The sequence below is a fragment of the Bacillus sp. EU63 genome (genome assembly GCF_038592915.1).
GTDB classification, from domain to species: domain Bacteria; phylum Bacillota; class Bacilli; order Bacillales; family Bacillaceae; genus Bacillus; species Bacillus velezensis.
Genome location: NZ_CP151944.1, coordinates 2,750,874 through 2,808,544 on the forward strand (window position 1 = coordinate 2,750,874; position 57,671 = coordinate 2,808,544).

At 46.4% G+C, this 57,671-nt stretch carries 49 protein-coding genes, 2 tRNA genes, 3 pseudogenes, 1 riboswitch and 1 other annotated feature (2 of these 56 cut by a window edge); of the genes and pseudogenes, 8 read left to right on the forward strand and 46 right to left on the reverse strand.

Annotation, left to right across the window (positions count from 1 at the left end; all coding sequences use genetic code 11):
* The 10 genes from clpX to ilvB form a co-directional block, all read right to left on the reverse strand.
* Positions 1 to 1,023: the 5' portion of an ATP-dependent protease ATP-binding subunit ClpX gene (gene clpX, locus NYE38_RS13665; RefSeq protein ID WP_007408149.1), read on the reverse strand. The gene continues 240 nt to the left of window position 1, outside the view; only the first 1,023 of its 1,263 coding nucleotides appear in the window; its start codon is at positions 1,021 to 1,023; the stop codon falls past the left edge of the window.
* A gap of 271 nt (positions 1,024 to 1,294) precedes the next feature.
* On the reverse strand, positions 1,295 to 2,569 hold the full coding sequence (tig, locus tag NYE38_RS13670; RefSeq protein WP_003152618.1) for a trigger factor: 1,275 nt from the start codon (positions 2,567 to 2,569) through the stop codon (positions 1,295 to 1,297).
* 215 nt (positions 2,570 to 2,784) lie between these two features.
* Positions 2,785 to 3,789, reverse strand: a complete 1,005-nt coding sequence (gene ddcA / locus NYE38_RS13675) for a DNA damage checkpoint antagonist DdcA (protein ID WP_007408147.1) — start codon at positions 3,787 to 3,789, stop codon at positions 2,785 to 2,787.
* A 117-nt stretch (positions 3,790 to 3,906) separates the two neighbouring features.
* Positions 3,907 to 4,506, reverse strand: coding sequence for a 3-isopropylmalate dehydratase small subunit (gene leuD / locus NYE38_RS13680; protein WP_007408146.1), 600 nt, complete (start codon positions 4,504 to 4,506; stop codon positions 3,907 to 3,909).
* A gap of 15 nt (positions 4,507 to 4,521) precedes the next feature.
* Positions 4,522 to 5,940 (reverse strand): 3-isopropylmalate dehydratase large subunit, encoded by a 1,419-nt coding sequence (leuC, locus tag NYE38_RS13685; protein ID WP_340802225.1) that lies wholly within the window; start codon positions 5,938 to 5,940, stop codon positions 4,522 to 4,524.
* A gap of 49 nt (positions 5,941 to 5,989) precedes the next feature.
* Entirely contained in the window at positions 5,990 to 7,087 is a 1,098-nt protein-coding gene (gene leuB / locus NYE38_RS13690; protein ID WP_014418560.1) for a 3-isopropylmalate dehydrogenase, read from the reverse strand.
* 20 nt (positions 7,088 to 7,107) lie between these two features.
* Positions 7,108 to 8,664 (reverse strand): 2-isopropylmalate synthase, encoded by a 1,557-nt coding sequence (locus tag NYE38_RS13695; RefSeq protein WP_017418295.1) that lies wholly within the window; start codon positions 8,662 to 8,664, stop codon positions 7,108 to 7,110.
* A complete protein-coding gene (gene ilvC, locus NYE38_RS13700) occupies positions 8,651 to 9,679 on the reverse strand; it encodes a ketol-acid reductoisomerase (protein WP_014418562.1) in 1,029 nt (342 codons plus the stop codon). The genes NYE38_RS13695 and ilvC overlap by 14 nt, the downstream gene beginning before the upstream one ends.
* Positions 9,680 to 9,701: 22 nt before the next feature.
* Positions 9,702 to 10,220 carry an acetolactate synthase small subunit gene (gene ilvN, locus NYE38_RS13705; protein ID WP_003152598.1) on the reverse strand — a complete coding sequence of 173 codons (519 nt, stop codon included), beginning with the start codon at positions 10,218 to 10,220 and terminating at the stop codon, positions 9,702 to 9,704.
* A complete protein-coding gene (gene ilvB, locus NYE38_RS13710) occupies positions 10,217 to 11,941 on the reverse strand; it encodes an acetolactate synthase large subunit (protein ID WP_025649694.1) in 1,725 nt (574 codons plus the stop codon). The genes ilvN and ilvB overlap by 4 nt, the downstream gene beginning before the upstream one ends.
* A 119-nt stretch (positions 11,942 to 12,060) precedes the next feature.
* Positions 12,061 to 12,312 (reverse strand) — a binding site (T-box leader).
* A 422-nt stretch (positions 12,313 to 12,734) separates the two neighbouring features.
* Here ilvB and NYE38_RS13715 point away from each other — a divergent pair.
* On the forward strand, positions 12,735 to 13,085 hold the full coding sequence (locus tag NYE38_RS13715; protein WP_025649695.1) for a hypothetical protein: 351 nt from the start codon (positions 12,735 to 12,737) through the stop codon (positions 13,083 to 13,085).
* A 39-nt stretch (positions 13,086 to 13,124) separates the two neighbouring features.
* Here NYE38_RS13715 and NYE38_RS13720 read toward each other — a convergent pair whose 3' ends face one another.
* From NYE38_RS13720 to sdhC, 19 genes and pseudogenes are all read right to left on the reverse strand, one after another.
* Positions 13,125 to 13,310 carry a hypothetical protein gene (locus tag NYE38_RS13720; protein WP_007408136.1) on the reverse strand — a complete coding sequence of 62 codons (186 nt, stop codon included), beginning with the start codon at positions 13,308 to 13,310 and terminating at the stop codon, positions 13,125 to 13,127.
* A gap of 607 nt (positions 13,311 to 13,917) precedes the next feature.
* A pseudogene (locus NYE38_RS13725) lies at positions 13,918 to 14,229 on the reverse strand (recombinase family protein); the annotation flags it as partial.
* 258 nt (positions 14,230 to 14,487) lie between these two features.
* The gene (locus tag NYE38_RS13730) at positions 14,488 to 15,945 is read right to left on the reverse strand and encodes a restriction endonuclease subunit S (protein WP_017418300.1); all 1,458 of its coding nucleotides are present in this window, start codon (positions 15,943 to 15,945) and stop codon (positions 14,488 to 14,490) included.
* A complete protein-coding gene (locus NYE38_RS13735; protein ID WP_017418301.1) occupies positions 15,942 to 17,372 on the reverse strand; it encodes an N-6 DNA methylase in 1,431 nt (476 codons plus the stop codon). The genes NYE38_RS13730 and NYE38_RS13735 overlap by 4 nt, the downstream gene beginning before the upstream one ends.
* A gap of 132 nt (positions 17,373 to 17,504) precedes the next feature.
* The gene (hsdR, locus tag NYE38_RS13740) at positions 17,505 to 20,711 is read right to left on the reverse strand and encodes a type I restriction-modification system endonuclease (protein ID WP_017418302.1); all 3,207 of its coding nucleotides are present in this window, start codon (positions 20,709 to 20,711) and stop codon (positions 17,505 to 17,507) included.
* A gap of 510 nt (positions 20,712 to 21,221) precedes the next feature.
* Positions 21,222 to 21,748: pseudogene (locus NYE38_RS13745) on the reverse strand (site-specific integrase); the annotation flags it as partial.
* Positions 21,749 to 21,873: 125 nt separating this feature from the next.
* A tRNA-Arg gene (locus NYE38_RS13750) sits at positions 21,874 to 21,947 on the reverse strand.
* Positions 21,948 to 22,071: 124 nt separating this feature from the next.
* Positions 22,072 to 22,145, reverse strand: a tRNA-Arg gene (locus NYE38_RS13755).
* A 113-nt stretch (positions 22,146 to 22,258) separates the two neighbouring features.
* Positions 22,259 to 22,768: a metallophosphoesterase gene (locus NYE38_RS13760; RefSeq protein ID WP_071181914.1), complete on the reverse strand. Its 510-nt coding sequence runs from the start codon at positions 22,766 to 22,768 to the stop codon at positions 22,259 to 22,261.
* Positions 22,769 to 22,783: 15 nt separating this feature from the next.
* Positions 22,784 to 23,380, reverse strand: coding sequence for an XTP/dITP diphosphatase (locus NYE38_RS13765; RefSeq protein ID WP_087920775.1), 597 nt, complete (start codon positions 23,378 to 23,380; stop codon positions 22,784 to 22,786).
* 11 nt (positions 23,381 to 23,391) lie between these two features.
* Positions 23,392 to 24,129, reverse strand: a complete 738-nt coding sequence (rph, locus tag NYE38_RS13770; protein ID WP_007612934.1) for a ribonuclease PH — start codon at positions 24,127 to 24,129, stop codon at positions 23,392 to 23,394.
* Positions 24,130 to 24,238: 109 nt separating this feature from the next.
* Positions 24,239 to 25,324: a GerMN domain-containing protein gene (locus NYE38_RS13775; protein ID WP_014418573.1), complete on the reverse strand. Its 1,086-nt coding sequence runs from the start codon at positions 25,322 to 25,324 to the stop codon at positions 24,239 to 24,241.
* Positions 25,325 to 25,429: 105 nt separating this feature from the next.
* Positions 25,430 to 26,248 carry a glutamate racemase gene (gene racE / locus NYE38_RS13780; protein ID WP_012118125.1) on the reverse strand — a complete coding sequence of 273 codons (819 nt, stop codon included), beginning with the start codon at positions 26,246 to 26,248 and terminating at the stop codon, positions 25,430 to 25,432.
* A 7-nt stretch (positions 26,249 to 26,255) separates the two neighbouring features.
* A pseudogene (locus NYE38_RS13785) lies at positions 26,256 to 26,695 on the reverse strand (MarR family transcriptional regulator).
* Between the two features lie 186 nt (positions 26,696 to 26,881).
* Positions 26,882 to 27,106, reverse strand: a complete 225-nt coding sequence (gene gerE, locus NYE38_RS13790) for a spore germination transcription factor GerE (protein WP_003152579.1) — start codon at positions 27,104 to 27,106, stop codon at positions 26,882 to 26,884.
* Positions 27,107 to 27,226: 120 nt separating this feature from the next.
* A complete protein-coding gene (locus NYE38_RS13795) occupies positions 27,227 to 27,664 on the reverse strand; it encodes a thioesterase family protein (RefSeq protein ID WP_012118126.1) in 438 nt (145 codons plus the stop codon).
* Between the two features lie 59 nt (positions 27,665 to 27,723).
* A complete protein-coding gene (gene sdhB / locus NYE38_RS13800; protein WP_003152575.1) occupies positions 27,724 to 28,482 on the reverse strand; it encodes a succinate dehydrogenase iron-sulfur subunit in 759 nt (252 codons plus the stop codon).
* Positions 28,483 to 28,484: 2 nt separating this feature from the next.
* Positions 28,485 to 30,245, reverse strand: a complete 1,761-nt coding sequence (gene sdhA / locus NYE38_RS13805; protein WP_003152573.1) for a succinate dehydrogenase flavoprotein subunit — start codon at positions 30,243 to 30,245, stop codon at positions 28,485 to 28,487.
* A 33-nt stretch (positions 30,246 to 30,278) separates the two neighbouring features.
* Positions 30,279 to 30,887 (reverse strand): succinate dehydrogenase cytochrome B558, encoded by a 609-nt coding sequence (sdhC, locus tag NYE38_RS13810; RefSeq protein ID WP_003152571.1) that lies wholly within the window; start codon positions 30,885 to 30,887, stop codon positions 30,279 to 30,281.
* A 296-nt stretch (positions 30,888 to 31,183) separates the two neighbouring features.
* Between sdhC and NYE38_RS13815 the strand changes: the two genes are divergently transcribed.
* Positions 31,184 to 31,630, forward strand: coding sequence for a YslB family protein (locus tag NYE38_RS13815; protein ID WP_007612940.1), 447 nt, complete (start codon positions 31,184 to 31,186; stop codon positions 31,628 to 31,630).
* 46 nt (positions 31,631 to 31,676) lie between these two features.
* On the opposite strand, the gene NYE38_RS13820 is transcribed toward NYE38_RS13815, so the two are convergent.
* The 9 genes from NYE38_RS13820 to NYE38_RS13860 form a co-directional block, all read right to left on the reverse strand.
* Positions 31,677 to 32,906 carry an aspartate kinase gene (locus NYE38_RS13820; RefSeq protein ID WP_014418576.1) on the reverse strand — a complete coding sequence of 410 codons (1,230 nt, stop codon included), beginning with the start codon at positions 32,904 to 32,906 and terminating at the stop codon, positions 31,677 to 31,679.
* 125 nt (positions 32,907 to 33,031) lie between these two features.
* A riboswitch (Lysine riboswitch) is annotated at positions 33,032 to 33,211 on the reverse strand.
* 61 nt (positions 33,212 to 33,272) lie between these two features.
* Positions 33,273 to 35,045 carry an excinuclease ABC subunit UvrC gene (uvrC, locus tag NYE38_RS13825; RefSeq protein WP_017418307.1) on the reverse strand — a complete coding sequence of 591 codons (1,773 nt, stop codon included), beginning with the start codon at positions 35,043 to 35,045 and terminating at the stop codon, positions 33,273 to 33,275.
* Between the two features lie 142 nt (positions 35,046 to 35,187).
* Positions 35,188 to 35,502, reverse strand: coding sequence for a thioredoxin (trxA, locus tag NYE38_RS13830; RefSeq protein ID WP_003152560.1), 315 nt, complete (start codon positions 35,500 to 35,502; stop codon positions 35,188 to 35,190).
* A 152-nt stretch (positions 35,503 to 35,654) separates the two neighbouring features.
* A complete protein-coding gene (locus NYE38_RS13835) occupies positions 35,655 to 37,145 on the reverse strand; it encodes an alpha-N-arabinofuranosidase (RefSeq protein WP_224446906.1) in 1,491 nt (496 codons plus the stop codon).
* A gap of 208 nt (positions 37,146 to 37,353) precedes the next feature.
* Complete coding sequence (locus tag NYE38_RS13840) at positions 37,354 to 38,331, reverse strand: electron transfer flavoprotein subunit alpha/FixB family protein (RefSeq protein ID WP_017418309.1); 978 nt, start codon at positions 38,329 to 38,331, stop codon at positions 37,354 to 37,356.
* Positions 38,332 to 38,362: 31 nt separating this feature from the next.
* Positions 38,363 to 39,136: an electron transfer flavoprotein subunit beta/FixA family protein gene (locus tag NYE38_RS13845; RefSeq protein ID WP_017418310.1), complete on the reverse strand. Its 774-nt coding sequence runs from the start codon at positions 39,134 to 39,136 to the stop codon at positions 38,363 to 38,365.
* 13 nt (positions 39,137 to 39,149) lie between these two features.
* Positions 39,150 to 39,929 carry an enoyl-CoA hydratase gene (locus NYE38_RS13850; RefSeq protein WP_017418311.1) on the reverse strand — a complete coding sequence of 260 codons (780 nt, stop codon included), beginning with the start codon at positions 39,927 to 39,929 and terminating at the stop codon, positions 39,150 to 39,152.
* A gap of 13 nt (positions 39,930 to 39,942) precedes the next feature.
* A complete protein-coding gene (locus NYE38_RS13855) occupies positions 39,943 to 40,527 on the reverse strand; it encodes a TetR/AcrR family transcriptional regulator (protein ID WP_007408119.1) in 585 nt (194 codons plus the stop codon).
* An 88-nt stretch (positions 40,528 to 40,615) separates the two neighbouring features.
* Positions 40,616 to 42,304, reverse strand: coding sequence for an AMP-binding protein (locus NYE38_RS13860; RefSeq protein WP_017418312.1), 1,689 nt, complete (start codon positions 42,302 to 42,304; stop codon positions 40,616 to 40,618).
* A 105-nt stretch (positions 42,305 to 42,409) separates the two neighbouring features.
* On the opposite strand from NYE38_RS13860, the gene NYE38_RS13865 reads away from it, so the two are divergent.
* Positions 42,410 to 43,087 carry a DUF2711 family protein gene (locus NYE38_RS13865; RefSeq protein WP_063636768.1) on the forward strand — a complete coding sequence of 226 codons (678 nt, stop codon included), beginning with the start codon at positions 42,410 to 42,412 and terminating at the stop codon, positions 43,085 to 43,087.
* Between the two features lie 138 nt (positions 43,088 to 43,225).
* On the opposite strand, the gene NYE38_RS13870 is transcribed toward NYE38_RS13865, so the two are convergent.
* The 5 genes from NYE38_RS13870 to zapA form a co-directional block, all read right to left on the reverse strand.
* Positions 43,226 to 43,630 carry a DUF350 domain-containing protein gene (locus NYE38_RS13870; RefSeq protein ID WP_003152541.1) on the reverse strand — a complete coding sequence of 135 codons (405 nt, stop codon included), beginning with the start codon at positions 43,628 to 43,630 and terminating at the stop codon, positions 43,226 to 43,228.
* A 16-nt stretch (positions 43,631 to 43,646) separates the two neighbouring features.
* Positions 43,647 to 46,004 (reverse strand): endonuclease MutS2, encoded by a 2,358-nt coding sequence (locus tag NYE38_RS13875; RefSeq protein WP_015240335.1) that lies wholly within the window; start codon positions 46,002 to 46,004, stop codon positions 43,647 to 43,649.
* Positions 46,005 to 46,024: 20 nt separating this feature from the next.
* Complete coding sequence (gene polX / locus NYE38_RS13880) at positions 46,025 to 47,737, reverse strand: DNA polymerase/3'-5' exonuclease PolX (protein ID WP_007408115.1); 1,713 nt, start codon at positions 47,735 to 47,737, stop codon at positions 46,025 to 46,027.
* Positions 47,738 to 47,842: 105 nt separating this feature from the next.
* The gene (locus tag NYE38_RS13885; protein ID WP_014418586.1) at positions 47,843 to 48,376 is read right to left on the reverse strand and encodes a CvpA family protein; all 534 of its coding nucleotides are present in this window, start codon (positions 48,374 to 48,376) and stop codon (positions 47,843 to 47,845) included.
* A 7-nt stretch (positions 48,377 to 48,383) separates the two neighbouring features.
* The gene (gene zapA / locus NYE38_RS13890) at positions 48,384 to 48,641 is read right to left on the reverse strand and encodes a cell division protein ZapA (RefSeq protein ID WP_007408114.1); all 258 of its coding nucleotides are present in this window, start codon (positions 48,639 to 48,641) and stop codon (positions 48,384 to 48,386) included.
* Positions 48,642 to 48,774: 133 nt separating this feature from the next.
* Between zapA and rnhC the strand changes: the two genes are divergently transcribed.
* Positions 48,775 to 49,716: a ribonuclease HIII gene (gene rnhC, locus NYE38_RS13895; protein ID WP_017418314.1), complete on the forward strand. Its 942-nt coding sequence runs from the start codon at positions 48,775 to 48,777 to the stop codon at positions 49,714 to 49,716.
* A gap of 36 nt (positions 49,717 to 49,752) precedes the next feature.
* Here the strand turns inward: rnhC and pheT are convergent, their stop codons facing one another.
* From pheT to NYE38_RS13910, 3 genes are all read right to left on the reverse strand, one after another.
* The gene (pheT, locus tag NYE38_RS13900; RefSeq protein WP_063636769.1) at positions 49,753 to 52,167 is read right to left on the reverse strand and encodes a phenylalanine--tRNA ligase subunit beta; all 2,415 of its coding nucleotides are present in this window, start codon (positions 52,165 to 52,167) and stop codon (positions 49,753 to 49,755) included.
* A gap of 13 nt (positions 52,168 to 52,180) precedes the next feature.
* On the reverse strand, positions 52,181 to 53,215 hold the full coding sequence (pheS, locus tag NYE38_RS13905) for a phenylalanine--tRNA ligase subunit alpha (protein WP_003152530.1): 1,035 nt from the start codon (positions 53,213 to 53,215) through the stop codon (positions 52,181 to 52,183).
* A 361-nt stretch (positions 53,216 to 53,576) separates the two neighbouring features.
* Positions 53,577 to 54,323, reverse strand: coding sequence for an RNA methyltransferase (locus NYE38_RS13910; RefSeq protein WP_003152529.1), 747 nt, complete (start codon positions 54,321 to 54,323; stop codon positions 53,577 to 53,579).
* A gap of 120 nt (positions 54,324 to 54,443) precedes the next feature.
* Here NYE38_RS13910 and sspI point away from each other — a divergent pair, with 120 nt between their 5' ends.
* From sspI to NYE38_RS13930, 4 genes are all read left to right on the forward strand, one after another.
* Positions 54,444 to 54,659: a small acid-soluble spore protein SspI gene (gene sspI, locus NYE38_RS13915; protein ID WP_003152527.1), complete on the forward strand. Its 216-nt coding sequence runs from the start codon at positions 54,444 to 54,446 to the stop codon at positions 54,657 to 54,659.
* Between the two features lie 60 nt (positions 54,660 to 54,719).
* On the forward strand, positions 54,720 to 55,805 hold the full coding sequence (locus NYE38_RS13920; protein WP_014418589.1) for a sugar diacid recognition domain-containing protein: 1,086 nt from the start codon (positions 54,720 to 54,722) through the stop codon (positions 55,803 to 55,805).
* Positions 55,806 to 55,904: 99 nt separating this feature from the next.
* Positions 55,905 to 57,317: a glycolate oxidase subunit GlcD gene (gene glcD, locus NYE38_RS13925; RefSeq protein WP_017418316.1), complete on the forward strand. Its 1,413-nt coding sequence runs from the start codon at positions 55,905 to 55,907 to the stop codon at positions 57,315 to 57,317.
* Positions 57,314 to 57,671 carry the 5' portion of a (Fe-S)-binding protein gene (locus tag NYE38_RS13930; protein WP_017418317.1) on the forward strand. Its footprint extends 971 nt past the window's final position, so the window shows 358 of its 1,329 coding nt (coding positions 1-358); its start codon is at positions 57,314 to 57,316; the stop codon falls past the right edge of the window. Before glcD ends, NYE38_RS13930 begins: the two co-directional genes overlap by 4 nt.

Here is a 57,671-nt window from a genome sequence, read left to right on the forward strand (position 1 = left end):
CTCGACATCATCAAGTTCTAACATTTTCTTGTATTGTTTGACGAGTGCGTTTTTCGGTTTAGTCAGAATTTCAACCAGTGCCGTTTCGTCAAGCTGCTCAAGGCTTGCAATGACAGGAAGACGGCCGATGAATTCAGGAATCAGACCGAAACGGAGCAAGTCTTCCGGAAGAACTTTAGAAAGCAGTTCTTCTTTTTCCAGATCTGCCGCTTTATTATCAGAGCCGAAGCCGATGACTTTTTGTCCGAGACGGCGTTTGATGATTTGTTCGATGCCGTCAAATGCACCGCCGCAAATGAACAGAATGTTCGTCGTATCGATCTGGATGAATTCCTGATGAGGATGTTTGCGTCCTCCTTGAGGCGGCACGCTTGCAACCGTTCCTTCAAGAATTTTCAGCAGCGCCTGCTGAACGCCTTCGCCTGATACGTCGCGTGTAATGGACGGGTTTTCAGATTTTCGCGCTACTTTATCGATTTCATCGATATAAATAATGCCTTTTTCTGCTTTTTCCACATCATAGTCTGCTGCCTGAATCAGCTTGAGGAGGATGTTTTCTACGTCCTCACCGACATATCCGGCTTCAGTCAGAGATGTAGCGTCCGCGATCGCAAACGGCACATTCAGAATACGCGCAAGCGTCTGGGCAAGAAGTGTTTTCCCGCTTCCAGTCGGCCCGATTAAAGAAATATTACTTTTAGAAAGCTCGACATCATCCACTTTACTGTTGGAATTGATGCGTTTGTAATGGTTGTATACCGCAACCGCAAGTGATTTCTTCGCCTGATCCTGTCCGATGACATATTCATTCAGAATCTCACGGATTTCCTGCGGCTTCGGAACGTCTTTAAATTCGACTTCTTCTTCTGTACCAAGCTCTTCCTCTACGATTTCTGTACAGAGCTCGATACATTCGTCGCATATATATACACCCGGTCCTGCAACCAGCTTACGAACCTGATCTTGCGTTTTTCCGCAGAACGAGCATTTCAATTGTCCTTTTTCCTCGTTGAATTTAAACATTCTTTCACCCCTTAATCTTGTCTCACTTTTTCTTTTACCTGAAGGGCAAAAGAAAACGGTTCTTGCTACGATCGAGTATGTATTGCATTTTACCATACTTTCCAGTAAGACGGTAACAATGTGTTTCGCACTTGCACATTCTATATGTATGACGAAAAACAGCCCGGCAATGACTATCTTGCCCCAAGAAAAAGAGTTATATCATAATTGTACAAAACAAGGCACGAATTAATCGCGCCCTGTTTTATTATGTCTATTATTATGAACCATATTAACGGTTTTCTACAAGAAAATCAATTGCTTTTCGAACTTTTAAATCTTCTTTCATCGCGTCAGTTGAACCGATTGCCTGCTTGATGTTTTCAACCGGCATGTTGTAAGCTTCAGCCATTTTAGTCAGCTCAGCTTCAACTTCTTCGTCCGTTACTTCAAGGTTTTCTGCTTGAGCGATCGCTTCAAGAGTCAGGTTTGATTTTACGCGTTTTGCGGCATCTTCTTTCATTTGCTCTTTTAACGCGTTTTCGTCTTGGCCTGAGAATTGAGTGTAAAGCTCAAGGTTCATGCCTTGCATTTGCAGACGCTGTTCGAATTCTTTCAGCATGCGGTCAAGCTCAGTGTCGATCATCGCTTGAGGAACATCAGCTTCAGCGTTTTCAGATGCTTTCAGAACAAGCTCTTCACGCAATTTAGCGTCAGCTTCGTTTTCTTTTGCTTCTTCAAGGCGTTTTTTTGTTTTCTCAGTTAATTCAGCAAGCGTTTCAACTTCTTCGTCAATGTCTTTTGCGAATTCGTCGTTAAGCTCAGGAAGCTCTTTCGCTTTGATTTCATGAATTTTCACTTTGAAAACAGCTGGTTTTCCGGCAAGCTCTTCAGCGTGGTACTCTTCAGGGAATGTTACTTCAACATCCTTTTCAGCGCCTGCTTCAAGGCCTGTTAACTGCTCTTCGAAGCCCGGGATGAATGAACCTGATCCTACTTCAAGTGAGTAGTTCTCAGCTTTTCCGCCTTCAAACGCTTCGCCGTCAACGAAACCTTCGAAGTCAAGAACGACTGTATCGCCGTTTTCAACAGCGCCTTCTTCTTTCACGACAAGCTCAGCCTGACGCTCTTGAAGAGCTTTAAGTTCGTTTTGTACATCTTCGTCAGTAACGGCAGTGTCATCTTTTTCGATTCCTAAGCCTTTGTAGTCGCCAAGTTTCACTTCCGGTTTTACAGTCACTTTTGCAGTGAAAATCAAGCTTTCGCCTTTTTCGATTTTTTCAACATCGATTTCAGGGCGGTCTACAGGTTCGATGCCGGCTTCTTCAACCGCTTTAGGGTATTCTACAGGAAGTAAAATATCTAAAGCATCCTGGTAAAGAGCTTCAACGCCGAAACGCTGTTCGAATAAACCGCGGGGAACTTTCCCTTTGCGGAATCCAGGAATAGAAACCTGTTTTACTACTTTTTTAAATGCATCATCAAGAGCTGTTTTGAACGTATCCGCGTCAACTTCAACCGTTAATACGCCTTCGTTGCCTTCTTGTTTTTCCCATTTTACAGACATGTGTTTCCCTCCAAAAATCTATTCAGGTTGTGTCGGTCTTCCATTCTAAAGCAATCCGCGGCTTTGTCAAAGAAAAAACCGCTTGAATCAGAATCATTATGTAATGAACTGGCAGCCTGTCCAACCGTAATTCTCATTTCAGTTAAACCGCTATACATAAATACAACCACTATATTATAACATAACGCCTACCGCTTTCAACTATATGGTGTGATTTACAAATAAGAAATTTCTTCAATATCCTTAATCATCGTGCAGGCTTCTTCGAGTTCGCGGCTGTCAAACTCGTACATCATGTGAAGTTCCTCCGGCTCAATGTCAATGCCGTGCATCTCGTAACCGACCTTATGAAGCGCCGCCGCCCATAAATCTGCGTTCAAAAACTTCGGCATAAAAGGGTGCAGGACGTACAGATGCCTTCTCCACAGCTCCTCGACGGCAGCGTATAATGTAGGGTTTTCATTGCCGAGCGTTTCATCAAGCACCCGGAGAACGCGATGCAAAACCGGAGCCGCATCAGGCTGAACCGTTTCACTCGGAACCGCGGTCATTGAATCGCCGAATTTTGTAATATGGACCGGCTTGCTGTAGTCATGGTCCGCCATCAGCGTCAAAATCATCGTCTTGATAAGAGGATGAGCGCCCGGATCTTGAAGAATTGTTTTTAAGAGACCCGTGTATTTTGCAATATTGCGGTCTTTAAGAGAATGAATCAGATTCATTTGTTCAGCGGGGCTGTTCAGCACTTTTTCCGCATCAAGAATGTCCTCGTATTCCTCCTCCCATGCTTCATCCTGCTGGTCGGGATCGGTCATTTTGCGGCTGAATTCGAGCAGCCGGTAGAATTGCTCCGCACTTTCTGCGGGCAGCTGGTTTTCTTCCAGCACAGCTTCAATTGTGCTTTTGACTTCTTCATATTGTTTCAGCTGAATTAAAATGGTCATATACACCTGCAGTACGGTAAAATAATGGCCGTACCCTTCATTCAGCATTTTCTCGCAAACTTGTTTTGCTTCTTCCAATTCCCCGAGTTCCAGAAAACAAATCGCCATGCCTAAATGTACGTCGGACTCGGTATCACCGTGGCTTACCGCCTCTGAAAACAGTTCGAGGGCCTCCTGATACTGTTTATCCTTCATGGCGGCCATCCCTTTATCAACCAAGCGTTCTTTCAGACGGGGGAAAGGAATGATATCAGCTTTTTTCTTGTCATGCGTCATACTTTATTTCCTTTCAGGCGCTATTTTGTTCAAGTGTATCAACACGCGTCAGGAAACACAAGAAAGGATGGTGCGCACGGTAAAAAAAGCTGCCGGACAGATGCCGGGCAGCTTTTTTCAGGCTTGAAGCCATGAACTCCTTTTCGATTCAAACTGCTGAATGTCGTCCTCCAGCAGAAGTGTTAATGAAATTTCATCATAACCGTTAATCAGCATTTCCTTCCAGTGAGGATCGACTTCAAATGAAATCTCTTTTCCTTCACTGTCATGAATGAGCTGGTTTTCCAAATCAACCGTCATGTTAAGAGACTGATTTTCATATTGGCCGGCGAGTTTTTTCCACTGATCATACGGCATACGGATGGGAAGCATACCGTTTTTAAAACAGTTTTGATGAAAAATATCGGCAAATGACGGAGCAATGATGATTTTGAAGCCGTAATCATCCAACGCCCAAGGAGCGTGTTCACGGGATGATCCGCAGCCGAAATTCTCTCCGGCAATTAATATGGACGCGCCTTCATAGACTTTACGGTTTAATTCAAATTCAGGGTCAGGCTCACCGTTCTCAAGGTATCTCCAATCAAAAAACGCGAATCTGCCGTATCCGGTTCTTTCAATTCTTTTCAAAAACTGTTTCGGAATAATCTGGTCCGTATCGACGTTGATCCGGTTTAAGACGGCCGCTTTTCCCGTATGCGTTTTTAAAGGTTCCATCTTTTCGCGCACTCCTTACACAACTGTTTTTTCTTGATAAAACTTTCTTACATCGACGAAATGCCCGTGAATGGCCGCCATTGCCGCCATCGCCGGACTGACAAGGTGTGTTCTCGCGCCTTTTCCCTGTCTGCCTTCGAAGTTGCGGTTGGAAGTGGAAGCGCATCGTTCCCCTTCAGGCACGACATCATTGTTCATACTGAGGCACATGCTGCAGCCTGATTCTCTCCATTCAAAGCCGGCCTCGAGAAACACGCGGTGCAGCCCTTCTTCCTCGGCCTGCTGTTTCACGCTTTGAGAACCCGGCACCACAATGGCCCTGACGCTGTCAGCGACTTTTCGGCCTTTGATCATATCCGCAGCCTGGCGAAGATCGGTCATCCGCGAATTTGTACAGGAGCCGATAAACACATGCTCGACTTTAATATCTTCAATTTTTTGATTCGGCGCGATTCCCATGTATTCGTACGCGCGGATGGCTTCTTTTTTACCGTCTTCAGAATCAATGGTTTCCGGCGCCGGTATTTGGGCATCGACCGGAAGAACCATGCCGGGATTGACGCCCCATGTTACCATTGGAGAAATCTCGCTGCCGTCTAACACGATGGAATGATCGTATACGGCGCCCGGATCGGTTTGTAACGCTTTCCATTCTGCGGCGGCTTTTTCAAATTCCTCGCCTTTTGGCGCGTATTTACGGTTTTTACAATATTCAATCGTCGTGTCATCTGGAGCGATCAGTCCCGCCCGTGCTCCCGCTTCTATTGACATATTGCAGACCGTCATGCGTTCGTCCATAGACATGTTTCTGAATACTTCCCCGGTGTATTCAATGACATATCCGGTACCGAATTTCACCCCGTATTTTCCGATGACCGACAAGATGACATCCTTCGCGGTCACTCCTTTTTGGAGCGTTCCGTCAACGCGGATTTCAAGCGTTTTCGGCCGTTGCTGCCATAATGTCTGTGTGGAAAGAACATGTTCCACCTCACTTGTGCCGATACCGAAGGCAAGCGCTCCGAACGCGCCGTGAGTCGATGTATGGCTGTCTCCGCAAACGATCGTTTTTCCCGGAAGTGTCAGACCAAGCTCAGGCCCGACCACGTGAACGATTCCCTGGTCTGCGCTGTGAAGATCCGCAAGACGGACGCCGAACTCCTCACAATTCCGTTCAAGCGCGGTTACTTGGCGCTTTGCGACTTCATCTTTAATGTCAAAACGGTTGACGGTCGGAATATTGTGGTCCATCGTCGCGAATGTGTTCTGCGGCCGTCTGACCTTTCTCCCCTTCTGCCTTAACCCTTCAAACGCCTGAGGAGACGTCACCTCATGAATTAGGTGCAGATCAATATAGAGAAGGTCGGGTTTTCCTTCACCGCTTTTTACAATATGCCGATCCCAAATCTTTTCGATGATTGTTCGAGGCATCATCTTTGTTTCCTCCCTCTACCTATGAACTAAGACTGCTTTCTTTAAAGCGTCACACTATAGATTTTGTATTCGAGCCGGCTAATGCGGCTTTTACTTTTTCAGTAATGTCATGCGTTCCGGCATATTGGCCGTCCCGGGCGATATCACGTGTACGGCTGCCGTCTGCAAGCACCTTTGCGACCGCCTTTTCCACCGCCTGAGCTTCGTTTTCAAGTCCGAAAGATGTTCTCAAAAGCATCGCCGCTGATAAAATCGCCGCAAACGGATTGGCCATCCCTTTACCGGCGATGTCAGGCGCAGATCCATGCACGGGTTCAAACAAGTGAAGACCTGAACTTGATAAACTGGCTGACGGCAGCATGCCGAGCGAGCCTGTCAGCATGGAGGCTTCATCGCTTAAAATATCGCCGAACATATTCTCAGTTACGATGACGTCAAACTGGCTCGGAGCATAGATGAGCTGCATCGCGGCATTATCGACAAGCATATGTTCAAGCGTCACATCAGGAAATTCTTTTGCGATTTCATCCGCTGTTTCCCGCCATAGCCTGCTTGAAGAAAGCACATTCGCCTTATCGACGGACGTCACTTTTCCTTTTCTGCCGGCAGCCATCTTAAAGGCTTCTCTTACAACGCGTTCGATTTCTTCTTTCTTATAAAAAAGGGTATCGACCGCTTCCTTTTCTCCCGCTTCATTGACATACTGTCTGCTCGGTTCTCCGAAGTAGAGGCCGCCCGTCAGTTCCCTGACGATTACAAAGTCGACGCCGCTGATATATTCTTTTTTCAGCGGAGACGCTTCAGACAGGCTTTCAAATACGGTCACGGGACGCAGATTGGCAAACAGGCCGAGTTTTTTTCTGATGCCAAGCAGGCCTTTTTCCGGTCTGAGCTCTGGAGGATTTTGGTCCCATTTCGGCCCGCCGACTGCCCCGAGCAGGATGGCGTCAGATCTTTCACAAAGAGCCACCGTCTCCTCAGGAAGGGGGTTTTGATGGGCGTCAATGGCCGCTCCCCCGATCAGCCCGTTTTCAAATTCAAATTCATGTCCGAATTGTTCGGCAACGCTTTTCAATACATCTGCCGCTGATTCCGCCACTTCCGGTCCGATTCCGTCACCGGGCAGCAAAGCAATGCGTTTTTTCAAATCAAACGTTCTCCTTTCTATTACGAGCCGACCGCAGTCTGTCTCTTTAATCCGTCTAAATTGCAATCCAGCACCAACTGCCGGTTCACGGCGTTCAGATAAGCTTTAGCAGAAGCTTCCAGAACATCCTGCGCGATTCCCCGCCCTGATGTTTCTTTTCCGTTCACGGTCACTCTGACAAAAACTTGAGCCAGCGCGTCTTCGCCTTTCCGGTTGGATTGGATGCGGTAGTCTGTCAGTTCAATATTTTTATCGATGCAGCGCCCGAGCGTATTATAAACGGCTTCTACGCTGCCCGCCCCCGTTGCCGCCTCTTGAATCAGCTGTTCGTTTTCCTGATTTTTCAAAGAGACTGTTGCAGTCGGCACCTGAGACGTCCCGTAATGCACTTGCAGAGACAAAAATTCATAGCCGATTTTTTTGTCCGTCACTTTTTCTTCTAAAATAAGAGAAATCAAGTCATCATCGGTGATTTCTTTTTTCTTTTCGGTCAGTTCTTTAAACATCGTAAAAAATTTATTGATTTCCTCACTATCAAACTGGAATCCAAGCGCATTCAGGCGGTCTTTGAACGCATGGCGTCCGGAATGCTTTCCGAGTACGAGCGCATCAGCAGTCACGCCGACAAGTTCCGGTGAAATGATTTCATATGTTGATTTTTCTTTCAGGAAACCGTCTTGGTGAATGCCGGACTCATGTGCGAAAGCGTTATCTCCGACGATTGCTTTATTGCGGGGAACGGCCATGCCCGTCAGTTTGCTGACAAGATCACTCGTCCGCTTCAATTCATGAAGATTGAGGGATGAATCGGCTTGATGCGCGTCATTTCTGACATGAAGCGCAACGGCGATTTCCTCTAGCGCGGCGTTCCCGGCTCTTTCTCCTATGCCGTTAATGGCGCATTCAATTTGATCTGCGCCGTTCTCAATTGCCGAAAGTGAGTTGGCAACCGCCATTCCGAGATCATCGTGGCAATGGGCTGAAAGCTTTACCCGGCCGATATTCGGAACGTGTTCCTTCATATATTTAAAGATGTTTCCGTATTCAGCCGGCGTCAGGTAACCTACAGTGTCCGGCAGGTTGATGACGCTCGCGCCGGCATCAATCACTTTTTCTACGATTTCAGCCAGAAACGGAAGTTCGGTGCGGCATGCGTCTTCTGCTGACCATTGAACGATCGGAAAGCGTTCTTTTGCATACTTCACCATTTCAACCGCTTTTTCCTTAACCTCTTCCCGCGTCATTTTCAGCTTATGCTTCAGATGAATGCCAGAGGTGGCGATAAAGATGTGAATCCGCGGGCTGGCCCCGTCTTTCAGCGCTTCCCAGGCTGCGTCGATGTCACCTTTGACAGATCGGGCAAGCCCTGTTACCGAACAATTTTTAATCGTTCTTGCGATTTCCTGCACGGCTAAAAAATCACCTCGGGATGAAGCGGGAAATCCCGCTTCAATAATGTCCACCCCGAGTCTTTCAAGCTGCTTGGCTATCGCCAGTTTCTCCCGGGAATTGAGGTTGACCCCGGGGGATTGTTCACCGTCACGAAGGGTCGTGTCGAAAACATTAATTTTGCGCAACGGAGACCACCGCTTCCTTCTTTTTGCCTTGTTTGACAAACGGCATCATTTCACGAAGCTGTCTGCCGACCTTTTCAATCTGATGCTCGTTTTCACTTGCATTGATCGCATTGAAACGAGGACGGTTCACTTGGTTTTCCACGATCCATTCTTTTGCGAATGTACCGTTTTGAATATCCGTTAATACTTGTTTCATCGATTCTTTTACCTTCGCATCGACTACGCGCGGTCCTGATACAAAGTCTCCCCATTGAGCCGTATCGGAGATAGAGTATCTCATGCCCGCCAATCCTTCTTCATACATCAAGTCTACGATCAACTTCAGTTCGTGCAGACACTCGAAGTATGCGAGTTCAGGCTGGTAGCCGGCTTCTGTCAGCGTTTCAAAACCCGCTTTGACAAGCGCTGTTAAACCTCCGCACAGAACAGCCTGCTCACCGAACAAATCCGTTTCCGTTTCTTCCTTAAATGTTGTTTCAAGAACGCCCGCACGCGCTCCGCCGATTCCTTTTGCATAAGCAAGAGCCGTATCTTTCGCTTCGCCTGATACATCCTGGTAGATGGCAAACAATGCCGGTACGCCCGCGCCTTGTTCATATGTTCTTCTGACAAGGTGTCCAGGTCCTTTAGGGGCGACAAGGAATACATCCACATCAGCAGGAGGCACGATCTGATGGAAATGGACGTTAAATCCGTGTGCGAATACCAATGACTTGCCCGCCGTCAATTCATCTTTGATTTCAGATTCATATACTTTTTGCTGCTGTTCATCCGGAAGAAGAACCATAATGATATCAGCCTGGGCAGCCGCTTCTCTTACCGAAAAGACTTTATGACCGTCTTCTTGGGCCTGTGTAAATGATTTGCCTTGTCTGACGCCGACAATGACATCAATTCCGCTTTCTTTTAAGTTCAGCGCGTGTGCGTGACCTTGTGAACCGTAACCGATAATCGCAACTTTTTTACCTGCCAATACGTTCTCTTTGATATCACCGTTATAATATACTTTTACCATTTTAATCTCTCCCTTTTTTGTGTTATACAATTGAAATTGTTTTATTGGATGACGCCTTCTGCTGGGTTCCCCTCGCAAAAGCCGTTGTGCCCGTTCTCGCGATTTCTTTAATTCCGTAAGGTTTGAGAAGCTCTATGAGCGCTTCGATTTTATTAGATTCGCCGGTAACCTGAACGACGATGCTGTCTCTTGAGACATCAACGACGGAAGCTCTGAACGGCTCAATGATTCCATTGATTTCCGTTCTGGCCGACGGTGCGGAAACAACTTTGATTAATGCCAGCTCACGCTGTACAATTGATTGGTTTGTAATATCCGTCACTTTCAGGACGTCAATTTGTTTGTTAAGCTGCTTTGTCAGCTGCTCTACGTCATTTTCGCCTTCCACATGGACGACAAATGTAATCCTTGAAACACCGCTTGTTTCCGTGTGGCCTACAGTGATGCTTTCGATATTATAGTGTCTTTTTGTAAACAGGCCGGTGATCCGGTTTAATACTCCCGAGCGGTTGACCACCGTTAATGTGATAATGCGTTTCAAGGTTTCACCCCCACCATTTCATGAAGTCCTTTACCCGGCGCAATCATCGGGAATACTTTCTCGCTTTTGGCGACCCGGACGTCAATAACGGCCGGTTCTTTTGATGAAAGCGCCTTTTTAAGCTCTTCTTCCGCCTCTTCTTCCGATGAAATCCGGACGCCTTTAATGCCGTAGGCTTCTGACAATTTGACAAAGTCAGGCTGCGCCGAGAATTTGGATTCAGAGTAGCGTTCTTCATAGAAGATTTCCTGCCACTGTCTGACCATGCCCAGACATTCGTTGTTCAAGATAACCACTTTGACAGGAAGATTCAGCTGCCGGATGACATCTAATTCCTGAAGGGTCATCTGAAAACCGCCGTCTCCGAGGATGGCAACGACCGTGGCGTTACGATCGGCCAGCTGCGCTCCGATAGCCGCCGGAAGGCCGAAGCCCATTGTGCCGAGCCCCCCCGAGGTCACCCACTTATCAGCCTTTCGGAAAGGATAAAACTGAGCCGCCCACATCTGGTGCTGGCCGACATCCGTCGCCACAATCGCCTCTCCGTTTGTGAATTGGTGAATATACTCAATCAGCTTTTGGGGTTTCAAGCCCTCTTCTCTGTTGTCTGTATACCAAAGCGGATATTCTTCTTGCCATTCTGAAAGCTGCTGTTTCCATTCCTCTGTTTGTCCCTGTTTTCCGTTTTGCTTCAATAATTCCTGAAGGACGATTTTACTGTCGCCGACCACCGGAATCTGCGTTTCGATAATTTTTCCGATTTCAGCAGGATCAATATCGATATGCGCTACTTTGGCCGATTTTGCAAAATGCTTCAGATTTCCGGTCACGCGATCATCGAACCGCGCTCCGATGCTGATCAACAAGTCACAGTGGTAAAGCGCCATATTCGCTGTGTATGTGCCGTGCATCCCCGCCATTCCCAGAAAAAGAGGATGGTCTGCCGGGAAACCGCCCAGACCGAGAAGCGTGTGGGCTACCGGTATTTGCTGCTGTTCGGCATAATTTTTTAAATCTTCTGAAGCTTTACCGTGCAAAACACCCGCTCCGGCTAAAATAACCGGCTTTTTCGCACTGCTGACAGCTTCCACGAGCTTTCGGATCTGCAGATAGTTAGGCTCTTTTACCGGCTGATAACCCGGAAGGCTGATCTCGTGATCATATCTGAACTCTCCTTCAAATGCTGCGACATCCTTCGGTATATCAATTAATACCGGGCCCGGTCTTCCCGTCGTGGCGATATGGAAAGCCTCTTTAATCACACGGGGGAGATCTTCCGGACGGCGGACTTGGTAGCTGTGTTTCGTAATCGGCATCGTAATTCCTAAAATGTCGGCTTCCTGGAAAGCGTCGCTGCCGATGACCGAAGTGGCCACCTGCCCGGTAAATACTACGAGCGGCAGTGAATCAATCATCGCATCCGCAAGACCGGTAACTAAATTTGTCGCGCCGGGTCCTGAGGTTGCAATCACAACCCCCGGCTTTCCGGAGATTCGCGCATACCCTTCTGCCGCGTGAATCGCGCCTTGCTCGTGGCGGGGCAGGATGTGAACCAATCCCGACTGATACAGCTTATCGTAAATCGGAAGGACGGCTCCTCCCGGATAGCCGAAGATCATCTCGACATTTTCTTTCTTTAATGATTCAATCAGCATCAGAGCCCCGTTCATTGTTTTTGTACATTCAGCAGACAAAGAATCCGCCTGTACATTTGTGCCCATTTTCAGTTCCTCCTTTTCAATGTTCCCTTCTAAAATCCAATTCATAAAACGCAGCGCCGGCTGACGCAAATAAAAAAGCCTTCCCACCCACATTCAGCCAAGCATTTCATGCGATAGCCAAAAGGGGCGAAAAGGCTTTGCTCTCCGCGGTACCACCCTTGTTTACGGTCATATGTAGACCGTCTCATGGATAATGATTATCCGTTTTGATAACGAGTAAACATTGTGTTCACTCGGCCGAGTCCTACTCTTTACATTTCAGACCGGCACTCTGAGGGGAGTTCACTTTGATTTGTTTTACCGGCTCTCAGCGTTACCGGATCTCTGTGAAAAACTTCAGCAAAGCTACTTATCCTCTTCTGCGCTTTTTATTATGGCAGCTCTTTTATTAAAAAAGAACCTTCATTTGTTTGTTTTTTCAGTGTTTTATGATTTTTCTTTTTAGCGTGAATCATTTATTTATTTTTGTTTGAACTCATATTACGCCCGTTTGCAGACAGTGTCAACAGCATTTTTATAATTATTAGACAATTTAGATTAATCAATCTACTTTGTATACGCTTTCATTACTGGTACAAAGGGATCTGTAAATATTAAAAGTTTTTATCATTTTTTTATTAATCTCTCAAGATTACATGAAATTTTTCCGTTCATATACGAATATGTCACATTTTATTACACAATTTTTCTCTGTCCTTCCGGCATGCTTGTCAGATATTCTGTTCGATTGAACAGGCTCTTTCTACAGACATACGCATACACTGTTCTTATCTCGTAAGAAATGAGTGATGTCATGAATAAGATGTTATCAGGCATGCAGGGCCTGCCTCCCGGATTTCCGCCTTTACCGGTCTTACCGCCGCAGTCTTATTATCCTCCGGCCCCGATGCATACAGCACCATATCAAGGCGGCCCTTCTTTTCAGCAGGGATTCCCGTCATCCGGATACGGACAGCAGACCCCGCAAAGCACGCTGTCATTCGCCGGACAGCAATTCGTCCCATACCCTTATACATCCGGGTACTACGGCCAATCCTTCAGTGACGTCGGCGGAAGCCTCGGCGCCGGGGCACATCCCGGCGCGCTCGGGGGCGGTTTCAGCGGCCATGCCGGGGGCTTCAGCGCTCCGAGCGGATTCAGATGATACAAAAACCGGTCTCACACGGCCGGTTTCTTTTCTTATTCACAGAGTATAACGGTCATTCCATTGATTCATTTCCTGCTCCGTATAGTAATCAGCCCTTGAAACCTCAACAATGATTAAACCGCATTGAGTGATTAAAAATTGTTTCAGTTCCTCAAACAGCTCGTCTTTTCCGCAAAAGATTGTTTCTATATTGTGATTTTTATATGCAAATGCGTACTTCAAAAGCTAATTCCTCCTGCTGTCTTTCTATCAATCATTGACAAAATGTATGATAGAAATTAGATAATTTATCACTCAAGGGCGCCTTAAGTATCTTTATACATATATTTATTATGGTAAATATTACATTAAGTTTCATTTATATTAAAATTACTTTACAATTTTCATCAAATACGGAACTTTTGTTTCGTAAAATAAAATACAAAAAAACCTCAAGCCCATTGTCAGGGCTTGAGGTTTTTATACGTCCCAGGAGAGATTCGAACTCCCGACCGACGGCTTAGAAGGCCGTTGCTCTATCCGGCCTTCATCCTTTACATATCGCTATCGTTACGTTCATGTATAACGGTCACTTTCCGAACTTTGACCGATTGACTTACTTTCTATTATATTTGCTTACACTTTATAATTCAAGCATTCATATAGTAGAAAACAACCCTATTTAAAAGGTAAAACAGTTGTACTTAAATCTGCTATAAAACGTAAAGGTATTTATTTAAAGGAGTGGTTTCATGAGAGATAACAAAGAATGCTGTCCCTATTGCGATGCTGATGCAACCCACGATAATACCTGTAACACCAAGTAAGCTATGAAAGAATCGATGAGTCATTGTGTATACAACAATGGCATATCCATTTCAACAATATGTACTTTAATGCTCTGTGTGATATCTTTCCACTCGTTTAAAATCCTCTCTTTGTTACGACCTAGCCTATCTAATGAATGTATGTATAACGTATCTCCTTTTCGCAAACGCAATTTCAAAGCTTGGTAGTGAGGTCTATTGAAGTCTTTCTCGCTTTGCTTATCGATATGAATATCACGCTCATCAATTCCAAGAGCATACATACTATTCAGTTGTCGTGCTTCATTTTGGTCTTTACTGCTTACTCTAACGTATCCAAATTCTTTGTTGTCCATAATTGATTCCACCCTTTTCTTTGATATCACTTATAAGTCTACCCCTCTGCTATCGATATCATTATCGAGCTTGAATAGGGTTTCACTACAATTCTTATTACTTCACCTTGCTAAATCATATTGATAATGTGAGTCGTGTCGGAAATTTACCGATTGTCAGTTTGTGAATGAGAGTGGTTTCTGTATCAAACCAATTCCACAACTTGGCATGTATGCAAGCATAAAAGACATCCAATTAATTTGGATGCCTTCTTATAACTATTTTACTTGTTCTTGTAGCACTTCTTTTAGCAATTCAACAGCACTTTCTTCACTTGGAACATTTGTTCCAAGTACGCCACGAAAAGCTTTCGAAAGGATGCATTGTTTCAATATGTCCAACTCAGATTCGAGTTGAAGATTGAATTTTGAATAATTGTCCTTAGCGAAGATATCATCCAAAATGTTTACAATAGCATCTTGTTCCTCTTTAGGAGGTAGAGGAAATGGATAGTTCAATAAAAATTCTTTTGGCACTCGTTGCTGACCAACCGCTCCCGTCATTTCTCTCTTAGCTTCTGCCCTAAACCTTTGTGAACGAACCAAATAGTGAATATACTGTTCATTCACATACTCAGAAGTACGTAAAACATGAAATTCTGTTGAACCATAGCCAAATCCGTTTTTTAATTGTCTAGCTATAGCTGATTTTCCATTTTCCATACAAGGGGTAATCTTAGCAAACAGTACATCATTCTCTAAAAAAAACGTATAGCCTTTTTTAACTTTTCCATATTCTCTTTCTTCTGGTTCTTCGATTTTACCAGTTTTATCACTCACTGCAGGCATCGGTATAAATGTACATTTTTGTTCTTCAGATACTTCATTTAACTTTTTCTTTGGGGGATTTACTTGTACAACTTCTCCCAGCCTGACCCATTTCCATTTACATGGAATATACTCACTTTGCTCTTCAATAATCTCGAATTTTTCAGGCTTAATTAGACTAATTATTTTATCGTATAACACTTCTGCATTTTCTATATCAGGGTGTTCTTCTCGCCACTTCCTCGTCAACTCTCCCCTAAACGCCTTATCCAAAATTGCCGCTCGACGAAGTTCAAACGTTTCCTTCGCTTCTTCAATCAACTGCTTTGCTTCTTCAATTTTATTTAAAAGGTGCTCTATTTTGTCAACAATCCGTTTTTGCTCGTTTATAGGGGGGAGAATATACGGAAATTCTTTAATAATTGTCTGAGAAATATTTGGCTGTGCTCCACCTTTACCTCTATTAATAAGGTTTTTTCTTTGAGTTAGAAAATAATAAAACATAAATTTTTTATCCGTCAAAGCATACGGAACTCCCACCGCACAAGCTTGATTAGTGGCAGCATCTATTCCTAAGATTCCAAGTTTACCTATTGTCGCACCATACATGGCAATAGCCACTGAATCTTTTGGAAAGAGTTTTGCACTAGATTTTTTGAGTCCTTCTTCTGTAATTTTTTCTTCCGAATCAAGTATAACAGTATCTCTCAACTCACCTGTTTTTAACCAAGGTATGTTTCCATTATAATACTCTGAATTTTTTCGGGAAGGTGTACCTCCAGAACCCCATTTAGCAACAAATTCTGACTTTACCCATACCCAATTCTCAGGAACTTCGTGCGTCTGCCCATCCTCTGGCAATAATACTTCTTCTAATAACTCATCGACGGTTTCTTTCTTCTTACTCACTGTTTGACCACCTCATCCTCTTCAACAGCACGTAACTCCTCAACTACTTCACCTAATAAATCCATTGCTTGTTGAAGTTTCGCAATCGCCTCTTCTGCCGATTCAATAGGGTCTGGTAGGTTTTCATATGATGATAAAGACTCGTCAGCAATCAATCCGATATCTAGACTGTCATTCTTCTTTGCAATTTCTTCTCGCGAAAACTTGTTCCAACGTTCATCTTCCACTTTCGATCGGTCTTCTGCCACATATGCCTTCATGAAGTTTTCAAAATGAGCCATCGTTAGCTGATTACGTTTTCCAAATGAAGACATATTTGTGCGAAGGTCATAGACCCAAACATCTTTCGTGTTATCTTGGTCTGTTGTTCCCCTTGTAAAGAATAAGACATTCGTTTTTACACCTTGCGCATAAAAAATTCCTGTTGGTAAGCGTAAAATCGTGTGTAGATTACACTTGTTCATCAAGTCACGACGAATTTGTGCGCCAATACCACTTTCGAACAACACGTTGTCGGGCAAGACAACCGCTGCTCTTGCATTTCCATCATCTTTTAAAGCGTTATAAATCAACTGTAAGAAATTCAACTGTTTATTCGATGTTTCAAACGTTAAATCGTCACGGGATACCCGTTCCCCGCCTTTTTTTGTACCGAACGGCGGATTTGTTAAAATAACATCAAAGTTCTTCATCCATTTCCCGTTGCCCGATAACGTGTCTCCTTGTTCCAAACGACCTTCGATATTATGAAGCAACGCATTCATGAGTGCCAGACGATGCGTATCTTTAACAAGTTCCATCCCTACAAAGGCTTCTTTCTTTTGGAACTCGGCTTCTTGTGGTTCTATATCAAAGTAATCATCTGTTTGATTCTTTAAATATTGGTCTGCAGCAATCATGAAACCGAATGTTCCAGCTGCAGGGTCAGCACACCGCTCACCAATTTTCGGGTCAATTAATTGAACCATCACATCAATTAATACACGAGGTGTGAAGTATTGCCCCGCTCCCGATTTCTTTTCACTGGCATTCTTCTCTAACAATCCTTCATAAAGATTGCCCAGTCCTTCTTCTTTTGCATTGTACCAATCAAGGGCATCAATCGATTTAATAATCTTCTCTAAGTTTTTCGGCTCAGCAATACTTGTAGAAGCATCACTGTATATTAGACGCAGCCGCTCATTTTCACTGCTTCCTAATTCAAGTAATAATCGCTGATAAAATGTCTTTAATTCCAAACCTTCTTTTTCTAACAAATCATCCCATCGATATCCTTCTGGAATCACACCTTCTGTTTCCTGCTCCTTCATCATTTTGAGGAATAATAAGTAGGTTAACTCTGTTACATATTGCTGATAGGTAATCCCATCATCACGTAACACATTACATAAATTCCATAGTTTTTGAACGATTTCTTGGTTGTTCATTTTTCAGCCTCCTGCTAACTCCGAGTATATTTTAATGTTGGATTCTCATTCAAACCTCATTAAAGTGAAAATCAAAGATAAAGTAACTTATCTATTATAACTGAAAAAGTGCCCCTATGAAGAGGCACATTGTTAACTAATATAAAGGTTCTCATTTATAGTGGTAACAACCGTATCAATATAGTCACCGAACTCCCGCTTCAGCAATTTATAGCCGCCCGGAGTTTTAAATGGTTCTTCCGAGAATGCCTCTTCTGCAGTCGGTGCTAATACAGGCACTTTAAGTAATTGCTTTTCTATTCTCTCTAACCATTTCTTCTGTCTTGGAGTCCAATCATGCAGTGAATACACTTTTTGCATCGCTTGTTTAATACGTGCTTCATGGGCAACTAGTGCTTCACCTAATGCAGCTTGGCGAATAAAGCTAATAATGTCTGCTGCAATGTCTTCATTTTTTGTCTGCTTCCAAGCTGTCTGCAAATGCGATTGCTTAAAGCCTTTCGTTTCTAGAATGGTAATAAGTTCTCGTAAATCCTGCCTTGTTAAATCTTTCGGTCGTGTGCAAATAAGATGAAGAGCGGGAATTTCATTAATATTTTCTTGGATAAAACGAACGAAACCTTCTAAATAATCTTCTGGTCTCTTGTTTCCTTCACCATATCCCCGAACCACATCTGTTACTTCATCCTCTTTGTTGGAGATATATCGTTTCTCGCCTTTTACCCGATAGGCTTCCATATATTCAAATAACATGTTGTGCTGTTTTGCTTCTTGCGGAGTATATAACTGAATTTCTTTCGCCCACTCATCCACATTTTTTCCATTCGACAATTCTTCAAACTTTTGTTTTCCTTCTTCATTCAGCCTTTGCTTGCGACGCTGAATTTTCGCTGCCAATTGGTTACGATAAAACGAAGCTTCATCTTCTGCAGTAGCATTGGCAAGTGATTCATATAGTTCAACGATACTGTAATTTTGTTTCTTTACAACAGGTTTCATCTCCGTATAGCTTTGCAATTTATCGTAGATGCCCACTGCATCGTAAATGTTAAAGTGTGTTTTTCCAATGTCGGGACAAAGACGGGTTGCACGTCCAAGCATTTGGTCATAAAGAATACGAGACTGTATACGCCGTAAGAATACTAGATTTGTTATTGGAGGAACGTCAATGCCTGTGGTGAGTAAATCAACCGTTACAACGACATTTGGCAGCCGCTCGTTCTTAAACCTTTTAATGGCATCTAATGGCTTATAGATATAGCCAGTAATTTTCATAATAGCATCATCTTCAATTTCATCGCCACGTTCTTTAAAGGCTTCCTTTAATAACCGAACAACCAAATCTGCGTGTTGGTCAGTGGCTGCAAAGATAAGAGTTTTCTCTTTTCCTGTCGGATCAATGTATTCAACCAGTTTGTTTAGAACCGCCCGATTAAAAGGTTCAGTAATTACCCGTTTATTAAACTGCTCAACCTCAAAATGAATGGTATCTTCCATTTTTTCTAGTTGAATCTCGCCTTTATCAACATCATACACTTCAACTTCTTCGTCTTTTTCAAGAGTAATGCCGACTTGTGAAAGTTCTGTCTTAAACAGATATGGTGGTTCATGGTCAACTAAGTAGCCATCCAGAACCGCTTCACTATAAGAATACTTAAAAATAGGCATACCAAAAATCTCTGTTGTATGAAGAGCTGGTGTTGCAGTAAGTCCTAAACATGCCGCATCAAAATAATCAATTACACGTCGATATTGGCTAATATAATCATTTTGGTCACGGAATTTCAATTCTTCCTCTGACATTTCTTTGTCACTTGTATAGCCACGATGTGCTTCATCTACAATGATGAAATCATACTGCCCGACACTTGGAAGCTTTTCGTTATCGCTATAGAAAAGTCTTCTAACCATTCCCTGCACCGTCGCAATTTGCACCTTCGTTTCAACTTCTGGAGACATGTCTTCTAAAGACTTCACATCGTATATATCAGCAAATGAGTAGCCTTCAATTTTTGTATCCTTAAGTGCATCCTCTGTCTGTTTTCCTAACGAATTACGGTCTACAAGGAAAAGAATACGACGACATTTTTTGGACTTAATTAAGCGATACATGAGGGCGATAGCTGTACGAGTTTTCCCAGTTCCAGTTGCCATCGCAATAAGCATTCTTCGTTGCCCTTCTTTTAATCCCTCTTCAGCGGAAAGTACCGCTCTTTGCTGATAATGACGCAAACCAAACTTCGTAATATCCTCTTCTTCTAATCGTTTATTCGCATCCTTATCATCTTGACTAAGAAGAAGCTGCAAGTCGTCAGGTGAATGCCAGCCTTCTAATGGGCGAGCATGTTCTAACGGTTTACGTGAATCCCAAAACCAGATGCCCGACTCTTCTTGAAGTTGTTTCAAGTATGGTCGGCCGTTCGTTGCGTATAAGAACGGCACCTTATATTCACCTGTTGTAGGTGTGATGACTTCATCTTCGACTTGTGCCGCATTTTTTGCATACACTTTTGTTTGACTTTCTAATGCGCCAGGAATCGTTTTCTTTTTTGCCTTAGCTTCAATAAAGCCAACAAGCTTTAAGCCAATAAACAACGCATAGTCAATCCTGCCGCCATTGACCTTCCATTCAGCAATTGCCATGTTTCGATTTTTCTCTGGCAGCGTTCCGTTCTTTTGATGATTGAGTACAGTTGTGTCTACTTCCCATCCAACAGCACGTAGTTTTCCATCAATAATCGTACGCGTTTCGGCTTCAGTTAATTGCTGTCGACGCATAAAGTTTTTGGATATTTTTTTACGCTCGATTTTTACCTCTTCTTGTTCCACTTCCGCCTGTCGACGAATTGCCTCTAATTCTTCTTCAAGTTTTTTGACTTTCTCCTCATATTCTCGCTGAAGTGTTTCTGTACTCTGTTCTGTTTGTTCTTGAAGTTCTGTATACTCTGGTGCTTGAAAATCCCAATCACCATATACCTCCATGAACCAAATGGACAAGCGGAACGTTAATTGCAACAAAGCCTTTGCTTCTTCTACTTTTCCATAATCCGCTTCATGCATCGCTACATTCCCTTTGCGACGAAGAGCCTCTAATATATCAATTAATTCAGGCTCAAGTAACCTTTCCCGACGCAAAGTGTTAATGCGATCCACTTGCGTTGTACCATATGCCTCTTTAATATTTTCAGCGGCAAGAATAAATTTAGTTAGTGTTTCAGCGAACAATCGCAGTTTCATTACTGTTGTATGGGGGTCATGATATACATTTCTCTCAGCTGTCTCTCCCAAGTTAGCAAGTACATCCCATTTCCCTTGAAAAAATGAAAAGTTGCCACTCATTGTTATCACCGGTTTTCCTAAAAGGTTGTTTGTGTCTATTATACTATAATCATGCAAAAATTAGGAATAATATGTATCGCTCTTTTTTCTACTCTGCTCCTTAGTTTAGGTTCATTCTTTAACCAAGTGAATAAAAGACGGGTTTTATTAGTTATTGTTTAAATATCGGAGCTGCGACATCAGATTTGATCGATAAAAAGAAGAGCCTCAATTAAGAGACTCCTACAAAGTTTGTGCCTTTTAGGTTATATAAATCGAATAATTGCCGCATCCGCTCCATATATAGATTCTGCAAGTGTAACCTCTTAACTCCCAAGTCATAGCCAGCAAAGATATCTTCAAGTTCTTGCTGCGTGTAGAAGAGTCTAATAAATACTTCCTCCTCCTCAGTGGCAAATCTAATATTCTGTTCCTTGTATTCCTGAAGCCTTTGCTCGTGATGTTTCTCAGCCTTTTTCATGATATTTACCTTACGCTTCAGCACATAGTCAGCTTCATTCTCATTTATGATAGGAAAGCTGTAGCATCCCTCAGCTGAATGAAATTGCTTAAGTCCAATAAAGAGAGCAATACATAACTTCACGCTCTGCATCCCCTTCTTTAACCTTTTGATCGACCTTTATATTAATCGTTTTCCAAAATTTTATTTCAATCCAACCGTTATCAAAACAGCGGGAGAGGAAGGCTTTTAGACATTTCAATCGTGTTAATTTGGTTTGATTGCTTACATTCATACTGTCTAGCCACTTATAGACCGTATCGGCTGTAATATCAGCAACATGGTTTACGTTTGTTCCACTCTGAAAATACTCTACATGGAGGACATAATCGCTTATTGTACGGCTTCTATTCCCGCTCACCTTCATTTGCCTAGTGTTGGTTTCGAGAACATCAGAAACCAACATTGAGTCATCCAAGACCTCAAATTGTTTTATTTTTTCTTTTGGAGCGGTGGAACTAGTACTAGTAATGGTTAATCCATTTAATAATCCCTTTACATCCACATCAACATCTAATAATCCTTTTCTTTTGGTCACAACAAAAAACCTCCTATACCGAAAGTGATATAAGCCAATAACAGGTGTAATTTCTTACGTGACCATTATACTGACCGTTTCACTAAACGATATAGAAGGTTGATTTGACGGGGTTTACTTTGATACGTCCCAGGAGAGATTCGAACTCCCGACCGACGGCTTAGAAGGCCGTTGCTCTATCCGGCTGAGCTACTGGGACATGAAAATCAAATTGTTCTGCTGATCATTTTACCATGATATCAGCGAATTGACAATATAGTCATCCGATAAAAAAGGCCAGCGGCATCAGTTTTCACTCTGATGTCACCAGCTCTTTTTTTGTACGTCCCAGGAGAGATTCGAACTCCCGACCGACGGCTTAGAAGGCCGTTGCTCTATCCAGCTGAGCTACTGGGACAGCTTTTGCTTTATGTATCAGCGACAAGATTTATTATATACAGGTTCAAATCATAAGTCAATATTTTTTTAAAAACTTTTGATGGGGAAGAATGAAATCTCCCCCATCAGTTGTTAAAAACTGATTGTATTCCCCAAGTCCTTCAATTCCCGACCCGTTTCGTCGTAAAATGTCACGGCGCCTTCTCTTTCTGTAAGAGTAAGAATGGCATAGCTTTTCACATTGCGGACTCTCGGAAGACGGATGCTGCCCGGATTAATCAAAAGCTTGCCCCGAAGCTCTTCACTCCCGGCAATATGTGAATGGCCGAAGCAGACGATATCCGCCCCAAGCTCTTCCGCCCGGTAAAAAACAGTTAAAAGTGACTGTTTAATGCCGTGAAGATGCCCGTGAACGGCCAGAATTTTCTTTGAACCGGCGTCCAGAAGGAGTTCATCCTGAAACCCGCCGCCAAAGTCGCAATTGCCTTTTACCGTGTGATACGGCGTAAGCGCCGGATGTGCGGCGTCAAGCTCTGAATCACCGCAATGAATCATCAGATCCGCTTCGTCTTCGTGCCGCTTTGCAATCGTCTCCAGCTCATCTTCAAGGCCGTGACTGTCACTTATTATCAGCACTTTCATTGCATACGCTCCCCCTTATGAATCAAGCAGCTTTGACAGTTTCTTGAGCGCCTCAGCCCTGTGGCTGATTTTGTTTTTCTCAGCGCTTGTCAGCTGGGCCATGGTTTTATCTTTATCTTTTACAATAAAAATGGGATCATAGCCGAACCCGTTATCCCCCTCGGGTCCTTCCGCAATATACCCTTCAACATGACCTTCGACCGTTTTTGTTTCCTGCCCCGGCATGCTGACGGCAAGGGCGCAGCGGAAACGGGCCGTGCGCTGCTCTTTTTCGATGCCTTTTAATTCTGACAGCACCTTGTCCATATTCGCCTTATCATCTTTTGCTTCTCCGGCATAACGGGCCGAATAAACGCCCGGTCTGCCTCCAAGGTTGTCCACCGATAAACCGGAGTCGTCTGCAATGACCATTTTGTTGACGGCTTTTGCCACGGCTTCCGCTTTTAAGATGGCGTTTTCTTCAAAGGTATGTCCGGTTTCCTCAATTTCTTCCGTAAATCCGATTTCCGCCAAAGAAGAGACGCTGTAGCCTTTCGGTTCGAGTATTTCCTTGAATTCTTTCACTTTTCCCTGATTGTGTGTCGCAATAATGGCTTCTTTCACGGTGATCAGGCCTCTCTTTCTTATTTCAGTTCAGGCAATGTTTCTCCCAGCACTTCTTTTTGCTTTTGAATAAGCGTCTGGATTCCTTTTTCAGCAAGGCTTAACAGTCCGTTTAAATCTTCGCGGGAGAATGTGGCTTCTTCGCCCGTCCCTTGAAGCTCTACAAAACGTCCGCTTCCCGTCATGATAATATTCATGTCGACTTCAGCCGCCGAATCCTCTTCATAATTCAGATCCAAAAGAAGGCCTTCTTCTTTATCCATCCCGACAGAAATGGCCGCGAGATAATCTGTCACAGGAGAGGTTTTGATAACGCCGCTTTTTACGAGTTTGCCGATCGCAATGGCCATCGCCAAGAAGGCGCCCGTAATGGAAGCCGTTCTTGTTCCGCCGTCGGCTTGAATGACGTCACAGTCGATCCAGATCGTGCGTTCGCCGAGCTTCTCCAAATCAACGACGGCCCGGAGCGCGCGCCCGATCAGCCGCTGAATTTCCATCGTTCTGCCGGAGACCTTTCCTTTTGAAGATTCTCTTATCGTTCTTTGATTCGTCGCGCGGGGAAGCATACTGTATTCCGCTGTGATCCAGCCTTTTCCTCCGCCGCGTAAAAATGGCGGCACCCGGTCTTCCACAGATGCATTACAGATGACCTTCGTATTTCCCGCTGTAATTAAAACAGAGCCTTCCGGGTGAGTGATAAAATCCAAATCAAATGTGATAGGGCGCAGCTCATCGTGCTGTCTTCCGTCGTGTCTCATATTTTACCTCCGATTATATGTACATAAACCTTTTGTTCCGGATTGTGAATAAAGAAAGAGGCAGCCGGAACGCTAACCTCTTTTTTACTAGTATATCAAAAATCGCAAATTAAAAACTACCCGTATTCACTTGTGACGGCCTCGAAACAGGTTTTGAAAGGGATTCTCCTTTTTCATTCACCAGTTCTGATTTTCCATTTACTTTTATAGAAACACTTTTGATCGACGGCTGTTCGGTTAACGTGAGAACGATGCTGTCCAGTACGCCCGATGATACCATTTTTGTTTTTTCGTCGGCGCTTCCGTAAATAGAGCTGTTAAAGTCCAGTGTAACCTGGCCGTCTTTCACTTTCGGCTTGCTGAGAAGCTTAACATCGTTATTAAAGTCCGTCAAAAGCCCGCTTGCTTTGCCCGGTCCGTCAGCGAGCTGTTCAACGGCAGCGGTGATGTCATTTGTTTCCGAATTGTCAATCCGCTTTGTGACAGGCACGTAGTATTCGCTTGTCTCTGTTTCCGCCAGATAATATACAGTCAGCGGATGGGTGTCTGTCAGATCATTCACTCCGGCCGTTTCAATATTAATCCCGTCTTTTCTGCTTAAGTCGCCCGTAATCGGCGTGCCGCCCACAGGCATTTCTTTCAGCTCGTGCCCGTTGATTCTGATTTTGACTTTATCTATTGAGCTGAATTGGGTAAGCGTCCATGTAATCGATTGCAGGATTTTTTGTTCGTCTTCTTTTTTATAGTTTTTAAATTCCTTCGAAAAATCAGCGACGGCAGTGCCGTCTTTTTTAATATCGACATTTACCGTCGTATCCGCAGGGAGCACCGCTCTGAAGCCGTTCGGCAGGATTTCTGACACAGGCCCTCCCTGAACCAAATACTCAAGGGCCTGCTTTGCGGTTCCCTCACTGTTCGGAAGAGGCAGTGTCTGTGCTGCGACATAGCCGTTTTTATCAATCAGATACAGCTCTCGCATGACTGTATTGGCCGGCTGGTCGGCTTTAGAAGTGCCGTTTTTCTCTGACTGCTTTGGTTTTGCCTGAATTCCCGCTTCATCCTTTACATATGAAATGTCTTGAGGCGGGTCAATTTCCCCGGCTGTTTTATCGGATTGAAACAAACCGCATCCAGATAACACAAAAGCCGAAGTAAGACATGTTGCAGCAATGACTGCAGGTCCTTTTTTCAGCATACTTTTCCCTCCTAAGGCTGTTTGTACTATGATGTATACGAGCCCTGTCCGGGAAATAGACCGGGAAGCGCAAAAAAACCCGCCGTAAACAGCGGGTTTTTTGATTTATTTTCTGACCGGCTCTTGAAGGGAGATGCACTCGACATGGCCGATTTCGTGGCCGAACCAGTCTTCGGCAATTTTTGCGAAGCCGTTCCGCTCTCCCGTTGTAAGAAATTGATGCTCCGGTGCATGTTTCGATTGGTTTAACAAACCTTTATAAGACAAGATGGTGCTCACTTCTCTCGCCGTCTCGTCTCCGGAGGAAATGATTTTCACATGCTCCCCCATATAGTTCTGAATCGGATCTTTTAAAATCGGATAATGCGTACATCCTAAAATCAAGGTGTCAATTGATGTACCTTTTAAAGGCTCAAGCGATGCTTCAACCGCTTCCTCCGCTGATTCCTGAAGAAACCGTCCGCTTTCTACAAACGGCACGAGCAGCGGACAAGCCGTGTTCTCAACTTGAAGTTCTGCGTTTAACCCGAGCAGCGCCTGCTCATACGCTCTGCTTTTAATGGTATTGACCGTGCCGATGACGCCGATATGCTGGTTTTTCGTGACCTTTATCGCCGTTCTCGCACCCGGCTGAATGACGCCGACAACCGGAATATCCGTTTTGCGCTGAATATCCTCCAAGGCAATGGCCGTGGCCGTATTGCAGGCGATCACGAGCATTTTGATATGGTGGTTTTCCAGCAGGTAATCGGTCATTTCCCACGTGTATTGAAGAACTTCTTCTTCAGGACGCGGGCCGTACGGGCAGCGTTTTGTATCTCCCACATAGATGATATTTTCCTTCGGTAGCTGTCTCATGATTTCCTTAGCAACGGTTAACCCGCCAACCCCGGAATCAATGACTCCTATCGGCTGTTCCAACAAAATCGCCTCATTTTCTTTTCATTTCATGCTGCAGTTTCAATAATGATTTTTCGAAAGCGGCTGTTTCTTCTTCGGAAAATGTCGCAAACATATCCCGCAAATAAGCCTGTCTTTTCAAAATCACTTCTTGGATAATGCGCTCTCCTTCAGCGAGAAGATGAATTCTGACGACCCGTCTGTCAGCCGGGTCTTTGACCCGCTCGACAAGCTTATTTTTTCCATGCGGTCTATCAGATCCGTCGTCGTGCTGCAAGCCAAATACATTTTGGCTGATAATTCGCCTATTGTCATATCCCCCAATTCATAAAGCCATTGAAGCCCCACGAATTGCGGCGGTGTAATTGCATATTGGTTAAGGATTTCTCTTCCTTTTTGTTTAATGATCGCAGCGATATGGCGGAGTGATTTTTCGATATCCGCAACATGCTCTACAGATTTTGATGTCATTTGTCCATCCCTCACTCAAGGATCTTTCTGGGCTATGCGCTCCGTGTCTATTTTCCTTCTTTTTTTAAGAAAATGCAAGACTGACGGAGAAAAAGGAAAAACCGGGATTTTCACCGCATGCCCATCAGCCCGGGCGCCAACGCAAATAACCGGCTCCTTCTCGAAAAGAAGGAAAACCGGCAAGAATCAGAGCTCTAGCTCACCCATTCTAAGAAGCTCGACAACAGCTTGCGAACGCCCTTTCACACCTAACTTCTGCATGGCATTTGAAATGTGATTCCGTACAGTTTTTTCACTGATAAATAGCTCGCTTGCAATTTCCTTTGTTGTCTTGTCTTGAACGAGCAATTCGAATACTTCTCTTTCTCTTTTGGTCAGCAGCGGCTTTGATTGAAAATCTTTCTCCTTCAAGTATTGTAACCCTCCTTGCTAAGGTGAGAGCGAATCTGAAACGAATGGGTTTATATAGTCAAGATATCATATGTAAAGGGCGCTTCGGAGGTGACGTCTCTTAGAGAAATAGTTATCCGTTCAGGCGAGCAGAATGCCTTTCTCCCGCTCCGTCCAGCTGACCGCTTTGCCGCTTTTCTTCGACACTTGAACCATAACGACGGAACCTGTAAAGCACGGCAGGCCCGACTCATTTTCTCCAAGGTAATGAAGGGTGACGGACGCATTTCCGGCAGCGCTTGCTTTCACATAAATCCGCAGATTTTCATACGGCATCACCTGACGCATATAGTCGCACTGCTGGCTTGCGACGACCGTCATCGTTTCCGAGTTTTGCGCCGTTATGCCCCGCTGTTTAAAATAAGCGATCCGTGCTTCTTCAAAATAGATGAAAGGGGTTACATTATTCATATGGCCGAACATATCCGTTTCTGAAAAACGAACCGATACTTCAGTAAAGAAAGAAAACGACTGTCTCCATTCTTCAAACGGAATATCAATATATTGCGGTTGTTTCATCATCTTCAGCTCCTTATAAAAAAACCTCTCCCGTACGGAAGAGGCTCTTTTTCTCTTTCTTATACTCTGTCGCTTCCGAAGAAATTACGGAATGCTTGTAAATTGGTATCTCTGTTCAAAGCAGCGATTGAAGTCGTAAGCGGAATGCCTTTCGGGCAGGATTGCACACAGTTTTGTGAATTCCCGCAATCTCCGAGGCCGCCGTCTGTCATTAACGCTTCTAAACGTTCTGCTTTGTTCATCGCGCCCGTCGGATGGGCGTTAAACAGACGGACTTGCGACATCGGGGCAGGCCCCATGAATTTCGACTTGCTGTTGACGTTCGGGCAGGCTTCGAGGCAGACGCCGCATGTCATGCATTTAGACAATTCATATGCCCACTGGCGGCGTTTTTCCGGCATTCTCGGCCCCGGCCCCAAATCATAAGTCCCGTCAATCGGCACCCATGCTTTCACTTTTTTCAGTGAATCAAACATTCTGCTGCGGTCAACCTGAAGGTCACGGACAACCGGGAATGTTTTCATCGGCTTCAGACGGATCGGCTGTTCCAGCTTATCAATCAGCGCCGTACATGACTGGCGCGGTCTCCCGTTGATGACCATGGAGCAGGCGCCGCATACTTCTTCAAGACAGTTCATGTCCCATGCGACCGGAGTGGTTTTCTCTCCTTTTGCATTCACGGGATTTCTGCGGATTTCCATCAGGGCGGAAATCACGTTCAGATTCGGGCGGTAATTGATTTCGAATTCTTCATCGTATGGCGCGCTTTCGGGCGTATCCTGACGTGTAATGATAAACCGTATCTTTTTCTCACTCATGATTATTTCGCCACCTTCTTCTTCGAGTAGTCGCGTTTACGGGGCGCAATCAGTGATACATCGACATCCTGATATTCAAATTCCGGAGCTTCAAACGGACCGGCATGTTTAGCCATCGTCGTTTTGAGCCACTCATCGTCATTTCTTTCAGGGAAATCCGGTTTATAGTGCGCTCCCCGGCTTTCATTTCGGTTATATGCGCCGAGCGTGATGACTCTGGCAAGCTGAAGCATATTGGAGAACTGGCGGGTGAACATCGCCCCTTGGTTGCTCCATTTTGTCGTATCGTTGATATTGATTTTCTTAAAGCGTTCCATCAGCTCTTGGATCTTGTCATCCGTTTTCAAAAGTTTGTCGTTGTGGCGGACCACCGTGACGTTGGCCGTCATCCATTCTCCGAGCTCGCGGTGAAGCACGTAGGCATTTTCGTCGCCGTCCATCTTCATGATATCGGCCCATTTTTCTTCTTCTTTTTTCACATAGGAATCAAATAATGAAGAAGACAGGTCTTCCGCTGATGTTTCAAGTCCGGAAACATATTTCACCGCATTCGGTCCGGCCACCATTCCTCCGTAGATGGCGGAAAGCAGAGAGTTCGCCCCTAAACGGTTTCCTCCGTGCATTGAATAATCACATTCTCCCGCCGCGAACAGTCCGCGGATGCTTGTCATCTGATCATAATCAACCCACAGTCCGCCCATTGAATAGTGAACGGCAGGGAAAATTTTCATCGGAAGCTTGCGCGGGTCATCGCCCATGAATTTTTCATAGATTTCGATAATGCCGCCAAGCTTAACGTCAAGCTCTTTCGGATCTTTGTGCGACAGATCGAGATACACCATGTTTTCTCCGTTGATGCCGAGTTTCTGATTCACGCACACGTCAAAGATTTCACGTGTCGCAATATCCCGCGGCACGAGGTTTCCGTAAGCCGGATATTTTTCCTCAAGGAAGTACCAAGGTTTTCCGTCTTTGTACGTCCAGACTCTTCCGCCCTCGCCGCGCGCCGATTCACTCATCAGACGCAGTTTATCGTCCCCCGGGATTGCTGTCGGGTGAATTTGGATAAATTCGCCGTTTGCATAATAAGCGCCCTGCTGATAAACGATTGATGCGGCAGATCCCGTGTTGATCATGCTGTTTGTTGATTTTCCGAATACGATTCCGGGTCCTCCCGTCGCCATAATAACGGCGTCAGAACGGAATGACTCGATTTGCATATTGGTCAGATTTTGGGCTACGATACCGCGGCACGTGCGCTCATCGTCAAGAACGGCGCCGAGGAATTCCCAGCCTTCGTATTTTGTGACGAGACCCGCCACTTCATATCTGCGCACCTGCTCGTCCAGTGCGTAAAGAAGCTGCTGACCCGTCGTCGCTCCCGCGTATGCGGTTCTGTGATGCTGTGTACCCCCGAAACGGCGGAAGTCCAAAAGCCCTTCCGGCGTTCTGTTAAACATAACCCCCATGCGGTCCAATAAGTGGATAATGGACGGCGCCGCTTCACACATCGCTTTTACAGGAGGCTGGTTTGCCAAAAAGTCGCCTCCGTATACCGTGTCATCAAAATGCTCAAACGGAGAGTCTCCTTCCCCTTTTGTGTTGACAGCTCCGTTTATCCCGCCCTGCGCGCAGACCGAGTGAGAGCGTTTGACCGGAACGATGGAAAACAATTTAACGGCCGTGCCTGATTCCGCTGCTTTAATTGTCGCCATGAGGCCGGCAAGACCCCCGCCGACTACGATAATGCTTGATTGACTCATGATAGCCCCTCTCCCTCTAGTAATCTAGTTCTCTTACACAAACGCAAAAATCGCTTTTAAACCTACATATGAAAGCGCTAAAAATATAATCAGCGTCACGTAAGTCGAAATTCTTTGAGAACGCGGCGTGACCGTGATCCCCCATGTGACCGCAAAAGACCATAAGCCGTTTGAAAAGTGAAAAATGACCGATAAAACGCCTACAATGTAAAAGCCGAGCATAAACGGCGAGCTCAGAATATTCGCCATCATATCGAAGTTGACTTCAGCGCCCATCTGCGCGGCAATCCGCGTCTGCCATACATGCCAGCTGACGAAAATAAGGGTGAGAATACCAGTGACACGCTGAAGCACAAACATCCAGTTTCTGAAATAACTGTAGTGGCCAGCGTTGTTTTTCGCAGTAAATGCTATGTACACACCGTAAACCGCATGATAAATTAAAGGTAAGAAAATAATAAAAATTTCTAACGCATACCTGAACGGCAGACTGTCCATAAAGCCGGCCGCCTTGTTAAACGCATCCGCTCCCCTTGCGGCAAATTGGTTGACGACTAAATGCTGGATCAAAAAGATGCCGACCGGAATAACACCGAGCAAGGAATGCAATCTTCGAAAATAAAACTCTCTGTTCCCAGACATTACTTTACCCCCTGTTTGATTTAAGTGCGAAATGTACTAAAATCTCTGCCCCCACTTCGTTTCAATTGTAAGCACTTTATTAAAATTTATTGACAATTTCATTTTACTCCTCCCTCAAAAGGGCGTCAAGAAAACGTGTACATAAATTATAATTTTCGGAATTGATTATCTGGAGGGAAAATTTTATTTTCCTGCGATATCTTTCTCACATTTTTTCGCTTGTTTTATAGGATCATCCTGTAATCCTCCCCCCTGTTTAAGCTATAATAAACGAAGGAGAGAGGGGAATACATAATATGAAGAATAATTATGAAGCAGCTTTAGAACCTTTAACTGAACTCGACGTCAGCGCATACGGCTACGAATTAATCCGGGAAATCGTGCTTCCGGATATCCTCGGCCCGGAACATTCATCGATGATGTATTGGGCGGGAAAACGCCTCGCCCGCAAATTTCCTCTTCAATCGTGGGAAGAAATCCCCGCCTTTTTTGAAAAAGCCGGCTGGGGAACTTTGACAAACGCAGGATCAAAAAAACAAGAACTGGAATTTGAACTGGAAGGACCGCTCGTATCCAGCAGGCTCAAACATCAGAAAGAGCCTTGTTTTCAGCTTGAAGCCGGTTTTATAGCCGAACAGATTCAATTGATGAACGATCAGATTGCAGAATCTTATGAACAGGTAAAAAAGAGAGCGGATAAAGTCGTCCTGACCGTAAAATGGGATATGAAGGACCCTGTATAATTGAAAAAAGGCGGTGACTCCAAGTCCCGCCTTTTTGCCTGCCCGTTTATACGGCAGACGGCTGTTTAGAAAGCTCAAACGCATCATGAAGCGCTTCGACCGCTTTCACCATATCATTTTCGCTGACAACCGCTGATACTTTTATTTCAGATGTGCTCACCATTTTGACTTGTACATTTTTTTCCGCCAGTACGGCAAACATGTCCGCGGCGACGCCGGGATTTGAAACCATGCCCGACCCGACAATAGAGACTTTCGCCAGTTTTCTTTCGGTTTCAATTTTTTCATAGTCAAGCGCGTTTTTATATTCTTCAAGCACGGCGACCGTTTGCGCGGCATCTTCCGTTTTCACTGAGAAAGAAATATCCGCTTCCCCATCGTCCGACTGTGTCTGAATAATAATGTCAACGTTGATGTTTCGTTTTGCCAGCGCGGTGAAGATTGTTGAAAGTGTTGTCAGTCCGCTTGCAAGACCCGTAACGGACACCCTTGTGATCTGGTCTTCAAATGCAATTCCTCTGACGATTAAATTCTGCTCCATTGATGATTCCTCCTCAATTAATGTTCCCGCTTCATGCTCTGTGCTTGACCGCACTTCCAAAGGCACTTGGTAGTTTTTCGCGAACTCAACCGCCCGCGGGTGAAGAACACCCGCTCCTAGATTTGCAAGCTCCAGCATTTCATCATAAGAAATTCCCGCCAGTTTTCTCGCTGACCGGACATACCGCGGATCTGTCGTAAATACGCCCGGAACATCTGTATAAATGTCGCATTTATCCGCTTCCAGCGCTGCTGCAAGAGCGACCGCCGTCGTATCGGAACCGCCCCGTCCGAGCGTCGTGATGCCGCCGTCTTCCGTTACACCCTGAAAACCGGCAACGACTGTGATTTTGCCTTCTGCAAGCTGCGAACGAATCGCCGTAATATCAATATCCGTAATTCTCGCATTACCGTGAACGGCTTCCGTGCGGACACCCGCCTGCCAGCCCGTATAAGAGACGGCGCCATATCCTTTTTCCTGAAGCGCCATGGCCAAAAGGGAAATCGTGACCTGCTCTCCCGTTGACAAAAGCATATCCATCTCGCGTCTGCTTGGTTCAGATGTGATTTCAGCCGCGAGGTTAACGAGCGCGTCGGTTGATTTTCCCATTGCCGAAACGACGACTACGATATCATGGCCTTTTTGCTTTTCAGCAATGGCGCGATTTGCAGCATTTTGAATTTTTTCGGCAGAGCCGACGGAAGTGCCTCCGAATTTTTGTACGATAAGACCCATACTAGACCACCCTTTACATTTTGGTTCGTGCGGGTGAGGAGAAAAGAGCGTTTTGTCCACAATAAAAAAAGCAATGAGAGGAATAGCTCTCATTGCTTTTTCATATCATTACGATTGATTATGAACAACGAGATAGCCCTCCAAGAAAATGAATTCTTGACAGCCTTACATTTATTTAATGCAAGGCCAGCAAATCACACCGATGGGATGTGATACACTTCGGCGACGCTCCCCTTTCAGCCTTTTTCGCAGAATCCATCATTCTCCAAAGGCTTACTATTGAAGTTCGCACCTCTATCTTCACCATATAACACGATCTTATGAAATTAGTTCACATTCTAGCAGATTTTTCAGAAAAGCACAATACTATTTTTTCAATTTTTCAAACAGCAGCTGGGCCGCCGCGGCCGGCACACCGGCTTTTTTGATATCGTCAAGGCTTGCTTCCTTCATCTTTTTGACAGATCCGAAATGTTTTAAGAGCATTTTTTTGCGTTTTTCGCCGATTCCGGGGATATCATCCAGAACGGATTGAAAGACGCTTTTTCCCCGGATCTGTCTGTGAAAGCTGATCGCAAAACGGTGAACTTCGTCCTGAATACGCTGAAGCAGGTAAAACTCTTGGCTGTTCCGCTCCAGAAACACCGGTTCAAGCGGGTCGCCGATCAAAAGGTTCGATGTTCGGTGTTTATCATCTTTCGCCAATCCCGCTACCGGGACATCAAGGCCGAGCTCATTCTCGAGCACGTCGCGCGCCGCGTTAATCTGCCCTTTTCCGCCGTCAATGATGATTAAATCCGGCAGCGGAAGATTTTCGCGGAGCACCCTCGTGTACCTTCTTCTGACGACTTCCCTCATTGAGCCGTAATCATCCGGCCCTGTTACGGTTTTAATTTTATATTTGCGGTATTCCTTTTTATTCGGTTTTCCGTCAATAAAGACAATCATGGCCGATACGGGGTTTGTGCCTTGAATATTGGAGTTGTCAAACGCTTCAATCCGATGCGGCGTGTAAATATTCAGCGCTTCGCCGAGCCGTTCGGCTGCACCGATCGACCGTTCCTCATCCCGCTCGATTAACGAGAATTTTTCCCGCAGAGCAATTTTCGCATTTTTGTGCGCAAGCAAAAGCAGCTCTTTTTTCGGGCCTTTTTTCGGCTGATGCACGGCGGTTTCCAACAGCTCGCTGATCATGTCCCTGTCAACGCTGTCAGGCACCAGAATTTCCTTAGGCAGAAAGTGATTGTTTTTGGAATAGAACTGGCCGATGAAGGTCAGGAATTCTTCATCCGCTTCCTGATACATCGGAAACATGCTGACGTCGCGTTCGATCAGTTTTCCTTGGCGAATGAAAAAGACTTGGACGCACATCCAGCCTTTATCGTAGGCATATGCAAACACATCGCGGTCCAGAAGGTCATTCATGGTCATTTTTTGCTTCTCCATCGTCGATTCGATGTGAACAAGCTGGTCGCGGAATTCTTTAGCCCGTTCAAATTCAAGCTTTTCCGCCGCTTCTGCCATTTTCGCTTCGAGCTCTTTTTTGATTTCGTTATGCCCTCCCTTTAAAAAACGGGTGATGTCTTCAACAATCTCGCGGTTTGTCTCCTCAGATATATCCTTTACACATGGGGCGAGGCATTGTCCGAGATGATAATAAAGACAGACGCGGTCCGGAAGCTTTGAGCACTTCCTGAGCGGGTAAAGGCGGTCCAACAGTTTTTTCGTTTCCCGCGCCGCCTGCACATTCGGATACGGGCCGAAATAGCGTCCTTTGTCTTTTTTGACATTCCGGGTGACAATCAGCCGCGGATGGCGTTCATGGGTGATTTTAATAAAGGGATAGGTTTTATCATCTTTCAGCATGACATTGTATTTCGGATCGTATTTTTTAATCAGATTCATTTCCAAAATAAGCGCTTCAAGATTGGAGGAAGTCACGATATATTCAAAGTCCTCAATCTCCGTCACAAGCCGTTGGGTTTTTGCGTCGTGAGAACCGGTGAAATAAGATCGCACCCTGTTTTTCAAGACTTTCGCTTTCCCCACGTAGATGACTGTTTTTTGACGGTCTTTCATTAAATAACAGCCCGGCTGATCGGGAAGGAGGGCCAGCTTTTCTTTCAGTTGTTTATTCATACGTTACCCTTCCTTACATTCATTTCTCGTGTCCATTCAGTGTATCACGAACATTTGTTTTTCTCCATTTTCAGCTTTTGGAAGATCAAAAAAGGCGATTCCCTTTCAAAGGAATCGCCCTGCCGTAACGGAAGCTTTCGGCTTACAGATGTTTGTTTACAAGCTCTTCAAGAGCTTCTTTCGGTTTGAAACCGACAGATGTTTCAACGACTTCTCCGTCTTTTAACACGAGAAGTGTCGGGATGCTCATGACGCCGTATTTACCGGCAGTTTCTTGGTTTTCATCCACGTCGATTTTGACGATTTTCAGTTTGTCTCCCATTTCTTGATCAAGCTCTTCAAGAACGGGCGCGATCATTTTACAAGGTCCGCACCAAGGAGCCCAGAAATCAGCCAATACGACACCTTCACTTGTTTCAGCTGAGAACGATTGATCAGTTGCTTTTACGATAGCCATTTGTTATTCCTCCAATTGTCAAATGATGATTTTTAGTATAGCATCTCCCATTCGTTCATGCTAATTTAATGCTTATATTATTTTCTCCCGAACCCGCCGGAAATAATCTTATTTATACAGTGTATTATAACCGGGCGGCGGGCGTTCAAAACTTAAGATGGACCCGCAGGCAGCGTGATTAATACAATCGCCATCGGAGGAAGCTCCGCCTCAAGTTTTCCGCTCTTTTGAGCAAACCCGGAAAACGGCTTCGGTTTGACGTTTTCCGGACTGCTGAATGTATTGTGGGCATTCATTTTTTCCGCGTGCAGAATCGTTCCCGAAGGCGCCCCTGTCTTTTTCATGCCCCGCAGTTCAATCTTCACGTCAGCTTTTTGCAGATGATCGATATTGCAAATGCTGATATGTATGTCTCCGTTTTGCTGTTTGGACGCTGAAATGCTGACTTGCGGGAGCCGGCCGTCATTCCATTCGTACCCGGCTGCATTTGTTTCTGCCGCCAAAAGAGATGCGTCCTGGTGCACCTTAAACATATCAAACACATGATACGTCGGCGTCAACAGCATATCGTTCCCTTCTGTCAGGATCATTGCCTGAAGCACGTTGACGGTTTGCGCGATATTGGCCATCTGTACGCGGTCTGCGTGCTGATGAAAAATGTGAAAATGCGCGGCGGCGACAAGGGCGTCGCGGATCGTATTCTGCTGATACAGAAAGCCCGGATTCGTGCCCGGCTCAGGATCAAGCCACGTGCCCCATTCATCAATGATCAGCCCGACTCTTTTTTCGGGATCGTACTGATCCATGATGGCGCTGTGCCTTGTGATCAATTCATCCATATGCGCCGCTTTTTTCATCGTGATGAACCATTCATCTTCCGTAAACTCCGTCGCTGATCCTTTCCCCTTCCAGAAGTCGCCCGGTATTGTGTAATAATGCAGGCTCAGCCCGTCCATGAGATCAGCGGCTTTTTTCATTAAAATTTCAGTCCAGCGGTAATCGTCGACATTCGCGCCGCCGGCAATTTTATAGATTTCATTACCGCTGTAATTGCGGACATAGGTTTGAAAGTTTCTGTAAAGGTCGGCATAATACTCAGGATGCATGTTTCCGCCGCAGCCCCAGTTCTCATTTCCTATTCCGAAATATTTCAGCTTCCACGGTTTTTCCCGCCCGTTTTCTTTTCTCCAGTCGGACATCGGGGTGCCTGCTTCAAACGTCATGTATTCAATCCAATCAGCCATTTCTTTAACCGTTCCGCTGCCGACGTTTCCGGCGATGTACGGTTCGCATCCGAGCATTTCACAAAGCATCATAAACTCGTGCGTGCCGAATTCATTAGAATCAATCGTCCCGCCCCAATGGGTATTCAGCATGGTTTTGCGTTTCCCTACGCCGTTTGCCCAATGATATTCATCAGCAAAACAGCCGCCCGGCCACCTGAGGACGGGAATCTGAAGCTGTTTGAGGGCGGCGGCGACATCCGTCCTGACCCCTCCGGTATTCGGAATATCGGAATCTTTTCCGACCCAGATGCCCTCATATATGCCTCTTCCCAGGTGTTCCGCGAAATGTCCGTATATGTTTTTATTAATGGTTCCCCGTGTGATATCAGTTTGAATGACTGCCGTATTGTGAGACAAACTTGATCATTCCTTCCCCTTAATAAGAATGAAAGCACTAGAGCCGATCTATCTGGGATGTATGCTGAATGGATAAGTTTGTAAGCGCTTTACAAAAGCTTATTACATTGGTTCGTACATGTCAATCTATTGTTTTATTAATCTGTAATTTGTACGAACTAATTAACACAAATCAAAACCCTCTGACAAATAAGCCAGAGGGTTTTGATTATGAATGAATATTGGCATTTTTAAATTCCTGGGTCAGAAGCGGTACCACTTCGAACAAATCGCCGACAATTCCGTAGTCCGCTATTTTAAATATTTCCGCTTCCGGGTCTTTGTTAATGGCAACGATGACCTTACTGTTTGACATGCCCGCCAAATGCTGAATCGCTCCGGAAATGCCGCAGGCGATATACAAATCCGGCGTGACAACTTTTCCCGTCTGGCCGATTTGAAGAGAATAGTCGCAGTAGTCCGCGTCACACGCGCCGCGCGAAGCGCCCACCGCTGCTCCGAGCACCTCGGCAAGTTCTTTTAACGGTTCAAATCCATCTTTGCTTTTTACACCGCGGCCGCCTGCTACGATAATTTTCGCTTCTGATAAATCCACGCCGTCCGCCGTTTTTTTGACTACTTCTTCAATGACCGTCCGCAAATCTGCCGGAGGCGCCGCAAGCTCTTCAATATCACCCGTCCGGTTCGCGTCTTTTTCTAATGCCTGAATATTATTCGGACGAATTGTCGCCAGAATGAAAGGATCGGTTGAAATCACCTGTTCAAAGGCTTTGCCGGAATAGATCGGTCTTGTAAAAACGATGTTATCTCCGGTAACGCTTACATCCGTGCTGTCTGAAATCAGCCCCGTTTCAAACCGGGCCGCAAGCTTAGGTGACAAATCTTTTCCCATAGAAGTGTGGCCGAAAATGACCGCATCAGGCTTTTCATTTTCGATCAAATCCCCGAGAACCGCGGCATATCCGTCCGCCGTATACTGAGAAAGCCCCGGCGAATCGGCCGTAAATACTTTGTCGGCGCCGTACTGAATGAGTTCTGATGCTGCATCAGCCGCGCCCTTTCCCATCAGCACGCCGATGACATCTCCTCCGCCGGAAATGGTTTTGCCTGCGGCTATGGCTTCAAAGGTGACGTTCCGTAAGGCGCCGTCACGAATTTCTCCGAGTACGATCACTTTTTTTCCCATTCTGACATCCCCCAGTTTCTTTAATATCAGTTTATACGACTTTGGCTTCTTTTCTCAGCAGTGAGACAAGCTCCTTCGCCTGCTCAGCGGCTTCTCCTTCGATCAGTCTGCCCGCTTCTTTTTGCGGCGGCAGAAAACGTTCGATCGTTTTGAGCTTCGGTGCGGCATCATCTTCATCAATGCCGAGATCATCGAGCTCAAGTTCTTCCAGCGGTTTTTTCTTCGCCTTCATAATGCCCGGAAGCGACGGATAGCGCGGCTCGTTTAAGCCTTGCTGTGCCGTGATGACTAAAGGAAGTGAGGTTTTAATGATTTCGGTATCCCCTTCGTTGTCTTTCTCTGCCACAGCTTCATCGCCGCTGATTGTCAGTTTTGTAATCGTTGTGACGCAAGGAATGTTAAGCAGTTCGGCAAGCCTTGGAGCCACTTGGCCGGAACCGCCGTCAATCGCGACATTTCCGCCGAGAATCAGATCATATTCCCGGTCCTTGAAATAATGATATAAGATAGTTGAAATGGAGTATTGGTCAGGATCGCTCAAATCATCTTCAATATTGATTAACACCGCCTGATCACAGCCCATCGCAAGGGCGGTTCTCAGTTCTTTCTCCGCATCTTCTCCGCCGACGGTTACGGCGGTCACGGTTCCGCCGTGCTCTTCCTTCAGCTGAATGGCTTCTTCAATGGCGTATTCATCATACGGATTAATGATAAATTCGGCCCCGTCCTCCTGAATCTTTCCTGCTTCAATGACGATTTTCTCTTCTGTGTCAAACGTCCGTTTCATCAGTACAAATAGATTCATATTCTTATCCCCTTTATCTTCGCCCACCGAATTGAGGCTTTCTTTTTTCGAGAAATGCCTGAATGCCTTCTTTTGCGTCATCTGATGCAAATGCTTCCCCAAAGCGCTTTGCTTCAAGCTTTAAGCCGCCGTCATAAGAATAGATCTTGTTTGAATAAAGGAGCTCAAGCAGATAAGCCATTGACTGCGGGCTTTTTTCCGCAAACTTGCCCGCGAGCGTTTTCGCTTTTTGCAGCAGCTCTTCCTCATGTTCGGCGCCTATCGTGACAAGGCCGAGGCTGAGCGCTTCTTCTCCGGTCACAGGTTCTGAAGTGCCGATCATTTCAAGCGCTTTCGCCGTACCGACGTACCGGGGAAGCCGCTGCGTCCCGGCAAAGCCCGGAATAATGCCGAGATTCAGCTCGGGCAGGCCGAGCTTTGCATCCAATGTAGCGATTCTGATATGGCAGGCCATGGCTAGCTCAAGACCGCCGCCGAACGCAGCGCCGTGAATCGCTGCGATAACGGGCTTCGGAAACCCTTCAATTCTTTCCATCAGCTGCTGGCCTTTATCCGCCATGGCAGAAGATTGCTCAAGATTTTCAAGCGACGTAAATTCCTTTATATCGGCGCCCGCCGAGAAAAATTTTCCCTCACCGCGAATAATGATACTTCTGACGCTGTCATCTGTTTCACACCGGTCGAACAGACCGGACAACTCATCTAAAACCGCACCGGACAGCGCGTTGGCCGGCTGATGATTAATGGTGATCACCGCAACAGATTGTTCTACCGCCATCGAAAGGCTGTTCATCCGTCAACCCCCTTTAGTTTTGATGAATCCCTGACACCAACAGCTCCAATACCTTGTCTGACAAATCCGGAAGATCATATTTCTGATCGTTCATCACCCATGTTGTCACTGTTTCATCTATCGTCCCGAATATCATCTGCCGGGCGAGGCGGACGTCGAGATTGTCTTTCCATTCCCCCGACTTGATTCCTTCTGTCAAAATGGTGTCCAGCATGTTTAAATAACCTTTTAAAATATCATTGATTTTCAGGCGCAGCTTGATATTCGACTGTCTGAGCTCAAGCTGGGTCACAATCGCGAGGTGGCGGTCATTGCCGAGCAGTGTGAAATGCTGCTTAATAACGAGGGCGAGTTTTTCTTTTGCCGTCGTTTTTTCTTTCACTTCTTCTTCCATGCGTTCAATGAACTGGCCCATCTTTTCTTTAAAAAGAGAAATGAGTATATCCTCTTTGTTTTTGAAATATAAATAGATGGTGCCGTCCGCAACGCCGGCCTGCTTGGCGATTTTGGACACCTGTGATTGGTGATAGCCGTTTTCCGCTATGACTTCTACTGCTGCATCAATAATCTGCATATACTTTGGCCGTTTTTGGTTCAATGTCATCGTTCCTTCCTTCGATAAATGAATGACTATTCATTCATAACTTCATGATAAAAAGGATTCCCGATTTTGTCAAGTTTTTCTTTTAAGGCACCTTGTTTTCACGGGAAACATCTTCCTCTTCAACTAAACGCCTTCTTAATATTTTTCCGACGGCCGTTTTCGGAAGCTCTTTTCTGAATTCGTACAGCTTCGGGACTTTGTACGGCGCAAGCCGCTCTCTTGCAAACGCATCAAGCTCATCGGCATCTGCCTCGGCGCCTTTTTTCAAAACGATAAATGCTTTCACCGTTTCCCCCCTGTAGGAATCAGGAACGCCCGCTACGACGATTTCCTGAACGGCTTCATGCTCATACAGCGCCTCTTCCACCTCCCGGGGGTAAATGTTGTATCCGCCGGCAATGATGATGTCTTTTTTCCTGTCGGCGATGTAGAAAAATCCTTCCTCATCCATATATCCCATATCTCCGGTAAACAGCCAGCCGTCTCTGATGACACGCGCCGTCTCCTCCTGCTTATTCCAGTATCCTTTCATGACCTGAGGACCTTTTACGATCAGCTCGCCGTGTTCATACGGCCCCGCAAGCCCGCCTTTTTCTTCTGAATAGATTCCGGCGTCGGTATTGGGCCAGGGACAGCCGATGCTGCCGGGTTTATTTTTTCCCCAAATGAAGTTTGAATGGGTAACCGGTGATGCTTCGGATAATCCGTAGCCTTCCACAAGCTTTCCTCCGGTCACTTTTTCAAATTTCTGTTTGACCTCAACCGGAAGCGCCGCTGAACCGCTCGGACAGCTTTCAATGGAGGACAAATCATACTTATTCAGCTCCGGGTGATGCAACAGCCCGATGTAAATCGTCGGCGCCCCTGGAAAAACCGTCGGCTTCAGCCTGTCGATTGTTTTCAGGGTATCCAAAGGATTGAATTTGGGAAGAAGGATCATTTCACATCCCTGCATAATGGAAAAATTGAGCACGGCGGTCAATCCGTACACATGAAAAAAAGGCACGATGCCGAGCACCTTTTCGGCTCCCTTTTTCATTTTGTACATCCAGGCGGCGCACATTTCTGTATTGGCCTGAATGTTCCGGTGTGTGAGCATGACGCCTTTCGGGTAGCCGGTTGTTCCGCCCGTGTATTGAAGCACGGCGATGTCATGCGCAGGGTCAATATCAAATGGCTCCGCTTCCTCCGCTCTTTCGTTTTTTAAAATATCCGCTAATTTGTGAATTTGTTCGCAGCCGTCATAATCAATATGCACCTGTTGTTTTTGCGTGAGCGTATACAGCATATTTTTCGGGAACGGCAAAAAGTCTTTTATACTCGTTGTAATAATGCGTTCGACGATTGATAACGTTTTCATTTTTATCACCTTCGGAAACAGCATATCGAGGGTGATGATCACGCGCGGCGCACTGTCTTTCAGCTGATACTCAAGCTCGTGTTCCGTGTAGAGAGGATTGGTCTGAACGACAATGCCGCCGGCAAACAATACGCCGTAAAAAGCGATGACCGACTGCGGACAATTGGGCAGCATAATGGCGGCTCTGTCACCTTTTTTCAGGCCTGTTTTGCGTAAAAAAGCGGCCAGCTTTAACGAATCTGTGAGAACGTCTTGGAATGTGAGTTTTTTTCCGAGAAAATAAATGGCGGTGTGGTTCGGGAATTGAGCTGCGGAGTTTGTCAGATTGGATGGCAGGGTTTGATCAGTAAATTCAAGCTCATGCGGAATCTCTTCGGGATATTGAGAAAGCCATGGCTTTTCAGACTGCATAATACCTCTCCCTTCTGTTTTCCTATACACTATTATTATAGCAGAAGGGTGATTGGAATTGGAAAGCGTTTCATGTGAAATTTCGAGTCTCAGGAGGTGTTGAGTTTGCTGGAAACGCTGCATTTTGAAGAGGGAGTTCCTATCCTGCGCCAGCTGCCTAAGCCGTTTACGTCGGCCGCCTTTTTGCTTCATCCCTTTGTCCTGATGTCTGATGGGTGGGAAGAGCAAAAGCGCAAACGGCCTTATGAACATATATATCCGAGTGATGAGGAGATCATCGCGATGGGCAGACCCGTTTCCTGGAAAACCGTCATGACCGTTTGCGGATTGCGTTCTGAAAAAGAGACGGCGCTTGCGCTTATGAGCGCTGTCACGGCACTGCGGGATGAATATGCACATCCTGAATCCGCCGAGCTGTTAAATCGGCTTCATCATCCCGATCTGTACTTGCCGAGCGATGATGTCACTTCGCCATTTTTGATACCGGGACTCTTGGACGTGTTTCGTTCAAAAGACATTGAGCGCTGCACTTTTTATGAGCCGATCGAAGCGGAAGGTCTATTTTCACTCAATCAAACGGCGGCTTCGGATGTATGCGGATTGCTGCGGGCTGACATGATCATTTCCGACGAAAAACGGCGCGCCGCTTTTATGAGCATATATGATTCTTTTACGACACTCTTTCTCATGGAAGAACAAGACATGCCATCTGTCATCCGCGCCATGAGTTGGGAAGCCGGCATTTGCTCCGATACGGCCTGCATAAACTGGTATTCTCAATAAAAAAGGCCGCCGATTTTAGTTCGGCAGCCTTTTTTCAGTATTAAGATGTCATGACCAGATAAATAAGTCCGATGAACAGAAAAATTCCCGCTGCCGACAGCAGCACTTTCGCAAGCTTCTCCATTTTTCCCCGTCCCCTTAAATCCCGGCGGCCACCACAAATGACAGGCCGACTGAGATGACAAATGAAATAAAGCCGACAGCTCTGTTATCTTTTTCAATTTCTTTATCAATTTTAAACCGGGGCGTCAGAAATTCAAAGATAAAATAGCTGATTAAAAGCATAATAAATCCATATACGCCCCAGCCGATCATTTGCAAAAGCGAATTATGCTGGGCGATGCTGTGCTGAAAGACATTTGCGATACCGAGAATTTTCCCTCCGGTCGCCATTGCCACCGCAAGATTGCCTTTTTGGATTTCCACCCAGTTTTTATAGGATGTCACCAATTCAAACACGGTCAGAAAAATGACGAGACACAAGACGGCTACACTGTAATAAGCCGCGATTTCAACAAGCTCATTTTCCCAAAAAGCATTCATGACGTTTACTCCCTTTTTATTTTAGTTCGACAATCGTTACGCCTGATCCTCCTTCTCCCGCTTCCCCGAACCGCGAGCTTTTCACACTGCGGTGGTTTTTCAGAAGATCCTGCACCCCTTTTCGGAGGGCGCCCGTGCCTTTTCCGTGAATGATGGACACTCTCGGATAGCCGGCAAGCACCGCGTCATCTAAATATTTTTCGACGCGGCTGAGGGCGTTTTCGTAACGCTCTCCCCTGAGGTCAAGTTCAAGCGATACGTGATAATCCTTCCCTTTTACGGCGGTGATTGCTTTTTCTTTTTTCGGTTCAGGAGCCGATTTGAGAAACTCAAGATCTTTTTCCTTCACCTTCATTTTGAGGATGCCGATTTGAACGTTCCATTCTTTCTCGCCGGTTTTTTCAAGCAGCGCCCCTTTTTGTCCGAATGTGAGCACCTTTACTTCGTCGCCCGGCTTCAGCTCGCGTTTTTTCTCTGTTTTTCTTTCCGGCTGCTTTGATTTTTCAAAAGCCGGCATCGCGTCTCCGAGGCGTTTTTTGGCGTCAATCAGCTCGTGTTCCTTAAAGGATCTGTGTTCTTGCTTGATGGACCGGAGTTCGCGGATAATCTGTTCGGCTTCATTTGCGGCGGCTTCCAGTTTTTCCGCAGCTTTCTGCTCGGCTTCTTCCATCATTTTATCTTTTTGGGCGTTCAGCTCAATGATTTGCTGCTGAAGCTCTTTGTGCAGTTTTTCTGCTTCTTTTCTGATTGATTCGGTTTCTGAAAGCTCTTCATCCGCTCTTTTTTTGCTTTTTTCAAGCGATGCGATCATCAGATCGACTTCGTTATGTTCGGCGGTCATTTCTGACTTCGCCTGGCCGATGATATGCTCCGGAAGCCCAAGGCGTCTTGAGATTTCAAATGCGTTGCTTCGGCCCGGCACTCCGATCAGAAGCTTATAGGTAGGCGAAAGCGTTTCAATGTCAAATTCAACGCTGGCATTCATGACGCCTTGTCTGTTATATCCGTATGCTTTCAGTTCCGGATAATGGGTTGTCGCAAGCACTCTGGCGTTTGTCCGGTGAACTTCGTCAAGGATGCTCATGGCAAGCGCCGCCCCTTCCTGCGGATCTGTTCCGGCACCGAGTTCATCAAACAGCACAAGACTGTTTTCAGACACGTCTTTTAAAATATTAACGATATTGACCATGTGGGATGAGAACGTACTCAGACTTTGTTCGATCGACTGTTCATCGCCGATATCGGCAAACACATTGTCAAATACTGCTGCTTCCGATCCCTCATCAGCCGGTATGTGTAATCCTGCCTGCGCCATAATCGTCAGCAGCCCGAGTGTTTTTAACGTAACGGTTTTACCGCCCGTATTCGGCCCCGTGATAACGATCGTTGAATAATCTCCGCCCAGTTCAATATCGTTGGCCACGACTTGATCTTGGGGCAGCAGCGGATGGCGCGCTTTTTTCAGCCGGATAAAGCCGTCTCCGTTCATGAGTGGTTTTGTCGCCTTCATCGCTTTTGCGTATCTCGCTTTGGCGAAAATGAAATCCAGTGTCTGCAGCACTTCCACATTTTGAGCGATTTCTTGTGTGTGTTCAGCCGTATGCTCCGTCAGCATCCGGAGAATCCGTTCGATTTCCTGTTTTTCTTTTACTTTCGCCTGCTGAAGCGAGTTGTTCATATCTACGATCGCCTGCGGTTCAATAAACAGTGTCGCACCGGATGAAGATGTATCGTGGACAATTCCGCCGTAGCTTGATCTGTATTCCTGTTTGACCGGGATGACAAAGCGGTCATTCCGAATCGTAACGATGGTGTCAGACAGCATTTTAGAAGCGGAAGATGAACGCAGCATCGATTCAAGCCGGTCTCTGACTCTTGATTCAAGCGTCCTGAGCTGCGTGCGGATTCCCCTTAAAGCGGGAGACGCATGATCAAGCACTTCACCATGGTCATCAATGCAGGAGTTAATCTCCCTTTCCAAATCGCCTAATGTAATCAGCTCTTCTGCATGGGCCTGTATCAGCGGAATGCCGACGCCGTCTTCTGTCATTTGGCTGATAAAATGCTTCATTTGTTTAACGGCATACAGCAGCCCGGACAATTCGGTGAATTCCGCCGGCGTCAGCACACTGCCGATTTCCGCCCGCCGTAAAGCGGATCTTATGTCGGTCAGGCCGCCGAACGGAGCATGGCCTCTCAAGCGCATGACCGCGGATGCTTCTTCGACTTCATCCAGCTGTTTTTGGATGTCTGAGAGATCCGTCAAAGGTTTCAGCTGCAGAAGCTTCTCCCGGCCGAGCGATGAGGCGGCATGTGCGGTAATCTGTTCTTTTACTTTATGAAATTCAAGTGATGATAACACTTTTTGCTGCACGGTTTTGTGATCCTCCTTACTTAATCATTGCGCGTCAGAAATGCTTTGACCTCGTGTAGCGGCCGGGCGTTTAACACATGTTTTGTCTCCGTCCACCCTTTGCGCGCAGCGGTCACGCCCGTTTTCATATCATCGAGCATCTCGATATTATGGGCATCGGTATTAATGACCAAAGTCACACCTTTTTCATTCGCTTTGATCAGATGCTCAGTCCGTAAATCGAGGCGCGCGGGATTTGCATTTAGCTCAAGCGCCGTATTTGTTTTGGCGGCGAGTTCAATCAGCATGTCGATGTCGACTTCATAGCCGGCCCGTCTGCCGATCAGGCGGCCCGTCGGGTGGGCGATAATGTCCACGTGCTTATTCGTCAGCGCCTGTTCAAGCCGTTTCATAATGACATGTTCCGGCTGGCTGAAGCTTGAATGAATAGATGCGATGACAAGATCCATTTCAGACAGAACACTGTCATCATAATCAAGCGAACCATCGGGAAGGATGTCCATCTCTACGCCTTTAAAAATATGAAAATTTTCAAATTCAGCGTTTAACGCGTCAATTTCTTCCGCCTGTTTTTTGAGCCGTTCGGCCGTTAACCCGTTGGCTACCTTTAAATATTGAGAATGGTCGGTGATCGCCATGTACTGATAGCCTTTTGCCATACATGCTTCTGCCATTTCCCTGATGGAAAAAGCGCCGTCACTCCAGGCTGAGTGCATGTGGAGATCGCCTTTTATCGCTTTATGCTCCACAAGGTCCGTTTCTTCCCGGTACGTGTCGACCTCCTGCCCGCTTTCTCTGAGCTCAGGAGGAATAAACGGCAGACCGAAGTGGGCGTAAAACGCTTCTTCGCTCGGGAATGTTTTGACGTCTCCCGTTTCTATAGTTTCTACTCCGTATTCACTGATCCGTTCACCGCGCTCTTTCGCCAGCTGGCGCATTTTAATGTTGTGATCTTTAGAACCGGTAAAATGATGCAGTGTGGTGGCAAACTGTTCCTCTGTCACAAGCCGGAAATCCACACTCGTCTCATATTCAAAGGTCAGGATGACTGATACTTTTGTGTCCCCGCTCGCTATCACGTCTTTTACGTTCGGGAGGGAAAGAAGCTGTTCTCTGACAGCCTCCGGATGATCTGTAGCGATAATGTAATCCAGATCTTTTACGGTTTCCCGCGCTCTTCTGAGACTGCCGGCCCGGGAATATTTCTGAATATCCGTCAGCCGGGCCAAATGTTCTTCAATTACTGAAGCAATGCTGAGCGCATAGCCGATCGGAAAACGTTCCGGCTGTTTTCCGGCTTCTCCGAGAGCCTGAAGGATTTTCTCCTCCGTTTTTTTGCCGAAACCGGCGAGCCCCTGTACTTTTTGCTGCTCGCATGCTTCTTTCAGCGATTCCGCGTCATGAACGCCAAGCTCCTGATACAGCTTGGCGATTTTTTTGCCGCCGAGGCCCGGAAGCTTCAAAAGAGGAACCAAGCCTTCCGGAACTTCTTTCTGCAATTGGAGAAGCGTGCCGGACACACCTTCCTGCATATATTCACGAATGACGCCGTAGGTGCCTTTTCCGATTCCGGATAAAGACATCATGTCGTCGATTTCCGACAGGCTGCGGTCATCCTGCTCAAGCGCCGCTGCCGCTTTTCGGAAGGCTGATATTTTAAACGGGTTGTCCCCTTTCAGTTCCATATAGACCGCAATCGTTTCAAGCAGCCTGATGATATCTTTTTTATGCATACTGTTAACCCCCAGTCGTTTCCTGCTTTTCATCATACAAATTTTTCTCCTCCGGCACAACTGACGCAGAGCTTGAAAAAAACTTCTCCGGTCAAGAGAAGTTTTTTATGCCCCGTACTGGGCCCACAGTTCTTGCAGGAGCCCTGACAGATACGGCGTATGATGTGTGATGATATTTGCAAGCGTCGATTGTGCGAGCATATCCTGAAGCGCGCTTACCGGCAGTACGGATGCGACGTATAGCAGGATAAACGCAAATAAATAGACTTCCAGAAACCCAAGCACCCCGCCCAGCAGTTTGTTGATCTGTTTAATGACCGGAATGCCGGCGATGATATTAAGCGCCGCTCCGATAATCCGGAGCAGAATCTTTGCGATGATAAACAAAATGACAAACGCGATCGCGTTGTAATAAGCCGTCTCTACGTTTCCTTTAATAAAAGACAGAGCCGCCTGCCCGCCGGAAAAATCAGGCGCGGGTATAAAGCTCAGATGCGGGGCCAGGCTTTTGTAAAAAAGCGCCGCAAACGCAATCGAGAGGATGAAACTCGTTAAATATATAAATTGGAGGATAAATCCTCTTTTTAATCCAAGCAATGTGCCCATTAAGAGCAGAACTAAGATGATGATATCTATCATATGGTGTTCATTCCTTTTCTTTAAGCTGCCGCTCCAGTATTTCATATTTTTCTTGCAGTTTCATATAATCATGCACAACATTGACCGCAGTCAATACAGCGAGCTTATTTATATCAAGATATGGATTTTTCTCGTTGATTTCTCTCATTTTATCATCAACCACTCCGGCCACATGACGCATGTGCGCTTTGCTTTCTTCCCCGATAATGGTGAAGTGCTGGCCGTAAATGTTTACTGTCGTTTTGGTTTTTTTGCCGTCAGACAACGTTTCTCCTCCATTCCGCGAGAATCCTAGTTCCTATCATACCACGATTATCGTTTGAATGGAAAGACGAGCCTCGGGCTGTTATGATACACTGGTATATACAGTGAAAAGTGCCAAAAAAGGAGATTATATCGTGTCCCATTCTGTTATAAAAGTATCCGCTTCCGCTATGGAACAAATGAAACAATCCTATGCCGGCTCCCTTACTCCCGCCGTTCCGCAGGGCGCCGTCTTCCAGGCTAAGCCTCCGGGCTGTACCATTACAGCCTACCGCTCGGGCAAGGTTCTCTTTCAAGGAAAAAACGCCGGCACAGAAGCGGCCCGCTGGGGAACGGCTGAGGCGCCGAAAGCAAAGAAAACCGTCAAAAAAGCGGCCGACCCGCTCTACGCTCCCCCGGCGGGCATTGCCTCCATGTCAGTGATCGGCTCTGATGAAGTCGGAACAGGCGATTACTTCGGGCCGATAACGGTTGCCTGCGCCTACGCCGACAAAACAAAGCTCTCTTTAATGAGAGAACTCGGTGTGAAGGATTCGAAGGATTTAAAAGATCCGCAGATTATTGAAATCGCCAAACTGTTAATTAAAACCATTCCTTACAGCCTGCTTGTGTTAAAAAACGAAAAATACAATCAGATGCAGGAAAAAGGCATGAGCCAAGGAAAAATGAAGGCGCTCCTTCATAATCAGGCGATTTCCAATCTGCTGAGAAAAATGAACGGCGTTAAACCGGAAGCGATTTTGATTGACCAATTCGCAGAGCCCGGCATTTATTTTAAGCATCTTTCCGGACGGGATATCGTAAAAGAAAAAACGTTTTTCAGCACGAAAGCGGAAAGCATACATCTTTCCGTCGCCGCAGCCTCTATCATTGCGCGATATTCTTTCTTAATTGAAATGGATAAGCTTTCGCGTGAGGCTGGGATGACGATTCCAAAAGGCGCGGGGCCGCACGTCGATGAAGCTGCCGCCAAGCTGATCATCAATAAGGGAGAAGGTGCGCTCAGAACGTTCACTAAACTTCATTTTGCCAATACGCAAAAAGCGAAACGCCTTGTTGAACGGAAGCGGTCATAGTAAAAAAGCTTGCAGAGTGATCTGCAAGCTTTTTCTTTATCCTCTTAATACGGCCTGATACGTTTCTTCCAGCGCTTTCAGCACGTTTTCATGTACTTTTGTCACTTCTTCTTCTGTCAATGTTTGTTCAGGGTTAACATATTGGAGCGAGAAGGCGACGGATTTTTTGCCTTCTTCCATATGCTCACCTTCGTACACATCAAATACGGTGACTTCTTTCAGCAGCGCGCCGCCGGCTTCTTTGATCACGGCTTGGAGCTGTCCGCTTGTAACGGTTTTATCTGCCACAAGCGCAATGTCGCGCGTGACGGACGGGTACTTCGGAATCGGCGTATACACGACAGGTTCTGTTTCCTCGGTCAGAAGCGCGTGCAGATCAAGCTCGAACACATACGTTTCTTTGATATCCAGCTCTTTTTCCATTGCCGGATGCACCTGGCCGATAAATCCGGCAAGCGAACCGTTCAATAGAATGTTTGCCGTCCGGCCGGGATGCATGTTTTTGCGTTCAGACTGGACAAATTCAACCCGGTCTGACACATTCAATTGATGCAGCAGGCCTTCAACGATTCCTTTGGCGACGAAGAAATCAACCTGCTTTTTCTCACCCTGCCATAAATTTTTGCGCCACAATCCGGTTACAGCTCCGGCAACCCGTTCTTTTTCAACCGGTTTTGTGTTTTCTTCTTTCGTCAGAAATACAGAACCCGTTTCATATAAAGCAACGGAATCAGTCTGTCTGGCCAGATTGTATGAAACGGCTTCAAGAAGATTCGGCACGAGGCTGTGTCTGAGAATGCTTCTTTCTTCGCTCATTGGCAGAGCAAGCATCGTGTTGAATGATTTTTCAATCGCAAAAGCGGCCGCTTTTTTATCATTCGTTAATGAATAAGTGGTCGCTTGTGAAAGACCCGCTCCTTCAAGAAAACGTCTCACTTTCCGGCGTTTTGCCTGATACGGTGTCAAGCCGCCTGTCGTGCCGGCCGTTTCCGGAAGCGTGGACGGAATATTGTCATATCCGTACAATCTCGCCGCTTCTTCAATCAGGTCTTCTTCTATTCTAATATCTCCGCGGCGCGACGGCACCGTTACGACAAGAACGTCTTCAGCTTCACCGACTGCAAACCCGAGGCGCTTGTAAATGCTGATGATTTCTTCTTTAGCGATTGCCATGCCGAGCACGGCGTTCACTTTTTCAACAGACACGTGAATGTTGTTTGCTTCGATTTTCAGATGGTTTTCTTCAACCGTGCCTGAGAGCACTTCTCCGCCGGCATACGCCTGAATGAGACTGCAGGCCCGTTCAGCCGCCAGCAAAACGCGGGCCGGATCAATGCCTTTTTCATATCTGGCGCTCGCTTCGCTTCTCAGTCCGAGGTCTCTCGATGCTTTGCGGACGGTCTGTCCGTCGAAATAAGCGGCTTCCAGTAAAATCGCAGTGGTGTCTTCACGGACTTCAGACTCAGCTCCGCCCATGACTCCCGCAACGGCTTGCGCTTTTTTTCCGTTTGTGATGACCAAATGGCTGCTTGACAGCTTGCGCTCTTGTTCATCCAGCGTCACGATGGTTTCGTTTTCCGCCGCTTTTCTGACGACGACCTCTTTTGAACCGAACCGGTCGTAATCGAAAGCGTGAAGCGGCTGTCCGTACTCAAGGAGGACGAAGTTTGTAATGTCCACGACGTTATTATGCGGGCGGATGCCTGCATTCATCAGCTTCGTCTGCATCCAAAGCGGTGACGGGCCGATTTTGACGTTTTTAATGATTTTTGCGGCATAATGCGGATTGGCCTGCGTATCTTCAATCTTGACGGAAACAGCATCCGCCGCTTTTTCTGCCGCTTTTTCATATGAAGCCGCCGGAAGCTTTACCTCTGCGCCGAGGATAGCCGCCACTTCATAAGCCACGCCAAGCATGTTCATCGCGTCGGCGCGGTTCGGCGTTAAGCCCAATTCTAAAATCGCATCATCAAGCTGAAGGGCCGCCATTGCGTCAGCTCCCGTTTCAGCATCATTCGGAAAAACGAAAATGCCTTCCGCATATTCTTTCGCCACGAGCTTGCTTTCAATGCCGAGCTCCTGAAGGGAACAGATCATGCCGTGAGACGCTTCGCCGCGCAGCTTGGCTTTTTTAATTTTGAAATTGCCGGGAAGCACGGCTCCGACCGTTGCAACGGCAACCTTCTGTCCTTTATCAACATTCGGGGCGCCGCAGATAATCTGCACGGGTTCCTCCGCACCGATATCAACAAGGCATTTGTTGAGTTTGTCGGCATTCGGGTGCTGTTCACGCTCAAGCACGTGTCCGATGACAACGCCTTTTACGCCTTCCCCTTTATACTCGATACCCTCAACTTCAATACCGGCTCTTGTAATTTTTTCTGCAAGCACGGCCGGGTCGATTCCCTGCAAGTCAACGTAATCTTCTAACCATTTATATGAAACAAACATGTGTATCCTCCTCTTACGCCTGTTTAAACTGCGAAATGAATCTGACATCATTGGTATAGAAATGGCGGATATCTTCAATGCCGTATTTCAGCATCGCGATACGTTCAACACCCATTCCGAAAGCGAAACCCTGGTATTCCTCAGGATTGAATCCGGCCATCTTCAGCACGTTCGGGTGAACCATGCCGGCGCCGAGAATTTCGATCCAGCCTGTTTTTTTGCAGACGGAGCAGCCTTGGCCGCCGCACTTAAAGCAGGTTACATCCACCTCGACAGAAGGCTCTGTGAATGGGAAGAAGCTCGGACGGAGCCTGATTTCACGGTCTTGGCCGAACATTTTTTTGGCAACCAATTCAAGCGTGCCTTTCAGGTCGCTCATGCTGATTTTGCGGTCCACGACGAGACCCTCGATCTGCATGAACTGATGGGAATGTGTCGCGTCATCGTTGTCGCGGCGATACACTTTACCGGGACAAATGATTTTGACGGGGCCTTTTCCTTTATGCTTTTCCATCGTGCGCGTCTGCACCGGTGACGTCTGCGTTCTCATCAGCATTTCTTCTGTAATGTAAAAGCTGTCCTGCATGTCGCGGGCCGGATGTTCCTTCGGCAGGTTCAGCGCCTCAAAGTTGTAATAATCCGTTTCCACTTCAGGGCCTTCTTCGACGGTATATCCCATGCCGATAAATAAATCTTCAATTTCTTCAATAACGACCGTCAGCGGATGGCGCCCGCCGATGTTTACCTGACTGCCCGGCAATGTGACGTCAATCGTCTGGCTGCTGAGTTTTTTATTCATCTCTTCTTGTTCAAGCTGTTCATTTTTCGCCGTAATGGCTGCTGCAATTCGCTCTCTCACTTCATTGGCGAGCGCTCCCATTTTCGGGCGCTCTTCGGCGGACAGTTTGCCCATGCCGCGGAGAACTTCTGTAATCGGCCCTTTTTTTCCGAGATATTGCACCCGAATGTCGTTAACTTCTTTTAATGAACCCGCCGCTTCTACTTTTTCTGCAGCTTCCAGTTCAAGCTGTTTAAGCTTCTCTTCCATCATGCATCCTCCTTTTATGTAAACCAAACCGTTCTATGCCTTTTTCAGAAAACAAAAAAACCCGCCCCTTGAGAGAAGGGACGAGTTGTGGCCGCGGTACCACCCTTTTTAAGGCAGACTTCATCTGCCGACAGCTTCATTGACATAACGGAAACGATCGTTCCGGTTCACCTTTACGCGCGTTTGGCGCGGTCCCGGTGACAACTCGAGAGGTGAAAATCAATTTCTGTGCTGCGATAAAAATGCTCTCAGTCAGCGGCATTTTCTCCCTGGAAGGCAGCGTGTGCAAAAATTGACGTCCTCTGTCACGGTTTTTACATTATTGCTATCTATTATAGTGAAATCCAAGGCTTTTCGCAACCTATCCTCTGAGATGATAAACGAGGATGGCGGCCGCTACCGCCACATTCAGCGATTCCGCCTGTCCGTACAGCGGAACGTACAGGTTGAGATCGGTTTTTTGCAGAAGGCCGGCGTCCACTCCCGCCCCCTCGTTCCCGACGATTAACGCGAACGATTCTTCAGGCTTCACGCTTTGATAAGCCGCACCGTTTTCAAGCGCCGTGCCGTAGATCGCGACGCCTTGTGATTTCAGCTCGGCGGTAAACTCATCAAGCGGACGTTTTAAAATGGGAATATGAAAATGAGATCCTTGCGCTGAACGCAGCGTTTTTCCGTTGTACGGGTCTGCCGTTCCCTCACCAAGGACAACGGCGTCGATTCCCGCCGCATCTGCCGTTCTGATCATTGTTCCTAAATTCCCCGGGTCCTGTACGGCATCAATAAGAAGCAGCCGCTTCAGCTGATCAGGCCGCTTATCCGGCATATGGCAGACCGCGGCGATCCGCTGCGGCGTTTCCGTTTCCGTCACGGCTGAAAACGCGTCTTCGCTCAGCACGTAGCACGGAATGCTCATATCCAGATCGGCCGGAATGGCGCTCTCATCGTTTACGAGAATTTCTTTTACCGTTCCCTTTGATTTGAGCGCTTCTTCTGCCAGATGCTCTCCTTCTATCAGAAATGTATTCGTTTTAAGTCTCTCTTTTTTTGTGTGAAGTTTTTTCCAGTCCTTCACTTTTTGGTTTTTTGCAGAGTCGATTCGTTTCACTTTATGTCTGTGCTCTCCTTTTTTCATGCATGTTGTTATTATATCTCAAGAACAGCACATAATAAACCGCGTGCGCGGTAAGAATATGCGTATCACATTCAGGAAAAAGGAGCGGTTGTAATGGATCTTAATTTACGCAACGCCGTTATTGCCAATGTAACCGGCAATAACCAGGATCAGCTGGAGCATACTATCGTTGACGCCATCCAAAGCGGTGAAGAAAAAATGCTTCCGGGCCTCGGCGTCTTATTCGAAGTTCTTTGGCAGCATGCGTCAGACTCAGAAAAAAATGAAATGCTCAAAACACTTGAAGGCGGATTAAAACCTGCGCAATAAGCATGAACCGGGTGATGCACACCCGGTTTTTTTTGTATAATAATGGCGAGGGGGATCGCCATGCAGTTACAGCCGGAACTGGCAAAAAAATTGATTGCCGAAGTCAAACATATGTACAGCCGCGAAGTGATTATTGCCGATACAAAAGGGATGATCATCGCAGGCACCAACGAGGCGCGCGCCGGATGGTTTCATGAAGGCGCACTGATCTGCGCCCGCGAAAAACGGAATGTCATCATTACGAAAGAAGATGAAAAACGGCTCGAGGGCGTAAAAGCAGGACTGAACCTCCCCGTTTTTTCAGGCCATGAAGTGATCGGAGTATTCGGCCTGACAGGAGACCCTGACGATATCCTTCCTTTCGGAGAATTGCTCAGAAAAATGACGGAGCTGTTTATTAAAGAAACGCGCCATATGGAAGAAGCGCAGTGGCGTGCGAGAATGCTTGAATCCTTTATGGTTGATTGGCTGCAGCTGAAAGAATGGTCTCCGGGCTTTTTAGAAAAAGCAAAGCTCATCGGCGCAGACCTTCACGCATACCGCCGGATCATACTCATTCAAGGCCGTTATGAGCAATATAAAGCGGAGGAGCTCGGGCGGCTCTGGCAGTACGAATGCCCTGAAGACCTGTTTGTCCGCTGGGGAAATGAACGCATTCTCATTAATCATGAAGCAAATTCGGCTTCCAAAACACAGCTCATTAAAAAGATCGGCGCCGTTTTCGGGCAGCCTGTCACCGCCGGCATCGGACGGATCGTTCCGGGAGAGCGCCTCACGGAATCATACGAACAGGCGGATAAAGCACTTTCAGCCGGTATCGGTGACAAGCAGGCCGTCTTTGAAGAAGATTTAAAACTGGATATGTGTCTTGCCGATATCACACCCCGCACGAGGTCGGAATTTTCACGGCGGGTTCTCGAGCATGTACTGGACCGGGAAGAACTTCTGGATACGCTGCGCGCCTTTTTCGACCGGCAATTATCGTTAAAGCGCACCGCCGACGACATGCATATTCATATCAATACATTGCGCTACCGTCTTTCCAAACTGGAATCACTGACAAATATGAAACTTGACCGCCCCGAAGACATAACGGCTTTTTATTTGGCGCTGCGCTTTTTAGATCAACATACAAAAATCACGTAATCATATCATCATTTTTCATATGTTTCTCCATAGTGTGCGGAATCGTTTTTCTTTACAATTAAATGAAAACGCTTTTCTTATCAGGGAGGTTGGGAGAACATGATTTCACGAGAGGCAAAAGAAGCGTTCATCCGGACGGTCGGGAAGGAGAATTATGATGATTCGGCGGCGGGCCGTCTTGTGTATTCTTATGATGCGGCTCCTCAGCTGCAAGCCATGCCGGATGCGGTAATCGCCCCCCGCAGCGCGGATGACGTGTCGCGTATACTAACGATTTGCAGCAGGCATGACATTCCGATCGTGCCGAGGGGTTCAGGCACAAACTTATGCGGCGGCACATGTCCGTCTGAAGGCGGGCTTGTGCTTTTATTCAAACATATGAACCGCATTCTTGAAATCGATGAAGAAAATTTGACGGCAGCCGTCCAGCCGGGCGTGATTACGCAAGATATGATCCGTGCGGTTGAGCAAAAAGGTTTATTTTATCCGCCTGATCCGAGCAGCATGAAAATATCGACGATCGGCGGGAATATTAATGAAAATTCCGGCGGGCTGCGCGGTTTGAAGTACGGCGTCACCCGGGATTATGTCCTCGGCCTTGAAGCCGTCTTGGCTTCAGGCGATATCATCCGCACAGGAGGAAAGCTGACAAAGGATGTCGCCGGTTATGATCTGACCCGGCTTTTCGTCGGATCAGAAGGGACGCTCGGCGTTGTGACGGAAGCGACTTTAAAGCTGGTTCCGAAGCCGGAAACGAAAAAAACGCTGCTTGCACTCTATGAACATATTGAAGCGGCTGCGGAATCGGTTTCTGCCATCATCGCTGAAAAAATCATTCCGGCGACACTCGAATTTCTGGATCAGCCGACACTGCAGGTCATTGAAGATTACGCCAAGATCGGGCTTCCGACCGACGCAAAAGCGGTGCTGCTGATCGAACAGGACGGTGACATCGAAACGGTCAGACGAGATATGGAAAAAATCGAAGCCATCTGTAAAAACGGAGCAGCCGTATCCGTCCAAACGGCTGAAACCGAGGAAGAGGCATTCGCGCTTACAGAGGCCAGACGGACCGCATTATCAGCCCTTGCCCGGCTGAAACCGACAACGATTCTGGAAGATGCCACCGTGCCGAGATCACAAATTGCCAATATGGTCAGAGCCATTAACGAGATTGCAGAAACATACGGCCTGTCCATCTGCACATTCGGCCATGCCGGAGACGGCAACCTTCATCCGACGTGCACCACCGATATCCGAAATACAGAGGAGATGGAACGTGTCGAAAAAGCTTTTGCCGCCATTTTTGAAAAAGCGATTGAGCTGGGCGGGACGATAACGGGTGAACACGGGGTCGGTATCGTAAAAGCGCCGTATTTAGAAATGAAGCTGAAAACAGAAGGCATCACCGCCATGAAAGCGATCAAACAAGCGCTTGATCCCCAAAATCTGCTGAATCCGGGAAAAATATTCGCCAATTCATCAAGGAAACGCGTGGTGGTGATGAAATGACAACGGCTAAAGAGCAGCAACACATTCAAACAGAATTCAAAACCCGCATGGATGAAGGTGAATTGCTGAACTGTATGCGCTGCGGCTTCTGCCTTCCTTCCTGTCCGACCTATATCGAATCGGGATTTCAAGAATCCCATTCGCCGCGCGGCCGGATCGCCCTGATGAAAGCCGTCACAGACGGACTGATCGAGCCGGATGAAGATGTCGAACGCTCACTTTCGCTGTGTCTCGGATGCCGGGCATGCGAGCCCGTTTGTCCGGCAGGGGTCAATTACGGACAGCTGCTTGAAGAAGCGAGGGATATCATTCATCAAAATAAAAAACATAAGCCGGGCGTGCGCCTCTTGCGGA

Bases quoted from the DNA above. Each gene is read 5' to 3' on its own strand.
- tig (WP_003152618.1), bottom strand. From the start codon at position 2,569: ATGTCTGTAAAATGGGAAAAACAAGAAGGCAACGAAGGCGTATTAACG.
- ddcA (WP_007408147.1), bottom strand. From the start codon at position 3,789: ATGACGCATGACAAGAAAAAAGCTGATATCATTCCTTTCCCCCGTCTG.
- leuD (WP_007408146.1), bottom strand. From the start codon at position 4,506: ATGGAACCTTTAAAAACGCATACGGGAAAAGCGGCCGTCTTAAACCGG.
- leuC (WP_340802225.1), bottom strand. From the start codon at position 5,940: ATGATGCCTCGAACAATCATCGAAAAGATTTGGGATCGGCATATTGTA.
- ilvC (WP_014418562.1), bottom strand. From the start codon at position 9,679: ATGGTAAAAGTATATTATAACGGTGATATCAAAGAGAACGTATTGGCA.
- ilvB (WP_025649694.1), bottom strand. From the start codon at position 11,941: ATGGGCACAAATGTACAGGCGGATTCTTTGTCTGCTGAATGTACAAAA.
- NYE38_RS13715 (WP_025649695.1), top strand. From the start codon at position 12,735: ATGAATAAGATGTTATCAGGCATGCAGGGCCTGCCTCCCGGATTTCCG.
- NYE38_RS13735 (WP_017418301.1), bottom strand. From the start codon at position 17,372: ATGAACAACCAAGAAATCGTTCAAAAACTATGGAATTTATGTAATGTG.
- hsdR (WP_017418302.1), bottom strand. From the start codon at position 20,711: ATGAGTGGCAACTTTTCATTTTTTCAAGGGAAATGGGATGTACTTGCT.
- NYE38_RS13760 (WP_071181914.1), bottom strand. From the start codon at position 22,768: ATGAAAGTGCTGATAATAAGTGACAGTCACGGCCTTGAAGATGAGCTG.
- rph (WP_007612934.1), bottom strand. From the start codon at position 24,129: ATGAGACACGACGGAAGACAGCACGATGAGCTGCGCCCTATCACATTT.
- NYE38_RS13775 (WP_014418573.1), bottom strand. From the start codon at position 25,324: ATGCTGAAAAAAGGACCTGCAGTCATTGCTGCAACATGTCTTACTTCG.
- NYE38_RS13795 (WP_012118126.1), bottom strand. From the start codon at position 27,664: ATGAAACAACCGCAATATATTGATATTCCGTTTGAAGAATGGAGACAG.
- sdhB (WP_003152575.1), bottom strand. From the start codon at position 28,482: ATGAGTGAGAAAAAGATACGGTTTATCATTACACGTCAGGATACGCCC.
- sdhA (WP_003152573.1), bottom strand. From the start codon at position 30,245: ATGAGTCAATCAAGCATTATCGTAGTCGGCGGGGGTCTTGCCGGCCTC.
- sdhC (WP_003152571.1), bottom strand. From the start codon at position 30,887: ATGTCTGGGAACAGAGAGTTTTATTTTCGAAGATTGCATTCCTTGCTC.
- NYE38_RS13815 (WP_007612940.1), top strand. From the start codon at position 31,184: ATGAAGAATAATTATGAAGCAGCTTTAGAACCTTTAACTGAACTCGAC.
- NYE38_RS13820 (WP_014418576.1), bottom strand. From the start codon at position 32,906: ATGGGTCTTATCGTACAAAAATTCGGAGGCACTTCCGTCGGCTCTGCC.
- uvrC (WP_017418307.1), bottom strand. From the start codon at position 35,045: ATGAATAAACAACTGAAAGAAAAGCTGGCCCTCCTTCCCGATCAGCCG.
- trxA (WP_003152560.1), bottom strand. From the start codon at position 35,502: ATGGCTATCGTAAAAGCAACTGATCAATCGTTCTCAGCTGAAACAAGT.
- NYE38_RS13840 (WP_017418309.1), bottom strand. From the start codon at position 38,331: ATGGGAAAAAAAGTGATCGTACTCGGAGAAATTCGTGACGGCGCCTTA.
- NYE38_RS13845 (WP_017418310.1), bottom strand. From the start codon at position 39,136: ATGAATCTATTTGTACTGATGAAACGGACGTTTGACACAGAAGAGAAA.
- NYE38_RS13850 (WP_017418311.1), bottom strand. From the start codon at position 39,929: ATGAACAGCCTTTCGATGGCGGTAGAACAATCTGTTGCGGTGATCACC.
- NYE38_RS13860 (WP_017418312.1), bottom strand. From the start codon at position 42,304: ATGCAGTCTGAAAAGCCATGGCTTTCTCAATATCCCGAAGAGATTCCG.
- NYE38_RS13870 (WP_003152541.1), bottom strand. From the start codon at position 43,630: ATGAATGCTTTTTGGGAAAATGAGCTTGTTGAAATCGCGGCTTATTAC.
- polX (WP_007408115.1), bottom strand. From the start codon at position 47,737: ATGCATAAAAAAGATATCATCAGGCTGCTTGAAACGATTGCGGTCTAT.
- NYE38_RS13885 (WP_014418586.1), bottom strand. From the start codon at position 48,376: ATGATAGATATCATCATCTTAGTTCTGCTCTTAATGGGCACATTGCTT.
- pheT (WP_063636769.1), bottom strand. From the start codon at position 52,167: ATGTTTGTTTCATATAAATGGTTAGAAGATTACGTTGACTTGCAGGGA.
- pheS (WP_003152530.1), bottom strand. From the start codon at position 53,215: ATGGAAGAGAAGCTTAAACAGCTTGAACTGGAAGCTGCAGAAAAAGTA.
- sspI (WP_003152527.1), top strand. From the start codon at position 54,444: ATGGATCTTAATTTACGCAACGCCGTTATTGCCAATGTAACCGGCAAT.
- NYE38_RS13920 (WP_014418589.1), top strand. From the start codon at position 54,720: ATGCAGTTACAGCCGGAACTGGCAAAAAAATTGATTGCCGAAGTCAAA.
- glcD (WP_017418316.1), top strand. From the start codon at position 55,905: ATGATTTCACGAGAGGCAAAAGAAGCGTTCATCCGGACGGTCGGGAAG.